Source organism: Cellulomonas sp. T2.31MG-18 (genome assembly GCF_964266755.1).
GTDB lineage: Bacteria > Actinomycetota > Actinomycetes > Actinomycetales > Cellulomonadaceae > Cellulomonas.
This window is the reverse complement of the sequence record NZ_CAXWGW010000003.1, coordinates 114,083-170,400: the sequence shown is the minus strand read 5'-3', so window position 1 is coordinate 170,400 and position 56,318 is coordinate 114,083. Positions and strand designations below refer to the sequence as shown.

General features: G+C 74.1%; 58 protein-coding genes and 1 riboswitch (2 of these 59 running past the window's edge). Of the genes, 43 read left to right on the top strand and 15 right to left on the bottom strand.

Annotated features, from left to right (window positions below):
* From ACFQTY_RS12945 to ACFQTY_RS12810, 28 genes are all read left to right on the top strand, one after another.
* Positions 1-470: the 3' portion of a hypothetical protein gene (locus ACFQTY_RS12945; RefSeq protein ID WP_378101025.1), read on the top strand. It extends 181 nt beyond the left edge of the window; 470 of the gene's 651 nt are visible here — the last part of the coding sequence; its start codon lies off the left edge, out of view; it ends in the stop codon at positions 468-470.
* A gap of 73 nt (positions 471-543) precedes the next feature.
* Positions 544-981 carry a hypothetical protein gene (locus tag ACFQTY_RS12940; RefSeq protein WP_378101023.1) on the top strand — a complete coding sequence of 146 codons (438 nt, stop codon included), beginning with the start codon at positions 544-546 and terminating at the stop codon, positions 979-981.
* Positions 982-1,126: 145 nt separating this feature from the next.
* Positions 1,127-1,690, top strand: a complete 564-nt coding sequence (gene efp, locus ACFQTY_RS12935; RefSeq protein WP_263730803.1) for an elongation factor P — start codon at positions 1,127-1,129, stop codon at positions 1,688-1,690.
* A gap of 1 nt (position 1,691) precedes the next feature.
* The gene (gene nusB / locus ACFQTY_RS12930) at positions 1,692-2,108 is read left to right on the top strand and encodes a transcription antitermination factor NusB (protein ID WP_378101020.1); all 417 of its coding nucleotides are present in this window, start codon (positions 1,692-1,694) and stop codon (positions 2,106-2,108) included.
* A gap of 138 nt (positions 2,109-2,246) precedes the next feature.
* Positions 2,247-2,873: a bifunctional pyr operon transcriptional regulator/uracil phosphoribosyltransferase PyrR gene (gene pyrR, locus ACFQTY_RS12925; RefSeq protein ID WP_378101018.1), complete on the top strand. Its 627-nt coding sequence runs from the start codon at positions 2,247-2,249 to the stop codon at positions 2,871-2,873.
* Positions 2,870-3,901, top strand: coding sequence for an aspartate carbamoyltransferase catalytic subunit (locus tag ACFQTY_RS12920; RefSeq protein WP_378101016.1), 1,032 nt, complete (start codon positions 2,870-2,872; stop codon positions 3,899-3,901). The genes pyrR and ACFQTY_RS12920 overlap by 4 nt, the downstream gene beginning before the upstream one ends.
* Positions 3,898-5,205 carry a dihydroorotase gene (locus tag ACFQTY_RS12915; protein WP_378101014.1) on the top strand — a complete coding sequence of 436 codons (1,308 nt, stop codon included), beginning with the start codon at positions 3,898-3,900 and terminating at the stop codon, positions 5,203-5,205. The genes ACFQTY_RS12920 and ACFQTY_RS12915 overlap by 4 nt, the downstream gene beginning before the upstream one ends.
* On the top strand, positions 5,205-5,732 hold the full coding sequence (locus tag ACFQTY_RS12910) for a hypothetical protein (protein ID WP_378101012.1): 528 nt from the start codon (positions 5,205-5,207) through the stop codon (positions 5,730-5,732). The genes ACFQTY_RS12915 and ACFQTY_RS12910 overlap by 1 nt, the downstream gene beginning before the upstream one ends.
* Positions 5,729-6,967, top strand: coding sequence for a glutamine-hydrolyzing carbamoyl-phosphate synthase small subunit (gene carA / locus ACFQTY_RS12905; protein ID WP_378101009.1), 1,239 nt, complete (start codon positions 5,729-5,731; stop codon positions 6,965-6,967). Before ACFQTY_RS12910 ends, carA begins: the two co-directional genes overlap by 4 nt.
* A complete protein-coding gene (gene carB, locus ACFQTY_RS12900; RefSeq protein ID WP_378101007.1) occupies positions 6,967-10,341 on the top strand; it encodes a carbamoyl-phosphate synthase large subunit in 3,375 nt (1,124 codons plus the stop codon). Before carA ends, carB begins: the two co-directional genes overlap by 1 nt.
* Entirely contained in the window at positions 10,338-11,198 is an 861-nt protein-coding gene (pyrF, locus tag ACFQTY_RS12895) for an orotidine-5'-phosphate decarboxylase (RefSeq protein ID WP_378101005.1), read from the top strand. Before carB ends, pyrF begins: the two co-directional genes overlap by 4 nt.
* A gap of 187 nt (positions 11,199-11,385) precedes the next feature.
* Positions 11,386-11,697, top strand: coding sequence for an integration host factor, actinobacterial type (gene mihF, locus ACFQTY_RS12890; protein ID WP_263730812.1), 312 nt, complete (start codon positions 11,386-11,388; stop codon positions 11,695-11,697).
* Positions 11,698-11,758: 61 nt separating this feature from the next.
* Positions 11,759-12,328: a guanylate kinase gene (gmk, locus tag ACFQTY_RS12885; RefSeq protein WP_378101003.1), complete on the top strand. Its 570-nt coding sequence runs from the start codon at positions 11,759-11,761 to the stop codon at positions 12,326-12,328.
* A gap of 73 nt (positions 12,329-12,401) precedes the next feature.
* Positions 12,402-12,671, top strand: coding sequence for a DNA-directed RNA polymerase subunit omega (gene rpoZ, locus ACFQTY_RS12880; RefSeq protein ID WP_263730814.1), 270 nt, complete (start codon positions 12,402-12,404; stop codon positions 12,669-12,671).
* 12 nt (positions 12,672-12,683) lie between these two features.
* Complete coding sequence (coaBC, locus tag ACFQTY_RS12875) at positions 12,684-13,880, top strand: bifunctional phosphopantothenoylcysteine decarboxylase/phosphopantothenate--cysteine ligase CoaBC (RefSeq protein WP_378101000.1); 1,197 nt, start codon at positions 12,684-12,686, stop codon at positions 13,878-13,880.
* Positions 13,881-13,958: 78 nt separating this feature from the next.
* Positions 13,959-15,152 carry a methionine adenosyltransferase gene (metK, locus tag ACFQTY_RS12870; RefSeq protein ID WP_378101793.1) on the top strand — a complete coding sequence of 398 codons (1,194 nt, stop codon included), beginning with the start codon at positions 13,959-13,961 and terminating at the stop codon, positions 15,150-15,152.
* A 109-nt stretch (positions 15,153-15,261) separates the two neighbouring features.
* Complete coding sequence (locus ACFQTY_RS12865) at positions 15,262-17,310, top strand: primosomal protein N' (protein ID WP_378101790.1); 2,049 nt, start codon at positions 15,262-15,264, stop codon at positions 17,308-17,310.
* Positions 17,307-17,924, top strand: a complete 618-nt coding sequence (locus tag ACFQTY_RS12860; RefSeq protein WP_378100998.1) for an HAD-IA family hydrolase — start codon at positions 17,307-17,309, stop codon at positions 17,922-17,924. Before ACFQTY_RS12865 ends, ACFQTY_RS12860 begins: the two co-directional genes overlap by 4 nt.
* A 10-nt stretch (positions 17,925-17,934) precedes the next feature.
* Positions 17,935-18,867, top strand: a complete 933-nt coding sequence (gene fmt / locus ACFQTY_RS12855) for a methionyl-tRNA formyltransferase (RefSeq protein ID WP_378100996.1) — start codon at positions 17,935-17,937, stop codon at positions 18,865-18,867.
* Positions 18,864-20,432 (top strand): RsmB/NOP family class I SAM-dependent RNA methyltransferase, encoded by a 1,569-nt coding sequence (locus ACFQTY_RS12850; RefSeq protein WP_378100994.1) that lies wholly within the window; start codon positions 18,864-18,866, stop codon positions 20,430-20,432. The genes fmt and ACFQTY_RS12850 overlap by 4 nt, the downstream gene beginning before the upstream one ends.
* Positions 20,433-20,466: 34 nt before the next feature.
* On the top strand, positions 20,467-21,132 hold the full coding sequence (gene rpe / locus ACFQTY_RS12845; protein WP_378100992.1) for a ribulose-phosphate 3-epimerase: 666 nt from the start codon (positions 20,467-20,469) through the stop codon (positions 21,130-21,132).
* A 41-nt stretch (positions 21,133-21,173) separates the two neighbouring features.
* Positions 21,174-21,309, top strand: a riboswitch (FMN riboswitch).
* An 83-nt stretch (positions 21,310-21,392) separates the two neighbouring features.
* Entirely contained in the window at positions 21,393-22,472 is a 1,080-nt protein-coding gene (ribD, locus tag ACFQTY_RS12840; protein WP_378100990.1) for a bifunctional diaminohydroxyphosphoribosylaminopyrimidine deaminase/5-amino-6-(5-phosphoribosylamino)uracil reductase RibD, read from the top strand.
* Entirely contained in the window at positions 22,472-23,095 is a 624-nt protein-coding gene (locus ACFQTY_RS12835) for a riboflavin synthase (protein WP_378100987.1), read from the top strand. The genes ribD and ACFQTY_RS12835 overlap by 1 nt, the downstream gene beginning before the upstream one ends.
* Positions 23,092-24,372 (top strand): 3,4-dihydroxy-2-butanone-4-phosphate synthase, encoded by a 1,281-nt coding sequence (ribB, locus tag ACFQTY_RS12830; RefSeq protein WP_378100986.1) that lies wholly within the window; start codon positions 23,092-23,094, stop codon positions 24,370-24,372. The genes ACFQTY_RS12835 and ribB overlap by 4 nt, the downstream gene beginning before the upstream one ends.
* The gene (gene ribH, locus ACFQTY_RS12825; RefSeq protein WP_337972815.1) at positions 24,369-24,860 is read left to right on the top strand and encodes a 6,7-dimethyl-8-ribityllumazine synthase; all 492 of its coding nucleotides are present in this window, start codon (positions 24,369-24,371) and stop codon (positions 24,858-24,860) included. The genes ribB and ribH overlap by 4 nt, the downstream gene beginning before the upstream one ends.
* Before the next feature lie 17 nt (positions 24,861-24,877).
* Complete coding sequence (locus tag ACFQTY_RS12820; RefSeq protein ID WP_378100983.1) at positions 24,878-25,141, top strand: phosphoribosyl-ATP diphosphatase; 264 nt, start codon at positions 24,878-24,880, stop codon at positions 25,139-25,141.
* A gap of 7 nt (positions 25,142-25,148) precedes the next feature.
* Positions 25,149-25,997: an ATP phosphoribosyltransferase gene (gene hisG / locus ACFQTY_RS12815; RefSeq protein WP_337972816.1), complete on the top strand. Its 849-nt coding sequence runs from the start codon at positions 25,149-25,151 to the stop codon at positions 25,995-25,997.
* Positions 25,994-26,428 (top strand): PH domain-containing protein, encoded by a 435-nt coding sequence (locus tag ACFQTY_RS12810; RefSeq protein ID WP_378100980.1) that lies wholly within the window; start codon positions 25,994-25,996, stop codon positions 26,426-26,428. Before hisG ends, ACFQTY_RS12810 begins: the two co-directional genes overlap by 4 nt.
* A gap of 20 nt (positions 26,429-26,448) precedes the next feature.
* Here ACFQTY_RS12810 and ACFQTY_RS12805 read toward each other — a convergent pair whose 3' ends face one another.
* Entirely contained in the window at positions 26,449-27,558 is a 1,110-nt protein-coding gene (locus ACFQTY_RS12805) for a DUF3866 family protein (RefSeq protein ID WP_378100978.1), read from the bottom strand.
* Positions 27,559-27,592: 34 nt separating this feature from the next.
* Between ACFQTY_RS12805 and ACFQTY_RS12800 the strand changes: the two genes are divergently transcribed.
* From ACFQTY_RS12800 to ACFQTY_RS12775, 6 genes are all read left to right on the top strand, one after another.
* Positions 27,593-28,624, top strand: a complete 1,032-nt coding sequence (locus ACFQTY_RS12800) for a helix-turn-helix transcriptional regulator (protein WP_378100976.1) — start codon at positions 27,593-27,595, stop codon at positions 28,622-28,624.
* Positions 28,617-29,582 (top strand): helix-turn-helix transcriptional regulator, encoded by a 966-nt coding sequence (locus ACFQTY_RS12795; protein WP_378100974.1) that lies wholly within the window; start codon positions 28,617-28,619, stop codon positions 29,580-29,582. Before ACFQTY_RS12800 ends, ACFQTY_RS12795 begins: the two co-directional genes overlap by 8 nt.
* Positions 29,583-29,584: 2 nt before the next feature.
* Positions 29,585-29,914, top strand: coding sequence for a hypothetical protein (locus ACFQTY_RS12790; protein WP_378100972.1), 330 nt, complete (start codon positions 29,585-29,587; stop codon positions 29,912-29,914).
* 82 nt (positions 29,915-29,996) lie between these two features.
* Positions 29,997-30,323, top strand: coding sequence for a twin-arginine translocase TatA/TatE family subunit (locus ACFQTY_RS12785; protein ID WP_378100970.1), 327 nt, complete (start codon positions 29,997-29,999; stop codon positions 30,321-30,323).
* A gap of 46 nt (positions 30,324-30,369) precedes the next feature.
* The gene (gene tatC / locus ACFQTY_RS12780; protein ID WP_291762846.1) at positions 30,370-31,176 is read left to right on the top strand and encodes a twin-arginine translocase subunit TatC; all 807 of its coding nucleotides are present in this window, start codon (positions 30,370-30,372) and stop codon (positions 31,174-31,176) included.
* Complete coding sequence (locus tag ACFQTY_RS12775) at positions 31,173-32,084, top strand: diacylglycerol/lipid kinase family protein (RefSeq protein WP_378100968.1); 912 nt, start codon at positions 31,173-31,175, stop codon at positions 32,082-32,084. The genes tatC and ACFQTY_RS12775 overlap by 4 nt, the downstream gene beginning before the upstream one ends.
* A gap of 74 nt (positions 32,085-32,158) precedes the next feature.
* On the opposite strand, the gene ACFQTY_RS12770 is transcribed toward ACFQTY_RS12775, so the two are convergent.
* Complete coding sequence (locus ACFQTY_RS12770) at positions 32,159-33,712, bottom strand: MFS transporter (protein WP_378100966.1); 1,554 nt, start codon at positions 33,710-33,712, stop codon at positions 32,159-32,161.
* Positions 33,713-33,846: 134 nt separating this feature from the next.
* Here ACFQTY_RS12770 and ACFQTY_RS12765 point away from each other — a divergent pair, with 134 nt between their 5' ends.
* The 5 genes from ACFQTY_RS12765 to ACFQTY_RS12745 all read left to right on the top strand — a co-directional run bounded on the left by ACFQTY_RS12765 (position 33,847) and on the right by ACFQTY_RS12745 (position 41,860).
* The gene (locus ACFQTY_RS12765; RefSeq protein ID WP_378100964.1) at positions 33,847-34,497 is read left to right on the top strand and encodes a TetR/AcrR family transcriptional regulator; all 651 of its coding nucleotides are present in this window, start codon (positions 33,847-33,849) and stop codon (positions 34,495-34,497) included.
* A gap of 53 nt (positions 34,498-34,550) precedes the next feature.
* Complete coding sequence (locus ACFQTY_RS12760) at positions 34,551-37,412, top strand: DEAD/DEAH box helicase (RefSeq protein ID WP_378100961.1); 2,862 nt, start codon at positions 34,551-34,553, stop codon at positions 37,410-37,412.
* Between the two features lie 95 nt (positions 37,413-37,507).
* Positions 37,508-39,148 carry an amidohydrolase gene (locus ACFQTY_RS12755; protein WP_378100959.1) on the top strand — a complete coding sequence of 547 codons (1,641 nt, stop codon included), beginning with the start codon at positions 37,508-37,510 and terminating at the stop codon, positions 39,146-39,148.
* Between the two features lie 358 nt (positions 39,149-39,506).
* Positions 39,507-41,072, top strand: coding sequence for an apolipoprotein N-acyltransferase (gene lnt / locus ACFQTY_RS12750; RefSeq protein ID WP_378100957.1), 1,566 nt, complete (start codon positions 39,507-39,509; stop codon positions 41,070-41,072).
* Positions 41,069-41,860, top strand: a complete 792-nt coding sequence (locus ACFQTY_RS12745; RefSeq protein ID WP_291762853.1) for a polyprenol monophosphomannose synthase — start codon at positions 41,069-41,071, stop codon at positions 41,858-41,860. The genes lnt and ACFQTY_RS12745 overlap by 4 nt, the downstream gene beginning before the upstream one ends.
* Positions 41,861-41,879: 19 nt before the next feature.
* Here the strand turns inward: ACFQTY_RS12745 and ACFQTY_RS12740 are convergent, their stop codons facing one another.
* The gene (locus tag ACFQTY_RS12740) at positions 41,880-42,224 is read right to left on the bottom strand and encodes an RNA polymerase-binding protein RbpA (RefSeq protein WP_263730841.1); all 345 of its coding nucleotides are present in this window, start codon (positions 42,222-42,224) and stop codon (positions 41,880-41,882) included.
* Positions 42,225-42,417: 193 nt separating this feature from the next.
* Between ACFQTY_RS12740 and ACFQTY_RS12735 the strand changes: the two genes are divergently transcribed.
* Positions 42,418-44,781 carry an ATP-binding cassette domain-containing protein gene (locus ACFQTY_RS12735; RefSeq protein WP_378100955.1) on the top strand — a complete coding sequence of 788 codons (2,364 nt, stop codon included), beginning with the start codon at positions 42,418-42,420 and terminating at the stop codon, positions 44,779-44,781.
* A 128-nt stretch (positions 44,782-44,909) separates the two neighbouring features.
* Here ACFQTY_RS12735 and ACFQTY_RS12730 read toward each other — a convergent pair whose 3' ends face one another.
* From ACFQTY_RS12730 to ACFQTY_RS12715, 4 genes are all read right to left on the bottom strand, one after another.
* Positions 44,910-45,464, bottom strand: a complete 555-nt coding sequence (locus tag ACFQTY_RS12730; protein WP_378100953.1) for an isochorismatase family protein — start codon at positions 45,462-45,464, stop codon at positions 44,910-44,912.
* A 79-nt stretch (positions 45,465-45,543) separates the two neighbouring features.
* On the bottom strand, positions 45,544-46,032 hold the full coding sequence (locus ACFQTY_RS12725) for an N-acetyltransferase (RefSeq protein WP_263730844.1): 489 nt from the start codon (positions 46,030-46,032) through the stop codon (positions 45,544-45,546).
* Positions 46,033-46,145: 113 nt separating this feature from the next.
* The gene (locus ACFQTY_RS12720; protein WP_263730845.1) at positions 46,146-46,298 is read right to left on the bottom strand and encodes a hypothetical protein; all 153 of its coding nucleotides are present in this window, start codon (positions 46,296-46,298) and stop codon (positions 46,146-46,148) included.
* 79 nt (positions 46,299-46,377) lie between these two features.
* Positions 46,378-47,013: an MBL fold metallo-hydrolase gene (locus tag ACFQTY_RS12715; RefSeq protein ID WP_378100950.1), complete on the bottom strand. Its 636-nt coding sequence runs from the start codon at positions 47,011-47,013 to the stop codon at positions 46,378-46,380.
* Between the two features lie 80 nt (positions 47,014-47,093).
* Here ACFQTY_RS12715 and ACFQTY_RS12710 point away from each other — a divergent pair, with 80 nt between their 5' ends.
* Positions 47,094-47,861, top strand: a complete 768-nt coding sequence (locus tag ACFQTY_RS12710) for a ParA family protein (RefSeq protein WP_378100948.1) — start codon at positions 47,094-47,096, stop codon at positions 47,859-47,861.
* A 72-nt stretch (positions 47,862-47,933) separates the two neighbouring features.
* On the opposite strand, the gene ACFQTY_RS12705 is transcribed toward ACFQTY_RS12710, so the two are convergent.
* The 8 genes from ACFQTY_RS12705 to ACFQTY_RS12670 all read right to left on the bottom strand — a co-directional run bounded on the left by ACFQTY_RS12705 (position 47,934) and on the right by ACFQTY_RS12670 (position 53,952).
* A complete protein-coding gene (locus ACFQTY_RS12705; RefSeq protein ID WP_378100946.1) occupies positions 47,934-48,518 on the bottom strand; it encodes a MerR family transcriptional regulator in 585 nt (194 codons plus the stop codon).
* Between the two features lie 154 nt (positions 48,519-48,672).
* Positions 48,673-49,194, bottom strand: coding sequence for a bifunctional nuclease family protein (locus ACFQTY_RS12700; RefSeq protein ID WP_291762872.1), 522 nt, complete (start codon positions 49,192-49,194; stop codon positions 48,673-48,675).
* A gap of 127 nt (positions 49,195-49,321) precedes the next feature.
* Positions 49,322-50,119 (bottom strand): MerR family transcriptional regulator, encoded by a 798-nt coding sequence (locus ACFQTY_RS12695; protein ID WP_291762873.1) that lies wholly within the window; start codon positions 50,117-50,119, stop codon positions 49,322-49,324.
* Between the two features lie 31 nt (positions 50,120-50,150).
* Entirely contained in the window at positions 50,151-50,633 is a 483-nt protein-coding gene (locus ACFQTY_RS12690) for an FHA domain-containing protein (protein WP_291762874.1), read from the bottom strand.
* Between the two features lie 116 nt (positions 50,634-50,749).
* A complete protein-coding gene (locus tag ACFQTY_RS12685; RefSeq protein ID WP_378100943.1) occupies positions 50,750-52,021 on the bottom strand; it encodes a DUF881 domain-containing protein in 1,272 nt (423 codons plus the stop codon).
* 1 nt (position 52,022) lies between these two features.
* Positions 52,023-52,355, bottom strand: a complete 333-nt coding sequence (locus tag ACFQTY_RS12680; protein ID WP_263730854.1) for a small basic family protein — start codon at positions 52,353-52,355, stop codon at positions 52,023-52,025.
* Positions 52,352-53,347 (bottom strand): DUF881 domain-containing protein, encoded by a 996-nt coding sequence (locus ACFQTY_RS12675; RefSeq protein WP_378100940.1) that lies wholly within the window; start codon positions 53,345-53,347, stop codon positions 52,352-52,354. Before ACFQTY_RS12675 ends, ACFQTY_RS12680 begins: the two co-directional genes overlap by 4 nt.
* A gap of 20 nt (positions 53,348-53,367) precedes the next feature.
* A complete protein-coding gene (locus ACFQTY_RS12670; protein WP_378100938.1) occupies positions 53,368-53,952 on the bottom strand; it encodes a CDP-alcohol phosphatidyltransferase family protein in 585 nt (194 codons plus the stop codon).
* Between the two features lie 192 nt (positions 53,953-54,144).
* Here ACFQTY_RS12670 and ACFQTY_RS12665 point away from each other — a divergent pair, with 192 nt between their 5' ends.
* On the top strand, positions 54,145-54,567 hold the full coding sequence (locus ACFQTY_RS12665; RefSeq protein WP_291762879.1) for a CoA-binding protein: 423 nt from the start codon (positions 54,145-54,147) through the stop codon (positions 54,565-54,567).
* A gap of 232 nt (positions 54,568-54,799) precedes the next feature.
* A protein-coding gene (locus ACFQTY_RS12660; protein WP_378100936.1) for a DEAD/DEAH box helicase crosses the window boundary here: on the top strand, positions 54,800-56,318 show its 5' portion. It continues 308 nt past the right edge of the window; 1,519 of the gene's 1,827 nt are visible here — the first part of the coding sequence; it begins with the start codon at positions 54,800-54,802; the stop codon falls past the right edge of the window.

Below are 56,318 nucleotides of genomic sequence, written 5' to 3'. Positions count from 1 at the left end.
TGCGCCTCGGCGGCTGGAGCGTCGGCATCGGAGCGGGTCCGGTGCTGGAGCCGCTGCCGGCGAGCACGCGGGAGGCGTCAGGGGCCGCCTTCATCGCCGCGCGGGAGGCCGTCGAGGCGGCGAAGTCCCGTGGCCGCCCCGTCCCCGTGGCGGTGCGCGGCGCCCGACCGGCGACCGCGCGAGACGCCGAGGCCGTTCTGACGTTGCTCGCCAGCGTGCTCGCCCGCCGGTCGGCCGCCGGCTGGGCCGCCGTGGACGCGGCGCGCGCCGCGCTCGGACGCACCGGCGCGGACGGCCCGGTCCAGCAGCTCGCTGCGGAACGCCTCGGGGTCAGCCAGCAGGCGGTCAGCCAGCGGCTGCGTGCCGCCCACTGGGCGGAGGAGCAGGCCGTCCGGCCGGTGCTGGCTCGGCTGCTCGCCGCAGCCGGTCTGCCCGAACCGGCAGAGGGGGACGTCGGCGCGGACGGTTGACCGCGTCCGTGCGGCCCGCCAGGGTCGGGCACAGCTCGCCACGGCCGACGGACGGCCACAGCCAGGAGGTCGCATGCATCCCGCGCTCGTCGCGCTCGTCGTCGTCCTCGCGCTCGCCGTGTCGACCGGTGGCGGCTGGGCCGTCACCCGTCTGGTGCTGCACCTGGCCAGCCGCTCGTCCGACGCGGGGGAGCCGCTCAGCGGACCCGACGGCGCCGTCCTGCTGCGCGGCACGCTCGTCGAGAGCGACGGCCCGGACGGCGCCCGAGCGCAGGCCGTGCTGCGCGGCGGCACCTGGGTGGGACTGCTCGAGCGGCTCGCGACCACGGGGGCACTGATCGTCGGTGAGCCGACCGCGGTCGCGGTGGTCGTCGCGGTCAAGGGCCTCGGCCGCTACCCGGAGCTGCGGGAGAACCCGGGCGCCTCGGAGCGGTTCGTCATCGGTACGTTCGCGTCGCTGCTGTGGGCCGCGTCGATCGGGCTGCTCGCGCGGTGGCTGCTCGCGCGGTGAACACCGCACGGTACGATGGTCGGCGGCCTGCGGCCCGGACCGCGGCGCACCCCACGTCCCCCCACGGGTCCTCCCGACGCGGTGACGGACGCGACGTGCCTGCACCAGCCGCCCTCAGCACCCTCTCTCGACAGGAAGCGACACCGTGGCGACCACCAACGACCTGAAGAACGGCCTCGTGCTCCGCATCGACGGCCAGCTGTGGACCGTGGTGGAGTTCCAGCACGTCAAGCCGGGCAAGGGCGGCGCCTTCGTGCGCACCAAGCTGAAGAACGTGCTGTCCGGCAAGGTGGTCGACCGCACGTTCAACGCCGGCCTGAAGGTGGAGACGGCCAACGTCGACAAGCGCGACATGCAGTACCTGTACAAGGACGGCTCGGACTACGTCTTCATGGACGCCTCCACGTACGACCAGCTGCACGTCCCCGAGGAGACCGTCGGCGACGCGGCGCACTTCCTGCTGGAGAACCAGAACGCACTGGTCGCGACCAACGAGGGCATCCCGCTGTACGTCGAGCTGCCCCCGTCGGTGGTCCTCGAGATCACCTACACCGAGCCGGGGCTGCAGGGCGACCGCTCGTCGGCCGGGACCAAGCCCGCGACCCTGGAGACCGGCTACGAGATCCAGGTGCCGCTGTTCCTCGAGACGAACACCAAGGTGAAGGTGGACACCCGTGACGGGAGCTACCTCGGCCGCGTGAACGACTGAGGTGGCAGCCCGCACCAAGGCTCGCAAGCGCGCGCTCGACGTCCTCTTCGAGGCCGAGCAGCGCGGCATCCCGCCGCTGACGCTGCTCGCGGAGCGCCTCGCGCACCCCGGCGTGCAGTCGGCGGTCCCGGAGTACGCCGTCGAGATCGTCGAGGGTGTCGCGGCGCACCTGGAGCGGATCGACGAGGTGCTGGCGACGCACTCCCACGGCTGGACCGTCGACCGGATGCCGGCTGTGGACCGCCAGCTGCTGCGGATCGGCACCTGGGAGGTCCTCTACAACGACGACGTCCCCGACGCCGTCGCGGTGGACGAGGCGGTCAGCCTCGCCTCCGACCTCTCGACGGACGAGTCGCCCGCCTTCGTGAACGGCCTGCTGGGCCGCATCGTCGACCTCAAGCCGACGCTTCTCGCCTGAGGCGACGGACCCTGGCGTCTCGCGCCTCAGCGCGCCGACAGGCGCACCGATGACGAGAGGTTAGGCTCCGCACCTGACAGACATCCTTTAAGGCCCGTCCAGAGAGGCGGGGAAGGGGGTCGCCAGATGAGCTCTGGCATGCGTGCATCCGTATCGGGGGCACAGACCGGCGGTGCCGAGGTGCTCGGCGCCGCGGAGATCGCGCGGGCGCTGACCCGCATCGCGCACGAGATCCTCGAGCGCAACCGGGGAGCCGACGACCTGGTCGTCCTGGGCATCCCCACCCGCGGGCTCCCGCTCGCGCAGCGGCTCGTGGACCGTCTCGCCCAGGTCGAGCCAGGCGTCGACGCCGACGCCATCGGCGGCAGCCTGGACGTGACGATGTACCGCGACGACCTCTCGCACCAGCCCACGCGCACCATCGGCACGACGCACCTGCCGGCGGGCGGCATCGACGGCAAGGTCGTGGTGCTGGTGGACGACGTGCTGTACTCCGGCCGCACCATCCGGGCAGCGCTCGACGCCATCAGCGACCTCGGCCGGCCCCGCGCGGTCCAGCTGGCGGTGCTGGTCGACCGCGGGCACCGGGAGCTGCCGATCCGGGCCGACTACGTGGGCAAGAACCTGCCGACGGCGGCGGGGGAGCGCGTGCGGGTCATGCTCGCCGAGACGGACGGCCGCGACGCCGTGCTGATCGAGGCACCGCCCGGCGGCGGAGGCCCGGCGGGCGTCGTGCGCGACGACACGAACGAGGTGACCCGATGAGGCACCTGCTCTCGGCCGCCGACCTGTCCCGGGACGAGGCGGTGCTGATCCTCGACACCGCGGCGCAGATGGCCGCGACCCAGTCCCGGCAGATCAAGAAGCTGCCGACCCTGCGCGGTCGCACGGTGATCAACCTCTTCTTCGAGGACAGCACCCGCACCCGCATCTCGTTCGAGACCGCCGCGAAGCGGCTCTCGGCGGACGTGATCAACTTCTCGGCCAAGGGGTCGAGCGTGTCCAAGGGCGAGTCCCTGAAGGACACCGCCCTCACGCTGCAGGCGATGGGCGCCGACGCCGTCGTGATCCGGCACCAGGCCTCCGGGGCGCCGCACACGCTGGCGACCGCCGGCTGGACGGACTGCGCGGTGGTGAACGCGGGCGACGGCACGCACCAGCACCCGACGCAGGCGCTGCTGGACGCGTACACCGTGCGCCGGCACCTGGTCGGCGCCGGCGGCACGCAGGACGTCACCGGCCGGGACCTCGCGGGCCTGCACGTCGCGATCGTCGGCGACGTGCTGCACAGCCGGGTGGCCAGGTCGAACGTGCAGCTGCTGCACACCCTCGGGGCCCGCGTGACGCTGGTCGCCCCGCCGACGCTGGTGCCGGTCGGTGTGCAGACGTGGCCGTGCGCCGTCTCGTACCACCTGGACGAGGTGCTGGCGCAGGGTCCCGACGCGGTGATGATGCTGCGCGTGCAGCGGGAGCGGATGTCGAGCGCCGGCGGCGGGTTCTTCCCGAGCGCGCTCGAGTACACCCGCGGGTACGGTCTGGACGCGCGGCGCCTCGCCGGGCTTCCCGACCACGCGATCGTCATGCACCCCGGACCGATGAACCGCGGGCTCGAGATCTCGGCCGACGCGGCGGACAGCCCGCGGTCCGTGGTCGTCGAGCAGGTGGCCAACGGCGTCGCGGTGCGCATGGCGGTGCTGTACCTGCTGCTCTCGGGCACAGGCCCGGCGACCAGCGCGGGGGACGAGGTCGCGGACGAGTCCGGTACGCCGGAGAAGGTGGGGACGGGCGCATGAGCCGGCTGCTGCGAGGAGCGTCGCTGCTCGGCGGCGGGGCCACCGACGTGCTCGTCGACGAGGGCCGGATCGTCGCCCTCGGGACGGAGGCCCGGGACGCGCGCGCCGAGGTGGTCGACGCGGACGGCCTGGTGCTGCTGCCCGGGCTGGTCGACCTGCACACGCACCTGCGCGAGCCCGGTCGGGAGGACGCCGAGACGGTGGCCTCCGGGACGCGGGCCGCGGCACTCGGCGGGTTCACCGCGGTGCACGCGATGGCGAACACCTCACCGGTCGCGGACACGGCCGGCGTCGTCGAGCAGGTGTGGCGGCTCGGCCGCGACGCAGGCTGGGTGGACGTGCACCCCGTCGGCGCGGTCACCGTCGGCCTTGGTGGCGAGCGGCTGGCCGAGCTCGGGGCGATGGCGTCCTCCGCCGCCCGCGTGCGGGTGTTCTCCGACGACGGGAAGTGCGTCCACGACCCCGTGCTGATGCGCCGGGCGCTGGAGTACGTCAAGGCGTTCGACGGCGTCATCGCCCAGCACGCCCAGGAGCCGCGGCTGACCGAGAACGCCCAGATGCACGAGGGCATCGTGTCCGCCGAGCTCGGCCTGGCCGGCTGGCCCGCCGTGGCCGAGGAGGCGATCATCGCCCGCGACGTGCTGCTCGCCGAGCACGTCGGCTCGCGGCTCCACGTGTGCCACGTCTCGACGGCCGGGTCGGTGGAGATCATCCGCTGGGCCAAGGCGCGGGGGATCGCCGTGACGGCCGAGGTCACGCCGCACCACCTCGCGCTGTCCGACGAGCTGGCCCGCGGCTACGACCCCGTGTTCAAGGTGAACCCGCCGCTGCGGACTGCCGAGGACCTCGAGGCGGTCCGAGCCGCGCTGGCGGACGGCACGATCGACATCGTCGCCACGGACCACGCGCCGCACACCCGCGAGGACAAGGACTGCGAGTGGGCGGCCGCCGCGTTCGGCATGACGGGCCTGGAGACGGCGCTGTCCGTGGTGCAGGCGACGATGGTCGACACCGGACGCCTCGGCTGGTCCGACGTCGCACGGGTGCTGTCGTCGACTCCGGCGCTGATCGGCCGGGTGGCCGACCAGGGGCGCCCGATCGCCGTCGGCGAACCGGCGAACCTCGTGCTCGTCGACCCGACGGCGCGGACGCTGGTCGATCCCGCAGCCCAGGCGACGCAGGCGACCAACAGCCCGTTCCGGGGCCGGGAGCTGCCCGGTCGCGTGGTCGCCACGTTCCTGCGCGGACGGCCGACCGTGCTCGACGGCCGACCCTGCGACGAGACGGTGGAGGTGCACGCCTGATGCCCACATGGCTGTCCGTCACGATCCTGCTGGTGCTGCTGGCGCTGGCGTACTGGGCGATGCGCCAGGGCTGGCGCCGACGTGAACGCCGATCGGAAGCCACCGTGCCCGCGGTGCCCGGCGCCCCGGCCGACCTCGGCGCACCGCGCACGGACCCGCTGGAAGCGGTCTACGTCTCCTCGACCACGGCCGGCGACTGGCTCGACCGCGTGAACGCCCACGACCTGGGCGTGCGCAGCGCCGCGCAGGTGCAGGTGTTCGACGCCGGCGTGCTGGTGCGCCGCACCGGCGCGGCAGACGTGTTCGTCCCGGCCGCCCAGGTGCGCGGCGTCGGCACCGCGTCGGGCATCGCCGGCAAGTTCATGGGGCGCGACGGCCTCGTCGTGCTCACCTGGGCACCCGACGCCGCGCCGGAGGTCGGCCCGCTGCTCGACACCGGGCTGCTGGTCCGCCACCGCGCCGACCGGCCACGCCTCGTGGACGCCGTCCGCACCCTCGTCCCCACCACCGCCGGAGGTACCGCATGACCACCGCCGTGCTCGTCCTGGAGGACGGCCGCACCTTCACCGGCCAGGCGTACGGCGCCACCGGCCGCACGCTGGGCGAGATCGTCTTCGCCACCGCGATGACGGGGTACCAGGAGACGCTGACCGACCCGTCGTACCACCGGCAGATCGTCGTGATGACCGCACCGCACATCGGCAACACGGGTGTGAACGACGAGGACCCCGAGTCGGCCCGCATCTGGGTGGCCGGCTACGTCGTCCGTGACCCCGCCCGGCGCTCGTCGAGCTGGCGCGCACGGCACACGCTCGACGAGGAGCTCGAGGCCCAGGGCATCGTGGGGATCAGCGGCATCGACACGCGCGCGCTGACCCGGCACCTGCGGGAACGCGGCGTGATGCGCGCCGGCATCTTCTCCGGTGACGCCCTGCTGACGTCCGGCGTACGCCGCCCGGACGACGAGCTGCTCGACGAGGTGCTGGACGCACCCCCCATGGCGGGCGCGGACCTGGCGGGGGAGGTGTCCACCAGCGAGCCGTACGTCGTTCCGGCCCTGGGTCCCGACGGCCAGCCGCTGGACGTCCCCCGCGCGCGGGTCGCGGCGGTCGACCTCGGCATCAAGGCGATGACGCCCCACCGGATGGCCGAGCGGGGGATCGAGGTCCACGTGCTGCCGAGCACCTCGACCATCGACGACGTGCTCGCGGTGCACCCCGACGGCGTCTTCTTCTCCAACGGGCCGGGCGACCCCGGTGCCGCCGTGCACGAGGTCGAGCTGCTCCGCGAGGTGCTCGACCGCCGGATCCCCTTCTTCGGCATCTGCTACGGGAACCAGATCCTGGGCCGGGCCCTCGGGTTCGGCACCTACAAGCTGGGCTACGGCCACCGCGGCGTGAACCAGCCGGTGATGGACCGCGCGACGGGCAAGGTGGAGATCACCGCGCACAACCACGGCTTCGCGGTGGACGCCCCGCTCGAGGGCCCGACGGCGGCGCCCTACGACGACGGCCGGTACGGCCAGGTGGTCGTGTCGCACGTCGACCTCAACGACGACGTGGTGGAGGGCCTCGCGGCGCTCGACCTGCCCGCCTTCAGCGTCCAGTACCACCCGGAGGCCGCGGCGGGTCCGCACGACGCCGCGTACCTGTTCGACCGGTTCGCCGACCTGATGGCCGACCCGGGCCTCGGCGGCGCCGGCGCCGCCCGACCGGCAGGCGGACCGTCCACCACCGCGACCGACGAGGAAGGTGCCGCCTGATGCCGCGCCGCGACGACATCCACAGCGTCCTGGTGATCGGCTCCGGCCCGATCGTCATCGGGCAGGCCGCCGAGTTCGACTACTCGGGGACGCAGGCCTGCCGTGTGCTGCGCGCCGAGGGTCTGCGCGTGATCCTGGTCAACTCCAACCCGGCGACGATCATGACGGACCCGGAGTTCGCCGACGCGACCTACGTCGAGCCGATCACCACCGAGGTGCTCACCTCGATCATCGCCAAGGAGCGCCCCGACGCCCTGCTGCCGACGCTCGGCGGTCAGACGGCCCTCAACGCGGCCGTCGCCCTCTCCGAGGCCGGTGTGCTCGACGAGTACGGCGTGGAGCTGATCGGCGCCAACATCGCCGCGATCCAGAAGGGCGAGGACCGCGAGCAGTTCAAGCAGGTCGTCGAGGTGTGCGGCGGCGAGTCCGCACGGTCGGTGATCGCGCACTCGCTGGACGACGCGCTCGCCGCCGTGGACGTGCTCGGCTACCCGATGGTGGTCCGTCCGTCGTTCACGATGGGCGGTCTGGGGTCCGGCATCGCCTACGACGAGGCCGACCTGCGCCGCATCGTCGGCCAGGGCCTGCACTACTCGCCGTCCACCGAGGTGCTCCTCGAGGAGTCGATCCTCGGCTGGAAGGAGTACGAGCTCGAGCTGATGCGGGACAAGCACGACAACGTCGTGGTGGTCTGCTCGATCGAGAACGTCGACCCGGTCGGCGTGCACACCGGCGACTCGGTGACGGTGGCCCCCGCGCTGACCCTGACCGACCGCGAGTACCAGCGGATGCGGGACATCGGCATCGCGGTGATCCGCGAGGTCGGCGTCGACACCGGCGGCTGCAACATCCAGTTCGCGGTGGACCCGGAGACCGGCCGGATCATCGTCATCGAGATGAACCCGCGGGTGTCGCGCTCGTCGGCCCTCGCCTCGAAGGCGACGGGCTTCCCGATCGCCAAGATCGCCGCCCGGCTGGCCGTCGGCTACACGTTGGACGAGATCCCCAACGACATCACCGGCTCCACGCCGGCCAGCTTCGAGCCGACCCTCGACTACGTCGTCGTCAAGGTGCCGCGCTTCGCCTTCGAGAAGTTCCCGGCGGCCGACCCCACGCTCACGACCACCATGAAGTCGGTCGGCGAGGCGATGGCGCTCGGCCGCAACTTCACCGAGGCCCTCGGCAAGGCGCTGCGCTCCCTCGACAAGAAGGGCGCGACGTTCCACTGGGACGGCGAGCCCGCGTCCGGCGCGGAGCTGGACGCCCTCGTCGAGTCCATCGCCCGGCCGACCGAGCGCCGCCTCGTCGACGTCCAGCAGGTGCTGCGCGCGGGCGTCCCGCTGGAGACGGTGTACGAGCGGACTAAGATCGACCCCTGGTTCCTCGACCAGCTGCAGCTGGTCAACGAGGTCGCCGCCGAGGTCGCTGGCGCGCCGGCCCTCACCCGCGAGGTCCTGGCCCGCGCCAAGCGCCACGGCCTGTCGGACGCTCAGGTGGCGGTCCTGCGGGGGAGCAGCGAGGACAGCGTCCGGCACACGCGCTGGGCGCTCGGGGTGCGTCCGGTCTACAAGACGGTCGACACCTGCGCGGCCGAGTTCGCAGCCCGCACGCCGTACCACTACTCGGCGTACGACGAGGAGACCGAGGTGGCGCCGCGCGAGCGGCCCGCCGTCCTGATCCTCGGTTCGGGGCCCAACCGGATCGGGCAGGGCATCGAGTTCGACTACTCCTGCGTGCACGCCGCCCTCGCCCTCAAGGGCGAGTTCGAGACCGTGATGATCAACTGCAACCCGGAGACCGTGTCGACGGACTACGACACCTCGAACCGGCTGTACTTCGAGCCGCTGACGTTCGAGGACGTGCTCGAGGTGTACGAGGCCGAGCGCGCCGCCGGCCCGGTGGCCGGGCTGATCGTCACGCTGGGCGGCCAGACCCCGCTGTCGCTCGCGCAGCGCCTGTTCGACGCCGGCCTGCCCATCCTCGGCACTCCGCCGGACGCGATCGACGCGGCCGAGGACCGCGGCGAGTTCGGTCAGGTGCTCGCCGCCGCCGGCCTGCCGGCACCGGCGTTCGGCACCGCCACGACGTTGGCCCAGGCGCGCGAGACCGCTGCGAGCATCGGCTTCCCCGTGCTGGTACGGCCGTCCTACGTGCTCGGCGGCCGCGGCATGGAGATCGTGTACGACGAGACCCAGCTGACCGAGTACGTCGAGCGCGCCCTCGCGGACGCGACCGTGTCCAACCGAGGCGTGCTGCCGCCGCTGCTGATCGACCGGTTCCTGGACGACGCGATCGAGATCGACGTCGACGCCCTGTACGACGGCGAGGAGCTGTACCTCGGCGGCGTGATGGAGCACATCGAGGAGGCCGGCATCCACTCCGGCGACTCGGCGTGCGCGCTGCCGCCGGTGACGCTGTCCGCCACCGAGCTCGAGCGGATCCGCACCTCCACCGAGGCGATCGCCCGCGGGGTCGGCGTGCGCGGCCTGCTCAACATCCAGTTCGCGCTGGTGTCGGACGTGCTCTACGTCCTCGAGGCGAACCCGCGGGCGTCGCGCACGGCGCCCTTCGTGTCCAAGGCGACCGGCGTCTCGCTCGCCAAGGCCGCCGCGCTGATCATGGTGGGCCGGTCGATCGCCGAGCTGCGGGAGGCAGGGGTCCTGCCTGCCGAGGACGCGAGCGTGCTGGACCTCGCAGCGCCGATCGCGGTCAAGGAGGCGGTGCTGCCGTTCAAGCGGTTCCGCACGCTCGACGGTCACGCGGTGGACACCGTGCTGGGGCCGGAGATGCGCTCGACCGGTGAGGTGATGGGCTTCGACGCGGACTTCCCCACGGCGTTCGCCAAGTCGCAGCAGGCGTCGTTCGGCGGCCTGCCGACCTCCGGGACGGTGTTCATCTCCGTGGCCGACCGCGACAAGCGGGCGATCGTGCTGCCGGTCAAGCGGCTGTCCCAGCTCGGTTTCGAGATCCTCGCCACCGAAGGCACCGCCGTGGTGCTGCACCGGTCCGGGATCGACTCGCGGCTGGTGCGCAAGCAGTCCGCCGGCCGCGGACCCGGCGGAGAGCCGACGATCGTCGACCTGATCAGCGACGGGCAGGTCGACATGGTGATCAACACCCCGTCCGGCCAGGGCGCCCGTGCGGACGGCTACGAGATCCGCGCCGCGACCACGGCGGCCGACAAGGCGATCATCACGACGGTGCAGCAGCTCGGCGCCGCCGTCCAGGCGATCGAGGCGGTCCGGTCGGGTCCCTTCGCGGTCACCAGCCTCCAGGAGCACGACGCGCGCACCCGGGCCCGCCGGGCGGCGCGCGCCGCTGCCGCCGTACCACCGGCCGAGGAGACGTCCGGCGAGCGGGTGGTAGCGCTGTGACACCGACCTTCGGCACCCGTCTCGCCGCTGCGCGGGGCGCCCTCGGCCCGCTCTGCGTCGGCATCGACCCGCACCCCTCGCTGCTCGAGCAGTGGGGCCTGGCGGACGACGTCGACGGGCTCCGGCGGTTCGCCCTGACCGTCGTCGAGGCGGTGGCCGGCGTCGTGCCGGCGATCAAGCCGCAGTCGGCCTTCTTCGAGCGGCACGGCTCCCGCGGCGTCGCGGTCCTCGAGGAGGTCGTGGCGGCGGGGCGGTCGGCCGGGACGTTGGTGGTCGTGGACGCGAAGCGGGGGGACATCGGCTCGACGATGGGAGCCTATGCGGACGCCTACCTGCGTGACGGCGCCCCGCTGGCCGGCGACGCCCTGACGGTCTCGCCGTACCTCGGCTTCGGTTCGTTGCGCCCAGCGGTGGACCTGGCTGCGGCGACCGGCCGTGGCCTGTTCGTGCTGGCCCTCACCTCGAACCCTGAAGGCGCCTCCGTCCAGCACGCCCGCGCAGCGGACGGCCGGTCGGTCGCGGCCCAGGTGGCACAGGAGGCGGCGCGGCTCAACGCCGCCGAGCTGGCCGCCGGCGGCGGCTCCCTGGGGTCCGTCGGCCTCGTGGTCGGCGCGACCATCGGGGACGCGGCCGCGCGCCTCGGGCTCGATCTCGCCGCCGTGCAGGGTCCGCTGCTCGCACCCGGCGTCGGCGCCCAGGGTGCCGGACCCGCCGAGCTCGCGGCCGTGTTCGGCGACGCGCGGTCGGCGGTGCTCGCGTCGTCGTCGCGAGGCGTGCTGTCGGCGGGTCCGACGGTCGACGGGCTCCGCGGCGCCGCGGAACGCGCCCGTGACGAGGCCGCTGCCGCCCTCGCCTGAGACCGCCAGGCACCCGTCGCGGAGGAACGCCGGCGAGCCGTCCACGAGGGTGCGGGCGCGGCATCGATGCAGGTGAAAGCGTGCACAAGGCCGCGTCACGTTTGCCGAGTGCCCAGGTGGTCGCTAGGTTCGATCTCGATCCTGCAGCCCACGAGGATCCCGGCCCACTGACGAGAAGGTGACGCGCGTGGCTCTCCCTCCGCTGACTCCAGAACAGCGTGCAGCAGCACTCGAGAAGGCCGCCGCCGCCCGGCAGGCCCGCGCCGAGGTGAAGAACCGTCTGAAGTACTCCCAGGGCTCCCTGTCCGAGGTGATCGAGCAGGGTCAGCAGGACGAGACCATCGGCAAGCTCAAGGTGATCTCCCTGCTCGAGTCCCTGCCGGGCGTGGGCAAGGTCAAGGCCCGTGCCATCATGTCCGACATCGGCATCTCCGAGACGCGGCGCGTGCGCGGGCTCGGTCCGCACCAGGTGAAGGCGCTCGTCGACCGCTTCGGGTGATCCCTCGCGGCCCGGTCGGCGGGCCGGGCCGCACCGCACCCGCAAGGAGCACCGCCCACCCATGACGACCACGCCCGCCCGGTTGACGGTGCTCGCAGGACCCACGGCCGTCGGCAAGGGCACGGTGTCCGCCGACGTGCGTGCGCGGTACCCCCAGGTCTGGCTCTCGGTCTCGGCGACGACGCGGTCGCCTCGTCCCGGCGAGGTCGACGGGGTGCACTACCGCTTCGTCTCCGAGGCGGAGTTCGACCGCATGGTGGCGGCCGGCGAGCTCCTCGAGTGGGCGGTGGTGCACGGTCGGCACCGGTACGGGACACCTCGCGGGCCGGTGGAGCAGCGACTCGCGGCAGGGCAGCCGGTCCTGCTGGAGATCGACCTGCAGGGCGCCCGGCAGGTGCGAGACAGCATGCCGGGCGCGCGGTTCGTCTTCCTCGCACCGCCGTCGTGGGACGAGCTGGTGCGGCGGCTGGTGGGACGCGGCACCGAGGACGAGGCCGAGCGGGAACGCCGGCTCGCCACCGCACGGGTGGAGCTGGCCGCCGAACCGGAGTTCGACCACGTGATCGTCAACGACGACGTGCACCGGGCGACCGACGAGCTGCTCACCGTGATGGGTGTGGTCACCGGCTAAGATGGCAGGCGGCTGTGCGGGCGTGCCCGCACAGAACCCCTTCTTCCCACCCACCCGTCGTCGGGAGCCCACCATGTCCGGAACCGTCGCCCACCCCACGGGCATCACCGACCCGCCGATCGACGACCTGCTGCAGCGAGCCGACTCCAAGTACGCGCTCGTGCTCTTCGCCGCCAAGCGGGCCCGTCAGATCAACGCCTACTACGGGCAGCTGAACGAGGGTCTGCTCGAGAACGTCGGCCCGCTGGTCGAGACGCGTCCGCAGGAGAAGCCGCTGTCGATCGCCATGCGCGAGATCGACAAGGGTCTCCTCACCGCTGAGCCGACCCCGCCCTCCGAGTAGCACCCCACGCCCGTGCGGATCGTCCTCGGCGTCGCGGGTGGCATCGCCGCGTACAAGGCGGTGCTGCTGCTGCGGCTGCTGCGCGAGGACGGTCACGCGGTGCGGGTGGTCCCCACCCGCGCCGCGCTCGAGTTCGTCGGCCGCCCCACCTGGGAGGCGCTGTCCGGCGAACCGGTGAGCACCGAGGTCTTCGAGCACGTCGACGAGGTGGCCCACGTCCGCATCGGCCAGGAGGCCGACCTCGTCGTCGTCGCACCGGCGACGGCCGACCTCCTCGCGCGGGCCGCGGCCGGGATGGCCGACGACCTGCTGACGGCCACGCTGCTGGTCGCCCGCTGCCCGGTGCTGCTGGCACCGGCGATGCACACCGAGATGTGGCAGCACCCGGCCACGGTCGCCAACGTCGACACGCTCCGTCGGCGCGGGATCCACGTGCTCGACCCCGTGTCCGGTCGCCTGACCGGGCCGGACACAGGTCCGGGCCGCCTGCCCGAGCCCGAGGAGATCGCGACCGCGGCGCTGGCGCTGGTCCACGGACGTACCCCCGACCTGGCCGGCCGGCGCGTCGTCGTGTCCGCGGGTGGGACGCGCGAGCCGATCGACCCGGTGCGCTTCATCGGCAACCGTTCCTCCGGACGTCAGGGCATCGAGCTGGCTCGCGCGGCCCACGAGCGCGGTGGCCAGGTGACGCTGGTCGCGGCGAACGTGACCCTGCAGGCCCCGCCGGGCGTGCACGTGGTCGCCGTCGAGTCCGGCGAGCAGCTGCGCGACGCGGTGCGGTCCGCCGCCAAGGACGCCGACGTCGTGGTGATGGCCGCCGCGGTGGCCGACTTCCGGCCCGTGCGCACGGCTACCGCCAAGATCAAGAAGCAGCCGGGGGTGGGGCCCACCCCGATCGAGCTGGTCGAGACCGTCGACATCCTCGCGGAGCTGGTGCGCCAGTCGCCTCGCGAGGGGCAGGTGGTGGTCGGGTTCGCCGCCGAGACCGGGGACGAGGCCGGTGACGTGCTCCAGCACGGTCGGCGGAAGGCGATCCGCAAGGGTGCCGACCTGCTGGTGGTGAACGCCGTCGGCGCCGACCGGGGCTTCGGCGTCGAGCACAACGAGGTGACGGTGCTCGACCGAGCGGGCGCCGAGGTGACGCGGGCGGCCGGAACGAAGCTCGAGGTCGCGCACGCGGTGTGGGACGCGGTGCTGCCGCTGCTGTGACCTCGCTCCGCCCGGGTCCGGCACGAGGACGGGCGACGGGGTGACGTTCGGCGAGCCCGTAGGCTGTCGGCCGTGAGTGTGTCCGCAGCCCGGTTGTTCACGTCCGAGTCCGTCACCGAGGGGCACCCGGACAAGGTCTGCGACCAGATCTCCGACGCGATCCTCGACGCGATGCTCGCCCAGGACCCGCTGTCCCGGGTCGCGGTGGAGACGATGGTGACCACGGGCCTGGTGCACGTCGCCGGCGAGGTGACCACCGACGCCTACGTCGAGATCCCGCAGGTGATCCGCGAGGTCGTGAACGAGATCGGCTACACGTCGTCGGACATCGGCTTCGACGGCGACTCGTGCGGCGTCTCGGTGTCGATCGGCCAGCAGTCGCCGGACATCGCGCAGGGCGTGGACAAGGCGCTCGAGGCCCGGCAGGACGACTCCGACCTGGACCCGCTCGACCTGCAGGGCGCCGGCGACCAGGGACTGATGTTCGGGTACGCCTGCGACGACACACCGTCGCTGATGCCGCTGCCGATCTGGGTGGCGCACCGGCTGGCCGAGCAGCTCGCCGCCGTGCGCAAGGCCGGCGTCGTCCCCGGGCTGCGGCCGGACGGCAAGACGCAGGTGACGATCGGCTACGAGGGCGACCGTGCCGTCAGCCTCGACACCGTTGTGGTGTCCACCCAGCACGAGCCGGACGTCAACCTCGAGACGACCCTCGCGCCGGCGGTCGCCGAGCTCGTCGTCGCGCCGGTGCTCGCCGAGCTCGACCTCGACACGACGGGCCACCGCCTCCTGGTCAACCCGACCGGCCAGTTCGTCATCGGCGGCCCCAAGGGCGATGCCGGGCTGACCGGCCGCAAGATCATCGTCGACACGTACGGCGGCTTCGCCCGGCACGGCGGCGGCGCGTTCTCCGGCAAGGACCCCTCGAAGGTCGACCGGTCCGCGGCGTACGCGATGCGCTGGGTGGCCAAGAACGTGGTCGCCGCCGGGCTGGCCCGGCGGTGCGAGGTGCAGGTGGCCTACGCCATCGGTACCGCGCACCCCGTCGGCCTGTACGTCGAGACGTTCGGCACCGGCCAGGTGCCGGTCGAGCGCCTAACCGCAGCCATCCGGGACGTGTTCGACCTGCGACCGGCGGCGATCGTGCGCGACCTCGACCTGCTGCGGCCGATCTACCGACGCACCGCCGCCTACGGGCACTTCGGTCGCGAGCTGACGGACTTCACCTGGGAGCGCACCGACCGCGTCGCGGACCTCCGGTCGGCCGTCTGACCCGGGTCCCGACCGGCCGACCCACCGCCGGCCGCGGTCGGGTTCCGTGGGTGGTCGGTGATGGGATGAGCCCGTGGACGTGACCGCGGCGCAGCCGACCCTGGCCGGCATGCCGCGGGTGCGGGCGCCGCGTCGCCAGCTGCCGGTCGACACCGCCGCTCACCTGCCTGTGGCGCGCGTGTGCGTCGACGTGCAGCCGGCGCACCTCGACCGGGTGTTCGAGTACCTGGTGCCTGCCACGCTGGACGAGCGTGCGGTTCCCGGTTGCCGGCTGAAGGTCCGGTTCGGCGGTCAGGACGTCGACGGCTGGCTGCTGGAGCGCACCGAGGAGGCCGACCACGAGGGACGGCTGGTGCCGATCCGGCGGGTGGTGACGTCCGGTCCGGTGCTGACACCCGAGCTCGCGCGCGTCGCCCGGGCGGTGGCCGACCGCTACGCCGGGACGCTGGCCGACGTGCTGCGGCTGGCGGTACCGCCGCGGCACGCACGCGTGGAGGCCGAGATGGATGCGCTCGGACCGGCGCAGGCACCGGCGGCAGCGCCGGCCGCAGCCGGCGGCGCGTGGTCGGCGTACCGGGGGGGACCGGCGTTGCTGCAGCACCTGCTCTCCGGCGGTGCACCCAGAGCTGTCTGGACGGCGCTGCCCGGACCCCAGGGGGATCGGTGGCCCGACGCGGTGGCGCAGGCCGTCGCGGCCTGCGTGCTGGGCGGGCGTGGGGCGCTGGTGGTCGCGCCCGACCGTCGCGACGTCGACCGGGTGGTCGCCGCGCTGGAGCAGGTCGGGCTCCCGGCCTGGTCGTCGACGGTCGACGGCGGTGTCGTGCGGCTGACCGCCGAGGACGGTCCGGCGCCGCGGTACCGGGCGTTCCTCGCCGCGCTCCGTGGGCACGCTCGGGTGGTGGTCGGCACCAGGGCTTCCGCGTTCGCCCCGGTCGAGGACCTCGGCCTGGTGGTCTGCTGGGACGACGGCGACCCGCTGAACGCCGAGCCCAGAGCGCCGTACCCCCACGTGCGGGAGGTGCTGACGCTCCGCGCCGAGGCCGCGGGCGCCGCCGCGATCTTCGGCGCGCACGGCCGGTCGGTCGAGGCGCAGGCCCTCGTCGAGCGCGGCTGGGCCGCCTCCGTGACGGCCGACCGCGCCGTGCTGCGGTCGCGGACACCGCGCGTCCGGGCGCTGACGTCGGTCGAGCTCGCCCGGGAGGGAGCGGCCGCGGCGGCCCGGCTGCCCGCACCCGCCTTCGCCGCCATCCGCTCTGCCCTCGAACGGGGCCCGGTGCTGGTCCAGGTACCGCGGGCGGGGTACCTGCCGGCTGTCGCCTGCACCCGGTGCCGCGCGACCGCCCGGTGCGCCGTCTGCACCGGACCCCTCGGTCTGACCGGGCCGGACGCCGTACCCGCCTGCCGCTGGTGCGGCCGGCTCGCCACCGCCTGGCGCTGCTCGACGTGCGGCAACGACGGTCTCCGATCGGTCCGCGTCGGCTCCGAGCGCACCGCCGAGGAGATCGGCAGGGCGTTCCCCGGGGCCACCGTCCGGGTGTCCGGGGCGAGAGCCGCGGCCGGCGTGCTCGCGGAGGTGCCCGACCGGCCCGCGATCGTGGTGGCGACACCCGGTGCCGAGCCGGTGGCGGCGGGCGGCTACGCGGCCGCGGTGCTGCTGGACGCCTCGGTTGCGACCGCGGGCGACGCACTCTCGGCGGAACCGGACGCCCTGCGTCGCTGGCTGGCCGCTGCGGCCCTGGTCCGGCCGATCGGCGACGGCGGGGAGGTGCTGCTCGTCGGCGACGGCGCGGAACGACCCACGCAGGCCCTGGTCCGGTGGGACCCCGCCGGTCTTGCCGCACGCGAGCTGGCCGAGCGGACGGAGCTGGGACTCCCACCGGCGATCCGGGTCGCCACCGTCACGGGGCCGCGGGAGGCCGTCGGCCTCGTCGTCGGCCGGGTGCAGGTGCCCCAGACGACGGTGTGGGGACCGGTCGTCGTCAGCGCGCCGGGCGGCTCACCGGACCCGCTGGACCCGGACGTCCGCGCGATGCTGCGCGCCCCGCGCAGCCGGGGCGCCGAGCTGACCAGGGCGCTCGCCGCCTCGGTCGCCGTCCGGAGCGCGCGCCGTGAGGGTGGCACGCTCCGCGTGCAGGTCGACCCTCCGGAGCTGCTGTGAGCACCGTGGACACCCTGGTGCTCGACCTGGGGAACGTGCTGGTGCCGTGGCACCCCGAGCGGGCGTTCGAGGGACTGGTGGCGGACGAGGACGTGCGGCGGTTCCTGGAGGACGTCGACTTCCCGGAGCTCAACCGGTCGCTGGACGCGGGCCGGGACTGGGCCGATGCACGGCACGAGCTGTCCGCGATGGGGCCGTGGTACGTCGACATGCTCGACCTCTACCTCGCCAACTTCCCTCGCACGCTCGCCGGTGAGGTCCCCGGGATGGCCCGTCTGGTGCGCGAGCTGCACGACGTGGGCCTTCGGCTGCTCGGGCTGACCAACTGGTCGGCCGCAACCTTCCACCACGCCGTGCCAGCCGCCCCGGCGATCGGCCTGCTCGAGGCCGTGGTGGTGTCCGGCCAGGAGGGCATCATCAAGCCGGACCCGCGCATCTTCGCCCTGGTGGTCGACCGCTTCGGGCTGCAGCCCGCCTCCACGCTGTTCGTCGACGACTCCGCCGTCAACGTGGCCGCGGCGCACGGCGCGGGCCTGCCGGCGGTCGTCTTCACCGAGGCCGGACGTCTGCGGGCCGACCTCCGGGCGCGAGGTGTGACCGTGGCCGCCGCCTAGGATCGCAGCCGTGCGTCTGCTCTTCGCCGGGACCCCGGCCCCCGCGGTGCCCTCGCTCGAGGGGCTGATCGCCTCCCGCCACGACGTGGTCGCGGTGCTGACGCGTCCCGACGCACCCTCCGGGCGCGGCCGGACCCTGACGCCCAGCCCCGTGCGCCAGGTGGCTGAGGCGCACGGCATCGAGGTGCTCAGCCCTCGACGGCTGCGCGACGAGGACTTCCGCGCGCGGTTCGCCGCCCTGGCGATCGACGCCGTCGCCGTGGTCGCCTACGGCGCGCTGATCCCCGCGGACCTGCTCGCCGCGGTGCCGGACGGGTGGACCAACCTGCACTTCTCGCTGCTGCCCGCATGGCGCGGCGCCGCGCCGGTGCAGCACGCCCTGATCGCCGGCGACGAGGTGACGGGCGCAACCACCTTCCGGATCGAGGAGGGCCTGGACACCGGTCCGGTGTACGGCCTGCTGACCGAGACCATCCGGCCGCGGGACACCGCCGGCGACCTGCTGGACCGTCTCGCGCACGCGGGGGCCGGGCTGCTGGTGCGGACGATGGACGGGATCGCCGACGGCACCCTCGTGGCCGTCCCGCAGGGCGGCGACGGCATCAGCCACGCACCCAAGCTGACGGCGGAGGACGGGCGCGTCCGCTGGACGCACCCGGCGCACGCGGTGGACCGTCGCATCCGCGGCTGCACCCCGGAGCCGGGCGCATGGACGACCCTTCCCGACGGCACCCGGCTGGGACTGGGCCCCGTCACCCCGGTCGAGGAGGCCCTCCCCGCGGGCGCGGTGCAGATCGGGCGACGCGACGTCCTGGTCGGAACGGGCAGCACGGCCGTACGCCTGGGGACCGTGTCGGCCTCCGGCCGCCGGACGATGCCCGCCGCCGACTGGGCACGCGGTGCGCGTCTCGCCGACGGCACGGTCCTCGGGGCCGAGGCATGAGCGACGCCCCGCGGGCAGCCCGTCCGTCGGGTCCCGGCGACGACCGCCGCCGACCGTCCCGTGACCACCGCGACGCCCAGGGCCGCCAGCGAGGGGCCGCGCGCGCCGAGGGCCGCACCGCCCGTTCCGCGGCTGCCCCGGCGCAGCGCGCCCGGCGAGGCGACGCGCCGCGTACCGCCGCCCTCGAGACGCTGCGCGCCGTCGCCGGCTCGGACGCGTACGCCAACCTGGTCCTGCCGCCGCTGCTGCGCCAGCGCCGGTTGCACGGGCGCGATGCGGCCTTCGCCACCGAGCTGACGTACGGCACGCTGCGGCTGCGGGGGCGCTACGACGCGGTGCTGGCCCAGGTGGTCGACCGGGACCTCGACCGGCTCGACCCCGTGGTGCTCGACCTGCTGCGGCTCGGTGCGCACCAGCTGCTCGGCATGCGGGTGCCCGTGCACGCCGCCGTCTCCGAGACGGTCGCGCTCGCCCGCGAGCAGGCCGGTGCCGGCGCGGCGCAGCTGGTGAACGCCGTGCTGCGCCGGGTGTCCGAGCACCCCCTGGACGACTGGCTGCGCCGCATCGCCGAGGCCGCAGACCCGGCCGGGACCGACACCTCGGCCCGGCTCGCCGTCGTGGAGAGCCATCCGGCCTGGGTGGTCCGGGCGTTCCGGGAGGCGCTGGTCGGCCACGGTCGTACCGCCGACGAGCTCGAGGCCGTGCTGCGGGCCGACAACGACGCGCCCGCGGTGACGCTGGTCGCCCGGCCGGGGCTGGTGGAGGTCGACGAGCTCGTCGCCGGGGGAGTGGACGCGGCACCCGGTCGGATCGCCGGCACGGCCGCCGTGCTGCGCGCGGGCGACCCGGGGGAGCTCGCCGCCGTGCGCGACGGGCTCGCCGGCGTGCAGGACGAGGGCAGCCAGCTGGTCACCCTGGCGCTCGCCGCCGCACCGCTCGACGGACGTGACGAGCGGTGGCTGGACCTCGCGGCCGGCCCGGGTGGGAAGGCCGCCCTGCTTGCGTCGCTGGCCACCCAGCGCGGGGCCCGGCTCGTCGCCAACGAGGTGCACCCGCACCGCGCCGAACTGGTCCGCCAGTCGTTGCGGGCGGTGCCGGCGGCGGCCGTGGAGGAGATCCGCGTGGGCGACGGTCGCGAGGTGGGTGAGCAGGAGCCCGGCGCCTACGACCGCGTGCTGCTCGACGCGCCCTGCACCGGGCTCGGTGCGCTGCGCCGGCGACCGGAGTCCCGCTGGAGGCGCACCCCCGCGGACCTGGCGGCGCTCGGTCAGCTGCAGCGAGGGCTGCTCGCCTCGGCGCTGGCCGCCGTCCGGCCCGGCGGCGTGGTGGCCTACGTCACCTGCTCACCGCACCTCGCCGAGACCACGCTCGTCGTCACCGACGCGTTGCGCGCCGCCGCGCGTGCGGGCACGCCGGCCCGGGTGGTCGACGCTCGTTCCGTGGTGCTCGCGCTGGTGCCGGACGGCCAGCCGGCGCCGGACCTCCCCGAGCGCCCCGACGTCCAGCTGTGGCCGCACGTGCACGGCACGGATGCGATGCACCTGACGCTGCTGCGACGGGACTGAGCAGGCCCGGAGCGCGGGACCCTACGCTGGCCGCGTGGCCGTGCGCATCCATCCCAGCATCCTGTCCGCCGACTTCGCCAACCTCGAGCGCGACCTCGGGGCGATCGCGACGGCCGACTACGCCCACGTCGACGTGATGGACCAGCACTTCGTGCCGAACCTGACGCTCGGCCTGCCGGTGGTCCGCCGGCTGGCGCAGGTGTCGCCCGTGCCCATGGACGTGCACCTGATGATCGAGGACGCCGACCGCTGGGCCCCGGAGTACGCGGCCGCCGGGGCTTCGTCCGTGACGTTCCACGCCGAGGCGGCCCAGGCCCCGGTCCGACTGGCCCGTGAGCTGCGTGAGCGCGGCGTGCGGGCGGGTATCGCGCTGCGGCCGGCCAGCCCCGTAGAACCGCTGCTGGACCTGCTGGCCGAGTTCGACATGGTGCTGGTGATGACCGTCGAGCCGGGGTTCGGCGGTCAGTCGTTCATCGAGGGGACGCTGCCCAAGCTGCGGCGGCTGCGGCAGGCCGTCCGTGAGTCGGGGACGGGCACGTGGATCCAGGTGGACGGCGGGGTGTCCCGCGACACGATCGGCCGGATCGCCCGGGCGGGTGCCGACACCTTCGTCGCCGGTTCCGCCGTCTACGGTGCCGCCGACGTGGCGGCAGAGATCGCCGCCCTCCGCGAGCTGGCGGAGGCGCCGATCCAGGCGTGACCTCGCCTGTGGCATGATCGACGGCAGCAAGTCGAGTACACACACGTGCTCCGGGGTCGGTGCAATTCCGAGCCGGCGGTGACAGTCCGCGACCCGCGAGGTCCTCTCGAGGACCGGACGGTTGACCTGGTGGAACTCCGGGACCGACGGTGAAAGTCCGGATGGGAGGAGACGTGGCGACGCGCGGGCGGTCCGCGCGTCGTGCGGTCGGGTGAGCCCTGCCGTCATCCCCGGAGCCCGAGAGGGACCGGGAGGCACGGATGGTGGGCACCGCCGAGACGAGCGCGGGCGTGCGTGCCGCGCAGCCGTCTGCTCGCGAGCGCGCCGCCATGGAGCGCGCGATCGACCTCGCGCGGCGAGGCCCGGCGCACGGGCCGAACCCACGGGTCGGTGCGGTTCTCCTCGGCGCGTCCGGAGCCGTGCTGGCCGAGGGCTGGCACGCCGGTGCCGGCACCCCCCACGCGGAGGTCGCCGCGCTCACCGCCGCAGCGCGCAGCGGTGCGGACGTCCGCGGCGCGACAGCCGTCGTGACCCTCGAGCCGTGCGACCACACCGGCCGGACCGGTCCGTGCAGCAGGGCGCTGATCGAGGCGGGCGTCGCCCGCGTGGTGTACGCCGTGGACGACCCGAACCCGGACGCGGCCGGGGGAGCAGCACGCCTGCGCTCCGCCGGCGTGGACGTCGTCGGCGGGGTGCTCGCCGGGGCGGCGCGCGAGCTGCTCCGGCCCTGGCTCGCCGCCGTCGAGCAGGGTCGCCCGTTCGTCACGCTCAAGCTGGCCAGCAGCCTCGACGGCCGCGTCGCCGCAGCGGACGGCAGCAGCCGCTGGATCACCGGGACGGTCGCTCGCCGTCATGCGCACGAGCTGCGCGAGGAGGTCGACGCGATCGTCGTCGGCACGGGCACTGCTCTGCAGGACGACCCGTCGCTCACCGCGCGGACGGCCGACGGCGCCCTGACGGGGCACCAGCCGCTGCGGGTGGTCGTCGGGTTCCGCGCCGTCCCGGGCGACTCGCGGCTGCGCGGCCCCGGCGGGCCGCTGCTGACCCTCGCGACCCACGACCCTGCTGAGGTGCTCGCGGCGCTCGCCGAGCGCGAGGTGCGGCACGTGCTGCTCGAGGGCGGCCCGACCCTGGCGGCAGCCTTCCTGCGCGCCCGGCTGGTCGACGAGGTGCACGCGTACATCGCCCCGATGCTGCTGGGCGCAGGCCGGTCGAGCGTGGCCGACCTCGGGGTCTCCACGATCGACGAGGCCGTGCGGCTGCGCCCCCGCGAGGTGCGGCCGCTGGGACCGGACGTGCTGGTGGTCGCCGACGCGACCTGGGAAGGACGGGAGGACTGATGTTCACAGGCATCGTCGAAGAGCTGGGCGACGTGGTGACGCTCGACCTCGCTGAACCCGGCGCCGACGGTCAGCGCTCCGCTCGGCTGACGGTCCGCGCACCGCTGGCCACGTCCGACGCGCACCTGGGGGACTCGATCGCCGTCTCGGGCGTCTGCCTGACGGTCGTCGACCTGCCGGGCGACGGCACCTTCACCGCCGACCTGCTGCCGGAGACCCTGCGCCGGTCGGCGCTGGGCGAGCTGGCCGTGGGGGACACCGTGAACATCGAGCGCTCCGTGCCGGTGGGCGGCCGTTACGGCGGCCACGTCGTGCAGGGGCACGTCGACGGCGTCGGCGTGGTCCGCAGCCGTACCACCGGCGCGCGGTGGGACGACGTGGTGATCGCCCTGGACCCGGGCCTCGCCCGGTTCGTCGCCGAGAAGGGGGCGATCGCGGTCGCGGGCGTCTCGCTGACCGTCACGACCGTCGGCGACGACGAGTTCGGCGTCTCGCTGATCCCGGCGACCCTCGCCGCCACCACCCTCGGCCGGCTCGAGGCCGGCGCGCGCGTGAACCTGGAGGTCGACGTGCTGGCGAAGTACACCGAACGGCTGCTGTCGACCGCGGCGGTGGCTCGGTGAGCGACGTCGTGCTCGGTACGGTCGAGGACGCGCTCGCCGAGCTGCGGGCGGGCAAGCCGGTCCTGGTGGTGGACTCGCCGGAGCGGGAGAACGAGGCCGACGTCATCCTCGCCGCGCAGTCCGCGACACCCGAATGGGTCGGCTGGACCATCCGGCACTCGTCCGGCTACCTCTGCGCGCCCATGCCGGCCGCCCGCGCCGACGCCCTCGACCTGCCGGTCATGGTGCCGCACAGCCAGGACGCCCGACGGACCGCCTACACCGTCACGGTGGACGCCGCGACCGGCGTGACCACCGGGATCTCGGCGGCCGACCGCGCCCGGACGCTGCGGGTGCTCGCCGACCCGGCATCCGGCCGCGGCGATCTCATCCGCCCTGGTCACGTGCTGCCGCTGCGGGCCGTCCCGGGCGGTGTGCTGCACCGCGGCGGCCACACGGAGGCGGCCGTCGACCTGTGCCGGCTGGCCGGCCTCGAGCCCGTCGCGGGCATCTGCGAGGTGGTGAACGACGACGGCTCGATGGCCCGGCTGCCGCAGGCCGCGGCGCTGGCCGCCGAGGCCGGCCTGGTCATCATCACCATCGAGGAGATCGTCGAGTGGCGCCTGGCCCACGGTGACGGGGTCGAGGCCGTCCCCGAGCCCTTGCGTCCCCGGGTCCAGGCCACCGAGAGCGCGTTCCTCCCGACGGAGTTCGGCGACTTCCGCGTCCACGGCTACCGCGACCTGCGGACCGGCGACGAGCACATCGCGCTGGTGCCGGTCAGCGGCCTCTCGGACCAGCCCGTCGTCCGGGTGCACTCCGAGTGCCTCACGGGTGACGCGTTCGCCTCGCAGCGGTGCGACTGCGGCCCGCAGCTCCACACGGCGATGGAGCTGGCCGCGACCACCGGTGGCGCCGTCGTCTACCTGCGCGGGCACGAGGGACGGGGCATCGGCCTGCTGGCCAAGGTCGCCGCCTACGCGCTGCAGGACGAGGGCCGGGACACCGTCGAGGCGAACATCGACCTGGGCTGGCCCGCCGACCGCCGGGAGTACGGCGCCGCCGCGGCGATCCTCACCGACCTCGGCATCGAGAAGGTCACGCTGCTGACCAACAACCCGGCCAAGGTGGCGGGTCTGCGCGCCCACGGCATCGACGTGGCCGAGGTGCGGGGCCTCGAGGTGGGGCGGACGCCGCACAACGCCGCGTACCTGCACACCAAGGCCACCGCGATGGGACACCTGCTGCACGGCGACGATGCAGCGACGCACGGACGAGTCGAGGAGGACGCCCGATGAGCGGCGCCGGAGCACCACAGCTGCACGTGGACGGCAGCGGGATGCGGGTGGTGGTGGTCGCGGCCAGCTGGCACACCACCGTGATGGACGGCCTGCTCGCCGGCTCGCGCCGCGCGCTGGCCGAGGCGAACGTCGCCCAGGTCGACGTGGTCCGCGTGCCGGGGTCGTTCGAGCTGCCCGTGGCCGCACGGGCCGCGGCGCTCTCCGGTGCCGACGCCGTCGTGGCGCTCGGCGTGGTGATCCGCGGCGGCACCCCGCACTTCGAGTACGTCTGCCAGGCGGCGACCGGTGGGTTGACGCAGGTCAGCGTGGACACGGGGGTGCCGGTCGGGTTCGGCGTGCTCACGTGCGACGACGAGCAGCAGGCGCTGGACCGTGCCGGTCTGCCGGGCTCGAAGGAGGACAAGGGTGCGGAGGCGGCGCAGGCGGCCGTCGCGACGGTGCTCGCGCTGCGGTCGCTGGACGGCTCCCGGGACAGCGCCTGGTGACAACTAGGCTCACCGGCGTGAAGACGTTCGAGTCCCTGTTCGCCGAGCTCGCGCAGAAGGCCGTGGACCGCCCGGAAGGTTCCGGCACCGTCGCGGAGCTCGACGGTGGCGTGCACGCCATCGGCAAGAAGGTGGTCGAGGAGGCCGCCGAGGTGTGGATGGCCGCGGAGCACGAGTCCGACGCCCGCACCGCCGAGGAGATCTCGCAGCTGCTGTACCACCTGCAGGTGCTGATGCTCGCCCGCGGGCTGACGCTCGACGACGTCTACACCTACCTGTGAGGACCCCGTGCTGAGGATCGCCGTCCCCAACAAGGGCTCGCTCTCGGAGCCCGCCGCCGAGATGCTGCGCGAGGCGGGCTACCGCCAGCGCCGTGACGCCCGCGAGCTGGTGCTGCCCGACCCGGACAACGACGTCGAGTTCTTCTTCCTGCGTCCGCGCGACGTCGCCGTGTACGTGGGAGCCGGGACGGTGGACGTCGGCATCACGGGCCGTGACCTGCTCATCGACTCCGGCTCCGCCGCCACCGAGCACCTGCCGCTGAACTTCGCCCGGTCGACCTTCCGGTTCGCCTCGACGGCGGGCCGCCTCACCGACGCCAGCGAGGTGGACGGCCTGCGCGTCGCGACGTCGTACCCCGTGCTGGTCGCGGGACACCTGGCGTCCCTCGGCGTGCAGCCCGCAGCCGTGGTGCGGCTCGACGGTGCCGTCGAGTCGGCGATCCGCCTCGGTGTCGCCGACGTGATCGCGGACGTCGTCGAGACCGGCACGACGCTGCGTGCGGCCGGGCTGGAGATCTTCGGCGAGCCCATCCTGCGCTCGGAGGCTGTGCTGGTCCGGCGGGCCGACACCGACGTCCCGCCGGGTCTCGACGTGCTCACCCGTCGGCTGCAGGGCGTGCTGACCGCCCGCGAGTACGTGCTGATGGACTACGACGTGCCGCTGTCCGTGGTCGACGAGGCGGTGCGGATCACGCCCGGCCTGGAGTCGCCGACCGTGTCCCCGCTGCACGACAAGCAGTGGGCCGCGGTGCGCGCGATGGTGCCCCGGTCCCAGACCAACAAGGTGATGGACGACCTGTACGACGTCGGCGCGCGCGCCATCATCGTCACGTCGATCCACGCCTGTCGGCTGTGACGGACGCGTCCACCCCCTTCCGCCCGCGGCTCGCCCGCGCGGTGACCCTGGCGGTGGGCGCCCTCGCCGTCGTCCTGACGGTCCTGCTGCTGATCGCGCTGCCCGGGCTGGCTGCCCTCGACAAGGCCGGGTTCGCACTGCTGGCCGTGCTGATCGGCGGGTTCTGCTGGCGCCAGGCGGACGTGCAGGCCGTCCCGGACGACGAGGGCCTGACCGTGCGCAACCTCGTGCTCCAGCGCCGGCTCGTGTGGGCCGACATCGTCTCGGTCCGGTTCGGCCACGGCCGGCCCTGGGTGCAGCTGGACCTCGCGGACGGCACCACGCTGGCCGTCATGGGCATCCAGCGCTCGGACGGTGCCTTCGCGAACCGCGAGGCACGGCGGCTGGCCACGCTGGTGGCCCAGCACACCGCCACCAGCAGGGACGACTGACCGAGCCGGACTCCCGCCGGTCAGCCCGCCGCGAGCGCGGCGGCGTGCACGCCGGCGACCGCTGCGGCGAGGAACGACCCCGGGTCGTCGTCCAGGTCCCGTCCCATCGTCGAGAGCCTGACCGGGCACCGCCGCAGCGCCGCGAGCAGCTCCGCGTCGGCCTGCACGTCCACCAGCCGGTGCCGTCCGGACAGCGTCGTGGTCTGGGCGCGGACCTGAGACCCCAGCTGGTCCAGCGACTCTCCCAGGCCGGTGAACACCGGGACGGGCACGTCAGCGGTCGCGAGCGCGACGCGCCCGTACGCGGTGAGCGAGTGGTGCGACACACCGCGGTGCCGCGTTCGGGGGTCGGCGCCGGACACCCGCAGGGACGCGACGGGCTGACCGTGCAGCGCGGCCGCGGCGTTGACGGCGTCGCCGGCCAGCACACCGGAGAACCCCCAGCGGGTGTCGGTGCCGAGGTTGCCGGGGCCCTGCGAGACGACCGCCAGGTCCGCACCGGCGACCAGCCGCGCGGCGAGCAGCGCCGAGTGGACGCTCACCGCCTCGAGATCACCGCCGTACGCCTGCCCGGCGGTGATGCACGTGTCCAACCAGCCCGCCTCGCGCAGGGCCGCCACGGTGCGCGAGAACGCCACCGGCAGCGCGCCGCCGTCGGTCATCACGTAGGCGATGCGTGGCGCGGGCCTCCCGGCCGCAGCGGCCGCGTGCCGGGCGCCGGCCACGACGGCGGGCAGCGCCGAGTGCAGGTCCGCGGTCACCACGGGCATGCCGAGCACGTCGTCGGCGTCCTGCAGCAGGTCGTGGTGCACCGACTCCTGGTCGTCCACCCCGAGCACCATCACCTGCTGCGGCGTGTACCGCGCCTTGACCAGGTGACCCGGCGCGGGCGGAGGGTCCGCCGGCAGCGCGTCCGTCCGTGCGACCACCAGCGCGTACCCGCCGGTGCCGAGGCCACGCTCCAGGGCCGTGACGTTGAGCAGCACCGCCGCACCGGCCTCGACCGGGCCGACCACGTCGTCGTACGCCAGGGCCTGCAGCTGCTCGTCGCCCACCTGCACCAGCACCTCGTGCGCGCCGGTCCATCGCCTGCCGAGCGACACCACGGTCCCGGCGCGCCACGCGATCACCGTCCCACGCTACCGGCCACTACGGTGGTGGCCGATGGCCGCGCAGATCGACCCCGCCGAGCGCCTGCTCAACCTCGTCATCGCCCTGGTCAACACCCCCGGGCGGATGACCAAGGAGCAGGTGCGCCGGTCCGTCGCCGGCTACGCGGACGCACCGACGGACGACGCCTTCGAGCGGATGTTCGAGCGCGACAAGGACACCCTGCGCGAGCTGGGGGTCCCCGTGCTGACGGTCACGGACCCGCGGCACGGCGACGACATCGGCTACCGCGTCGACCCCGACGCGTACGCGCTTCCGCCCGTGCAGCTGACCGCGGGAGAGCTCGGCGTCCTGGCGCTGGCCGCCCAGCTGTGGCAGGACCGTTCGCTGCGCACCGACTCCTCCCGGGCGCTGACGAAGCTGCGGGCCGTGGGTGAGGCGCCGGAGGCGAGCGACCTGGTGGCCGGCCTGGCGCCGCGGGTGCGCGCCGGCGGTGACGCGTTCGGACCGCTGCTCGACGCCGTGCAGGCCCGGCAGGCCGTGCGGTTCGTCTACCGCGCGGCCACCACCGGCGAGGTGCGGGCGCGGGAGGTCGAGCCGTGGCGGCTGCTCGCGCGCCGAGGCGGCTGGGTGCTCGTCGGCCGCGATCGCCACCGGTCCGCGACCCGGTCGTTCCGGCTGAGCCGGATCGAGGGGACGGTCCGGCCCGTCGGCGAGCCCGGCGCGTTCCCGCCTCCCGCACCGGCGGAGCTCGACGAGGCGCTGGCGACGTGGACCGCAGGCACCGAACGCCTCGCCGCGCTGGCGGTGCTGCCCGAGCGGGCAGGTGCGGCCCGCGCACGGGCGGTGGTGCCCGACGACGACACCCCCGCACCACCGGACCTCACCGACGTGCCCGGAGTCGAGCGGCTGCTCGCCACCCGGGACCTGGTGCACGTGCCGTACCGCTCGACGCACGAGCTGGCCGAGGAGCTGGTCGCCTACGGCGACGCCGTCGTCGTGCTCGGACCTCCCGAGCTGCGTGCGGCCGTGCTGCGCCTGCTCCGCACGGCGGCCACGCTCGGCGGGGGAGGCGACGATGCCTGAGCGCGCGAGCGACCGGCTGCTGCGCATGCTCGGCATGGTGGCGTACCTCGACCGGCACCAGGGTGTGCCCGTCGACGAGATCGCCGAGCAGTTCGGCGTGACGCCGCGGCAGGTGCTGGCCGACGTCGACACGCTCTGGGTGACGGGCACCCCCGGGTACCTCCCGTACGACCTGATCGACTTCGACGCCACCGCGTACGAGCAGGGTGTGGTGCGGCTGACGGAGTCGCGGGGCCTGACCCGACCGCTGCGGCTGGGCGGCCGCGAGGCCGTCGCCCTGGTGGCCGCGCTGCGGGCCATGGCCTCGGCGCTGGGCCCGCTGCTGGACGACGAGCAGGCCCGCGTGCTGCGGTCGGCGCTGGCGAAGGTCACCGCTGCGACGGGTGATGCGGCGGCCGCCGTGGACGTGCAGCTGACCTCGACGGCGACGCCGCAGGTGGCGGCCGTGATCGCCGAGGCGCTCGCGCAGCACCGTCGCCTGCGCATCCGGTACGTGAACACCCGGGACGAGGCGAGCGACCGCGAGGTCGACCCGATCCGGCTGGTCAGCGAGGACGAGCGGACGTACCTGCTGGCGTGGTGCCGGTCCGCGGACGGCGAACGGCTCTTCCGCGTGGACCGCGTCCTGGGCGCGGAGGTGCTCGACGAACCGGCCGAGGACCACTCGGTCCCGGAGGCGGCGGCCGTCTTCTCCCCGGGCCCGGAGGGCGAGCTGGTCACGCTGCACCTGGCCAGCCCCGGCCGGTGGGTGGCCGAGACGACGCCCGCCGAGGCCGTGCGCAACCTTGCCGACGGGTCCTTCGAGGTGGACCTGCGCGTCGTCCAGCCGGCCTGGTTGCGGCACCTGCTGCTGCAGGCTGCCGAGGACGTCCTGGACGTCCGGCCGGCCCGGGTCGCCCAGGAGGTGGCCCAGGTGGCTCGCGCGGCCCTGGCCGCCTACGGACCCGGGGAGGGCTGACAGTGCCCTGGGGGCTGGTGTGGACCGTGCTCGTCGTCGCGACGCTCGTCGGAGCGGCCTTCCTGGCGCGGTCCCTGTGGCGCCGCGGACTGGCGCTCGGCCGGGCGGTCGGCGTCGCAGCCGAGGCGACCGCCGGAGCGGCCGACCGCGGAACCGGGCGCGCCGACCAGCTGCGGGACGCGCACCCCGTGCCGGGACCCGCGCTCGGCACCGACCCGGCCGTGCTGCGGGATCGGCTCGTGCAGGTCCGCGCGGAACGGGCACGACGACGGGCGGTCCGTGCGGACCGGCACCGGAGGACGTACGAGACGTGGCGTCAGGTGTGGCGCTGACCTGCGACGACGGCGGCTCGCTCAGGACGTCGCCCGAGCCTGCGTAGACTCGCCACGTCGTCCACCGAAGGAGTCGTCGGTCGTGTTTCGTGGCTTGTTCGAGGGTTGGCACCCGATCCTCCTCATCCTCATCGTGGTGCTGGTCTTCGGCGCGAACCGGCTGCCCGGGGCGGCGCGCAACATCGCCCAGTCGATGAAGATCTTCAAGCGCGAGCTCGAGAGCGGCGACGACAAGACGGCCGGCTCCGCGAGCGGCGCGCTCTCCACCGCTCCGACCGCGCCACCCGCGACGCCGCCCGCAGCCGCCCAGCCGAGCCCCACGCCGCCGGTGGCCCAGCCCGGGAGCACGCCCCCGGCCCCGGGACCGGACGTGCCGCCCGCCGCCGGCGACGGCGCAGCACGGGCCTGAACCGCACGTGAACGCCCGGTCGACGAGCCGGGCCCCGAACGGCCGCATGCCGTTGCGGGCCCACCTGCGTGAGCTGCGCCGGCGGCTGTTCCTCGCCGTGATCGGGATCGCGCTCGGCGCCGTCGTCGGCTGGTTCGCGTACCACCCCGTGTTCGAGGCCCTGATCCGGCCGCTGCAGCGGGTGGCGGCAGCCCGGCACCAGATCGTCGCGATCAACTTCAGCGGCCTGGCGGCCTCCTTCGACATGCAGGTGCAGGTCGCGCTCTTCCTCGGCGTGCTGGTGTCCAGCCCCTGGTGGATCGGCCAGCTGTGGGCCTTCGTCACCCCGGGGCTGACGCGCCGCGAGCGCCGGTACGCGGTCCTGTTCCTCGCCGTCGGTGTGCCGCTGTTCCTGGCGGGCGCGGCGCTGGCGTGGTGGGCGCTGCCGAACGCCGTGACGTTCCTGACGGCGTTCACACCGGCCGGAGCGACGAACCTGATCGACGCACAGACCTACATGGCGTTCGTCATGCGGCTGATCCTGGCGTTCGGCCTGGCGTTCCTGCTGCCGGTGGTGATGGTGGCCCTGAACCTCGCCGGGGTGGTGCGCGCCCGGACGTGGGTCGGTGCGTGGCGGTGGGCCGTCGTCGCGATCTTCGTCTTCGCCGCCGTCGTCACCCCGACGCCGGACGCCTTCAGCATGCTCGGCATCGCGCTGCCCATGACGGGCCTTTACGTGGCCGCGGTCTGGATCTGCCTGGTGCACGACCGACGTGAGGACCGCCGTCGCGTCGCGGCCGGACTGCCGCGGCTCGACGGCACGATGCCCGACGACGAGCCGGGCGCGCCGGGGACCGGGGCTGCGGGGACGTGAGTCACCTCGGCGTGATGGTGAACCCGGCCGCGGGTCTCGGCCGCGGCGTCCGCACCGGCCGGCAGGTGCACGCTGCTCTGCGCGCGGCCGGGCACGTCGTCACGGACCTGTCCGCGCCGACCCTGGCGCAGGCGACCGACCGGGCTCGGGGCGCGTCGCTGCAGAACCTGGACGGGCTCGTCGTCGTCGGCGGCGACGGGGCGGTGCACCTCGCGGTCAACGTGGTGGCCGGGACCGGCCTGCCGCTCGGCATCGTCCCCGCAGGCAGCGGCAACGACATCGCGCGGAGCCTGGGCGTGCCGCGACGCGTTCCGGAGGCCCTCGCCCAGATCGACCGGGCGTTGCGTGCCGCGCCGCACCACATCGACGCGGTCGAGGTGGGCGCGCCCGGCCGCGAGGCGGTGGAGTGGTTCCTCGGCGTGCTGTCGTGCGGTCTCGACGCCGCCGTGAATGCGCGGGCCAACGCCTACGGGTGGCCCAAGGGGCACGCCCGCTACCTGCGGGCGGTCGTCGGGGAGCTGCCACGGTTCCGCCCGTACGGGTACCGCGTGACGCTGGACGACGGCACGTGGGTCTCGGCCGGCACACTGGTCGCTGCGGCGAACACGCCGTGGTTCGGCGGCGGTCTGCGGATCGCCCCGGACGCCACGCTGGACGACGGTCTGCTCGACGTGGTGGTGGCCGGGCCCTTCAGCCGAGCCGGCACCGCCGGGATCTTCCACCGCCTCTACGCGGGCACCCACCTCGGTCACCCGCGGATCGAGGTGCACCGCTCGCGCTCCGTGGTGATCGAGCACGAGCCGAGTCTCGGCGGCCACCCACCCGTGGCGTTCGCCGACGGCGAGCGGATCGGCCCCCTGCCGCTCCACGCCCGCGTGGTGCCCGCAGCGCTGCAGATCCTGGTCTAGGCGCCTGCCGGAACGGCGACGGGGCGGCCCGGAGCTCTGCTCCCGGGACCGCCCCGCCGCACGCGCGCTGCCGGTCAGTGCGCCAGCACCGGCTCCGCGCCGAGCGCCACCCGCTCCGCCACCCGGATCTCCCGGGCCGCGCGCGAGCGGAACAGCATCGCGCTGAGCACCGCTCCCAGCAGGAAGATGCCGGCCGACCAGGTGTACGCCGTGGTGAAGCTGTGCAGCGTCGCGGCGCCGAGCACACCGGGGCTCACCGGTCCGTGCGCGGTGGCGTAGTGGCTGGCGGCGGTCGCGGCCAGCGTGTTCAGCAGGGCGGTCCCGATCGCGCCACCGACCTGCTGGCTGGTGGACACCATCGCCGAGGCGGCCCCGGCGAGGCGCTGGTCCACCCCGAGCGTCGCCAGCTGGAACGACGCGGGCATGATCGACGCCATCCCCGCACCCATCACCACGAGCCCGGGCAGCACCTGCCAGTACGAGCTCGTCGCGCCCAGGGTGGTGAACCACGCCATCGCCACCGCGCCGAGCATCATGCCGAGCGGCACCAGGGCCTTGGCCCCGAACCGCGGCAGCAGCACGTTGGACTGCACCTGCGACGTGACGATGATCGCCACGACCATCGGCAGGAAGGCCAGCCCGGTGCGCATCGGAGTGAAGTGCAGCGTCGCCTGCAGGTAGTACGTCAGGAACAGGAAGACGCCGAACATCCCCGAGCCCGCGACCAGGATCGACAGGAACGACGCGCCGCGGTCCCGGTCGAGGATCACCTCGAGGGGGAGAGCGGGGTTGGCCGCCGTGCGCTGCCTCCAGGCGAAGGCGCCGAGCAGCAGCACGCTGGCCGCCAGCGGCGCCCACGTCAGCGGAGCGTCCCAGCCCTTGGGCTCCGCCTGGGAGAAGCCGAAGACCAGGGCGAAGAGCCCGGCCGAGCCGAGCGCGACGCCGATGATGTCCAGCCGGTGCTTGGCCGTCCCACCGGTACGAGGCAGCAGCACCAGACCGGCCACCACCGCGATGACGGCGATCAGCACGTTGACGTAGAGGTTCCACCGCCAGCTGACGTTCTCCGTCAGGTAGCCGCCGAGCAGCAGCCCGATGGCGCCGCCCATGCCGGCGATGGCACCGAACACCCCGAAGGCGCGGGCGCGCTCCTTCGGGTCGAAGAACGTGGTGGTCAGCACGGACAGGGCCGACGGAGCCAGCACGGCACCGAACGCCCCCTGCAGGGCGCGGGCGGCGACCAGCAGCTCGAAGGTGCGTGCGGCGCCGCCCAGGGCGGACGCGACGGCGAAGCCGACGAGCCCGATCAGGAACATCCGGCGCCGGCCGAACAGGTCGGACAGCCGACCGCCGAGCAGCAGCAGGCTGCCGAACGCCAGGGAGTACGCCGTGACGATCCACTGCCGGTCGTTGTCGGTGAAGCCGAGCGCCCGCTGCGCGGACGGCATGGCGATGTTCACGATCGTGGCGTCGAGCACGACCATCAGCTGCGCGAGCGCGACGGTGGCGAGCACGAACCAGCGTCGCCGGCCCGCCTCGGGCGACGGTGCCGACGCAACAGCCGGCGTGGGTGCGGAAGAACGAGAGGTGTCGGGGGGTTCTGGAACCGTGACGGTTTCTGCGGACATGGGTGTCCTCCGGGGACGTCGTGGTCGGTGGAACCACGGTAATACAAGACTGGCCAGTTCCGGAACCCTATAGTCTCGGTTTTGTGGTTGACATCCGTCGGCCGCACAATGGAGCGGACGAGGGGAGCGGGACGATGCAGGTCGACGACGACGCCGCGGTGCAGGCTCCCCGCAGGCCGGGGCGGCGGCGCGACGAGTCGCGCGACGACGCGATCCTCGAGGCGACCCGCCAGCTGCTGGCCGAGCGCGGCTACGAAGGCACCACCATGGACGCCGTCGCGGAGCGGGCCTGCGCGGGCAAGGCGACGGTGTACCGCCGATGGCCGTCGAAGGTGCAGCTGGTCGTCGACTCCCTGCTCTGCGACGCGAGCAGCATCACGACGATCGACGACGTGCCGGACACGGGCTCGCTGCGTGGCGATCTGCTGTCCGTCTCGACGGTGCGCCGCCGCACCGACTCCGACGACGTCATGGCCGGGCTGATCCACGCCGTCGCGGCCGAGCCGGAGGTGGCGGCAGTCTTCAAGGAGCAGTTCGTCCGCGCGCGCGTCGCGCTGATGCGTGGCCTCCTGGTGCGTGCGCAGCAGCGCGGCGAGGTGCCCGAGGGCCTCGACCTCGACATGGTGGCCGCGGTGGCGCCGGCGATGATCTCCTACCACAAGACGGTCGAGGGCAAGCACCCCGACCAGGAGTTCCTCGTCCGCGTGGTGGACTCGGTGATCCTGCCGCTCGTCACCGGTCGCACGGCGAGCATCCCGGCGACCACCCCGGTCGACACGCACTGACCGCGGCCGGTCGCCCCCGAGAGGACGCCGCCGCCAGCACCTACTGTGGAACGGTGCCCAGCACCTCCAGGACCGCAGCGGACGACGAGCTGTCACCGGCGGAGCGGTACGCCCAGGCCCGCCGACGGACGGTCCGGGAGCGGTCGTCGCTCGGCCGGTTCGCCGACCAGCTGCCATTCCCGCTCGACCCGTTCCAGACGGAGGCGTGCGAGGCGCTCGAACGAGGCAGCGGCGTGCTGGTCGCCGCGCCGACGGGTGCCGGGAAGACCGTGGTGGGGGAGTTCGCGGTCCACCTGGCGCTGGAGGCGGGGCGCAAGGCGTTCTACACGACGCCGATCAAGGCGCTGTCCAACCAGAAGTACGGCGACCTGGTCCGTCGGTACGGGGCCGAGCGCGTGGGGCTGCTCACCGGCGACGTGACGGTGAACGGCGAGGCCGACGTGGTGGTGATGACCACCGAGGTGCTCCGCAACATGCTCTACGCCGGTTCACCGACGCTGACCGGCCTCGGCTACGTCGTGATGGACGAGGTGCACTACCTCGCCGACCGGTTCCGCGGCCCCGTCTGGGAAGAGGTGATCATCCACCTCCCCGACGACGTGCAGCTGGTGTCCCTGTCCGCCACGGTGTCCAACGCCGAGGAGTTCGGCGACTGGCTGTCCACCGTCCGCGGCGACACCACCGTGGTGGTCAGCGAGCACCGTCCCGTGCCGCTGGGGCAGCACGTGCTCGTCGGGCGCGACCTGGTGGACCTCTACGCCGGCCACGTCGACCCGACGGCCCCCGGCAACGACCCGCCGATCAACCCCGACCTGGTGCACCGGCTGCGCAACCGCCTGCGCTCGGAGGGTCCGCCGCAACGCCGCGGACCGGGTGACCGTGGCTTCCGCGGGCCCGGCGGGCGGGACCGCGGACCCGTGCGTGGCGGTGGCCGGCCGACGCCGCGGTTCGTCGTCGTCGACGCCCTCGAGCGGGACGGGCTGCTGCCGGCGATCGTCTTCATCTTCTCCCGGGCGGGCTGCGAGGCCGCCGTCGCCCAGTGCCTGCACGCCGGCGTCCGCCTGACCAGCGCCGCCGAGCAGTCCCGCATCCGCCAGATCGCCGAGGAGCGCTGCGCGCCGATCCCGTCGGAGGACCTGGACGTGCTGGGCTACCCCGCGTTCGTCGACGCCCTGACCAGGGGCGTCGCGGCGCACCACGCCGGGATGCTCCCGCTGTTCAAGGAGACCGTCGAGGAGCTGTTCAGCCAGGGTCTGGTCAAGGTGGTGTTCGCCACCGAGACCCTGGCGCTCGGCATCAACATGCCGGCCCGCAGCGTCGTGCTCGAGCGCCTGGTCAAGTGGGACGGGTCCCAGCACGTCGACGTCACGCCGGGGGAGTACACCCAGCTCACCGGCCGAGCAGGGCGGCGTGGGATCGACACCGAGGGCCACGGCGTGGTCGTCGAGCACCCGGCGCTCGACCCGGTGCACCTCGCCGGGCTCGCCTCCAAGCGGCTGTACCCGCTGCGCTCCAGCTTCCGTCCGACGTACAACATGGCGGTCAACCTGGTCGCGCAGGTCGGCCGGGACCGCGCCCGCGAGGTGCTCGAGACGTCGTTCGCGCAGTTCCAGGCCGACCGAGGCGTCGTCGGGCTCGCCCGGCAGGCGCAGGCGCACGCGGAGTCGATCGCGGGCTACGCCCGTGCCATGGAGTGCGACCTCGGTGACTTCGCCGAGTACGCCGGCCTCCGGCAGCAGATCCGCGAGCGCGAGCGGGACCTGCTGCGAGCCGGGGCGACCGCACGCCGTGCGGAGGCGGTCCGGACGCTCGAGGGCCTGCGCCCCGGCGACCTGCTCCAGGTCCCGACGGGTCGCCGCAGCGGCTTCGCGGTCGTCGTGGACCCCGGCACGGACGGCGGGTTCGAGGGACCGCACCCGACGGTGCTCGGCACGGATCGGCAGGTGCGGCGCCTGACCGTCGCGGACGTCGGCCCGGGCGCCCGCACGGTGGGGCACCTGCACCTGCCGCGCGGCTTCAACGCACGGGTACCGGCGGCGCGGCGCGACCTGGCGGCGCGACTGCGCTCCGCGCTGGAGGACCTGGGGCTCGACGACACCGGAGCCGCCCGCCGTGGTCGGCGGCACGGGCGTGGTCCCGACGAGGGCAGCGCGGCGGCGCAGGATGCCGAGCTCGCCGCGCTCCGGCGCCGGCTCCGGGCGCACCCGTGCCACCGCTGCCCGGACCGGGAGGAGCACGCCCGCTGGGCGGAGCGCTGGCAGCGGGCGACCGCCGAGCACCGCTCGCTCGTCGCCCGGATCGAGGGGCGGACGGGCTCGATCGCGGTGGTGTTCGACCGGATCTGCGACGTGCTGGTGCGGCTGGGCTACGCCGCCCGCGGCGGTGACGAGCCCGGCAGCCTCGAGGTGACGGACGACGGCCGCTGGCTGCGCCGGCTGTACGCGGAGAACGACCTGCTGCTGGCCGAGTGCCTGCGCCGCGGCATCTGGGGCGAGCTCGAGGCACCCGGGCTGGCGGCACTCGTCTCCACGCTCGTCTACCGTTCCCGGCGCGACGACGGGGCCGAGCCGCACGTGCCGGGCGGACCGGGTGGCCGGCTGGGCCGGGCCCTCGACGCGACGGTCACGACCTGGTCGCAGCTGGAGGACCTGGAGCAGGAGCACGGGCTGTCCACCGTGCAGCCGCTCGACACTGGTCTCGTCGAGCCGATCCACCGCTGGGCCGCGGGGCGCAGCCTCGACGCGGTGCTGCGCGGTGGTGAGCTCGCCGCCGGCGACTTCGTCCGGTGGTGCAAGCAGGTGATCGACGTGCTCGACCAGATCGCCCAGGCGGCACCCGAGCCCGCCCTGCGCCGGACCGCTGCGGCGGCGGTGAAGGCCGTCCGCCGCGGAGTGGTCGCGTACTCGTCGGTCTGAGGCGGCCCAGGGCGCGGGTACCCATTCCGCGCGACCGCGGTGCACCGCGCTGACCTGCACAAGCGCGCGCGGATCGCGTGCCCTAGGGTTCGAGCGTGAGCTCAACCCTGTACCGCAACGGCGCGGTGCACGCGTCCTCCGACCCGTTCGCCGAGGCGATCCTCGTCGCGGACGGCACGGTGGCGTGGATCGGCTCGGACGACACCGCCGCCGGGCTCTCGGACCGTGCGGACGAGGTGGTCGACCTCGACGGCGCGCTGGTGGCGCCCGCGTTCGTCGACGCCCACGTCCACGTGCTCGAGACCGGCCTCGCGCTCGAGAGCGTCGACCTGTCGCCGGCCGGAGGGGTGCACAGCCTCGCCGACGCCCTCGACGCCGTCCGTCGGGCGGCGCAGGCGCGGCCCGACGCGATCCGGGACGAGCCTCTGCTCGGCTTCGGCTGGGACGACACCGGCTGGCCCGAGCACCGGGCCCCCTCCGCCACCGAGCTGGACGCGGCGGCCGGCGGCGCGCCGGTGTACCTGGCGCGGGTGGACGTGCACTCCGCCGCCGTGTCGTCCTCCCTGGCGGCCCGGGCAGGCCTGGACCGGTTGCCGGGGTGGACGCCCGACGGCCTGGTCACGCTGGACGCGCACCACGCCGCGCGGGACGTCGCCCGGGACGTCAGCGGCGCTCGGCGAACCGCCCTGTACCTGGCCGCGCTCCGCCACGCGGCCGCCCGCGGGGTCGTCGCGGTGCACGAGATGTCCGCCCCGTCCGTCGACACCCGGGAGGGTCTGCTCGAGCTGCTGACGAGCACCGCGGACGAGCGGAGCGGACTGCCGCTCGTCGTGGGCTACCGCGCCGAGGCGTGCACCACCGTGGACGACGCACGTGCCCTCCTCGCGGCCCTTCCCGGGCTGACGGGCATCGGGGGGGACCTCAACGTCGACGGCTCACTCGGCTCCCGCACCGCGGCGCTCCGCGCGCCGTACGCCGACCGGCCGGTGGAGCGCGGGGTGCTGATGCTGAGCGCCGAGCAGGTGGCCAACCACGTCGCAGCCGTGACCAGGGCCGGTGTGCACACGGCATTCCACGTCATCGGCGACCTCGGCATGGACGAGGTCCTGCTCGGCATCCGTGCCGCGGCAGATGTCGAGGGCCTCCCGGCGATCGCGGCGGCAGGCCACCGCCTCGAGCACGCCGAGATGGTCGACGCCCCCGCGTTGGCCGCGATGGTGCTCCTCGGCGTCCGGGTCAGCGCGCAACCGGCCTTCGACGCCGCCTGGGGCGGTCCCGACGGGATGTACGCGGCACGGCTCGGAGCCGGCCGGGCGATCGCGCTCAACCCGCTCGCCGACCTGGCGGCCGCCGGCGTCCCGCTCGCGTTCGGGTCCGACAGCCCCGTCACCCCGGTCGACCCGTGGGCCGGCGTCCGCGCGGCGGTGGAGCACACCGCTGCCGAGCAGCGCATCTCCGCCCGCGCGGCGTTCCGGGCCACGACCCGGGGCGGGTGGCGGCTCGCGGGGCTCGACGGCACCGGCGCAGGAGAGCTCCGGGTCGGGTCCCCGGCGCACCTCGCCGTGTGGCGGTCGGAGCACCTCACGGTGCAGGCCGGACGCGGTCAGCTGACGGCGTGGAGCGCCGAGGCGCGCGCCGGTCAGCCGCTGCTGCCCGACCTCTCGGCCGACGTGCCGCCACCCGTGTGCCTGCGCACGGTGCGCGGTCAGACGGTCCTCCACGACGCCCTGGGCTGATCGGACGACACGGCACGAAACGCCCGCAGACACGCCGGTACGTCGATGTCCCTTTTGTCCCTTTAGCGCCCGCTGACCTGCACTAACGTGCCGGCCCGTCACCCGTACGGAGGAACGGCGGGCCTTGAGCCCGGCGGCGCGTGGGGGTACGTTCGCAACCGGTTCGCCGACAGCGGCAGGACCGCCATCCCGAGGGACGAGCGGCCTTCCGCGCGCGGCGGACGAGCGGCCCGACCGGGCCCGCGTGTCCATCAGAGAACAGCGACGCTCGTCGTCCGCCGGTACGAAGGTCACGCGGGCCGGTCGGCCGGGCTCAGGCCCGGCAGGTCGGCACAACCACCTGCCGTACGCTGCACCGGTGCCCGCGCGTCTCCCGTCCCGAACGTGGACGCTGGCACTGGCGCTCACCGGGGGAGTGCTCACCCGACTGGCCTTCCCGAGCCCCGGCTGGTCGCTCCTCGCGTATCCCGGCATGGCGATGCTGTACCTCGCCCTCCGACGCGACAGCGCCCGCTGGAACGCCCTCGTCGGGCTGGTGTGGGGACTGGCCTGCATCGGTCCGTTGATCACCTGGGCCGACGACGCCGTGGGCGTCGTGCCGTGGCTGGCGCTGACGGTCGCAGAGGCGGGCTTCGTGGCGCTGTTCGGGGCGACCTGGTCCTGGGCGCGCCGCGGCGAGGCGGTGTGGCGGCGTGCCGGCCTGCAGCTGGTGGTGTTCGGCGTCCTCTGGGTCGGTGCGGAGGAGCTGCGCCAGGTCTGGCCCTTCGGCGGGTTCCCCTGGGGCCGGCTGGCGTTCAGCCAGGCCGATGCGCCGATGGCGGCACTGATGTGGCTCGGCGGGACGCCCCTGACGAGCGCCGCCGTCGCGGCGACCGGGGTCCTGCTGGCCCGGGCGTGGCTGGCCGCACGCCGGCTGCGGGCCGCGGGGACGCTCGGCTGGCTGGTCGGCGCCGTCATGCTCGTCCTCGTCGGGCTCCTCGTCCCCCTGGACACGACGGCGCAGAGCGGCACGCTGCGGGTGGGCGCGGTGCAGGGCAACGTCCCCAAGGCCGGGCTCGATGCGTTCGACGAGCCCCGCAAGGTGCTGGACAACCACGTCGCGGGGACGAAGGCGCTGCTGCGCGACGTCGCGCCAGGAGCGCTCGACCTGGTGGTGTGGCCGGAGAACGGCACGGACGTCGACCCGCAGGCCGACGCGGCCGCCGCCGCCAGCATCGACGGTGCCGCACGTGCGGTGCAGGCTCCCATGCTGGTCGGCACGGTCCAGTACCCCGCGGCCGGGGGACGGTACAACACCTCCGTCTTGTGGGAGCCCGCACAAGGCGTCGTCGCGTCGTACACGAAGCAGAGGCCCGCGGCGTTCGCCGAGTACATCCCGATGCGCAGCTTCGTCCGGCACTTCTCACCCGCGGTGGACCTGGTGACCCGGGACATGATCGCCGGCACCAAGCCGGGGTACGTGCCGCTCCACTCCGGCCGGCTGGGCCGGACCGTCGGCCTTGGGGACGTCATCTGCTTCGAGGTCGCCTACGACGCCATCGTGCGGGAGGCGGTGCGGACCGGGGGGGAGGTGCTGCTGGTGCAGACCAACAACGCCACGTTCGGCTACTCCGACGAGTCCACCCAGCAGCTGGCGATGTCGCGGCTGCGCGCGATCGAGCACGGACGGGCGACGGTGCAGATCTCGACCGTCGGCGTGTCCGCCGTGATCGCGCCCAACGGTGCGGTGCTGCAGCAGACCTCGCTTTTCACCCCGGCGCAGCTCGTCGCTACGCTGCCCTTGCGCACGTCGCTCACCCCGGCCGACCGGTTCGGGTCGTGGCCTGCGTGGATCATCGACGCCCTCGCGGTGTGCGTGGTCGTCGCCGGTGCAGCCGGAGCCGCCCGCGTGCGCCGTCCCCACCGGATCGAGACCTCGGTATGACACCTGCCAGCCACGTCCTCGTCATCGTCCCGACCTACAACGAGCGGGAGAGCCTCCCGGGCGCACTCGCCCGGCTTGCCGCCGCCGTCCCCGACGCGGACGTGCTCGTGGTGGACGACGGCTCACCGGACGGCACCGGCGACCTCACGGAGCAGCTGAGCGAGGCCGACGCCGCCGAGCGCGGCCGCAAGGCGATCCACCTGATGCGGCGGTCGGGCAAGCTCGGCCTCGGCACGGCCTACATCGCCGGGTTCGGCTGGGCCCTCGAGCGCGGGTACGACGCGGTGGTCGAGATGGACGCCGACGGCTCGCACCGCGCCGAGGACCTGCCCGCGCTGCTCGCGCGGAGCGGTGACGCCGAGCTGGTGATCGGCTCCCGCTGGGTGCCGGGCGGCCGCGTCGTCAACTGGCCCTGGCGCCGCGAGTTCCTCTCGCGGGGAGCGAACACGTACTGCCGGATCGCCATGGGCATCCCGGTCAAGGACGCGACCGCGGGCTTCCGCGTGTACCGCACCGACCTGCTGCGCCGGCTGGCCCTCGACGAGGTCGACTCGCACGGCTACGGGTTCCAGGTGGACATGACGTGGCGGGCGCTCAAGGCCGGCGCCCGCGTCATCGAGGTGCCGATCACCTTCGTCGAGCGCGAGCAGGGCGTCTCGAAGATGAGCTCCGGCATCATCCTGGAGGCCCTGGTGAACGTCGCCGTCTGGGGAACGCGCGAACGCTCCCGCCAGGTGGCGGGAGCGTTCGGTCGGCTGCTGGGTCGCCGCAGCCCGGCGGCGCGCTAGCTCGCTGCGCGGCTCGAGGTCAGGCGCTGCGGCGCAGCTTGCCGGCGCGCAGCAGGTCGAGCCGCTCGTCGAGCAGCTCCTGCAGCTCGTTGATGGTGCGACGCTCCAGGAGCATGTCCCAGTGCGTACGGGCCGGCTTGCCCGCCTTGACCTCCGGGCGGGACGCATCGCGCAGCAGCGCCTCGGCGCCGCACCGGCACTCCCACGTCACGGGCACGTCAGCCTCGACCGAGAACGGCAGGATGATCGTGTGGCCGTTGGGGCAGTCGTAGTACGCCTGGAGCCGGGGGGCGAAGTCGACGCCGTCCTCGGTCTCCATGCTGTGAGAGCCGATGCGCATGCCGCGCAGTGACCGGTTCGCCATACGGGTGACCTCCATACCGTCCGGGACGGTCCGATGCTGATCGAGTGCTGGTCCAGCGACGCGCGCTGATGATCGTCCGAGGGGCTACAACGGGGCGGGACCTCGTCGTGTTCCATCGTGGAGTGAAGGTGTGGTGAACGCCACTCCAGGGCGGGCCGCCAGGGACCAAAGTCACGATATCGGGGGAGAGGCGATGACCGACGACACCGGCGCGCAGACGGCCGACAGCCACGACCGGATTCGCGTGGTCGGCGCGAGGGAGAACAACCTCCGCGACGTCGACGTGGTGCTTCCCAAACGGCGGTTGACCGTGTTCACCGGCGTCTCCGGTTCCGGCAAGAGCTCACTGGTGTTCGACACGATCGCGGCCGAGTCGCAGCGCCTGATCAACGAGACGTACAGCGCCTTCGTCCAGGGCTTCATGCCGACTCTGGCCCGCCCGGACGTCGACCTGCTCGAAGGCCTGACCACCGCGATCATCGTCGACCAGAAGCGCATGGGGGCGAACGTCCGGTCGACCGTCGGCACCGCGACCGACGCCAACGCCCTGCTGCGCATCCTGTTCAGCAGGCTCGGACGTCCGCACGTCGGGTCTCCCAACGCGTTCTCGTTCAACGTCGCCTCGGCCAGCGGGACGGGCCAGCTGACGAGGTCCGGCTCCGCGACGACCGAGACCCGGTCGTTCACCGTCACAGGGGGGATGTGCCCGCGTTGCGAGGGCATGGGGTCGGTCAACGACATCGACGTGTCGCAGCTCTACGACGAGACGAAGTCGCTCGACGAGGGTGCCCTGACGATCCCCGGGTACACGCCCGGCGGCTGGGGCTACCGGCTGTACGCGTCCTCGGGCTTCGTCGACCCGACCAAGCCGATCCGCGAGTACACGCCGGCCGAGCTGGCGGACTTCCTCCACCACGAGCCGGTCCGCATGAAGATCGAGGGCATCAACCTGACGTACGAGGGGTTGGTTCGCCGCATCCGGTCCTCGTTCCTGTCCAAGGACGTGGAGTCGCTGCAGCCGCACATCCGCGCGTTCGTGGAGCGCGCCGTGACGTTCACCACGTGCCCCGAGTGCGGTGGGACACGCCTGAACGAGGCGGCGCGGTCCTCGACGATCGCAGGGAGCAGCATCGGGGACCTGTGCGCGATGCAGATCGACGACCTCGCCGAGTGGGTGCGAGCGCTGGACGAGCCGACCGCGGCACCGTTGCTCGCGGGGCTCGCGCACCTGCTGGACTCGTTCGTCGAGATCGGCTTGGGGTACCTGTCGCTCGACCGCGCCACCGGCACGCTGTCCGGCGGCGAGTCCCAGCGGGTCAAGATGGTGCGACACCTCGGGTCGGCCCTCACCGACGTCACGTACGTGTTCGACGAGCCGACGATCGGCCTGCACCCGCACGACGTCGCACGGATGAACTCGCTGCTGCTGCGCCTGCGCGACAAGGGCAACACCGTGCTGGTCGTCGAGCACAAGCCCGAGGTCATCGCGATCGCGGACCACGTCGTCGACCTCGGCCCGGGCGCCGGCGCCGCAGGAGGCCGCGTGTGCTTCGAGGGGACCGTCGAGGCTCTGCGCTCGGCCGGGACGCTGACCGGGCGGCACCTCGACGACCGCGCCGTCGTCAAGCCGACCGTCCGCACGCCCACCGGCATGTTGCCGATCCGGGACGCGTCCACGCACAACCTGCGCGCCGTCGACGTCGAAGTGCCGCTGGGGGTCCTGGTGGTCGTCACGGGTGTCGCAGGATCCGGGAAGAGCTCGCTGGTGCACGGTTCCATCCCGCCGGGTGCCGGCGTCGTGTCGATCGACCAGGGGGCGATCCGGGGGTCGCGGCGCAGCAACCCGGCGACGTACACGGGCCTGCTCGATCCGGTCCGCACGGCGTTCGCGAAGGCGAACGGCGTCAAGCCGGCCCTGTTCAGCCCCAACTCCGAGGGCGCGTGCCCGGTCTGCAAGGGTGCCGGCGTCATCTACACCGATCTCGGGCTCCTCGCCGGCGTCGCCACCACGTGCGACGAGTGCGACGGGAAGCGGTTCCAGCCCGCCGTGCTCGAGCACCGCCTCGCGGGCCGCGACATCAGCGAGGTGCTGGCCATGCCGGTCACCGAGGCCGAGACGTTCTTCGGGACGGGCACCGCGCGGACACCCGCAGCCCACGCCGTCCTGCGCCGACTGATGGACGTAGGTCTCGGTTATGTCAGCCTGGGTCAGCCCCTCACGACGCTGTCGGGCGGGGAGCTGCAGCGGCTCAAGCTCGCCACGCACCTGGGTGAGAAGGGCGGTGTCTACGTGCTCGACGAGCCGACCGCAGGCCTGCACCTCGCCGACGTGACCACGCTGCTCGAGCTGCTCGACCGGCTCGTGGACGCGGGCAAGTCGGTGATCGTCGTCGAGCACCACCAGGCGGTGATGGCGCACGCCGACTGGATCATCGACCTCGGCCCGGGTGCCGGGCACGACGGCGGACGGATCGTCTTCGAGGGAACGCCGGCACAGCTCGTCGCTGATCGGTCGACGGTGACGGGCCAGCACCTGGCGGCCTACGTCGGCGCCTGACGCCCTGGCACTGCACGGTCTGCGCTGCTCCACCGGCCTGAGCCGCCGTCGCGCCGATAAGGCGCATTATGTCATTCCGCTGATGAGAGGCCGCGAGAAGAGCGGCTGCGCCCCTCCCCGCCGGACCCTCAGGCGGCGAAGGACACCTCGGCTGTCGGCACCACGGCGGCGGTGCGGCCCGGCGCGCTCTGGTAGCTCCAGTACAGGTTCGTGTGCGTGACGACGTCGGCCGGCGACGGCGCACCCCAGGCCGTGAGGTCCTCCGTGGTGTGCGCGTCGCCGACCAGCGTCACGTCGTACCCGCGGGTGAACGCTCCGTGGATCGTCGACCGCACGCAGGCGTCGGTCTGGGCACCGCAGACCACCAGCCGTCCGACACCCGCCTCGGCGAGCACGGCCTCGAGGACCGTCCCCTCGAACGAGTCGCCGTACGTCTTGGGCACGAGCGGCTCCGAGTCCTGCCGGACCAGCTCCGACACGTACCGCCATGCCTCCGTGCCGACCTGGAGCTCCTGGGACGAATGCTGCACCCACACCACCGGCACACCCTGGGCACGCGCCCGCTCCACGAGGGCCCCGCCGTTGGCGATCACCCGGTCCCGGTCATGAGCGTGAGCCATGACGCCGTTCTGGACGTCGACCACCACCAGCGCAGTACGGTCCCGACCGGTCAGGGTGCTCACGGCGTTCTCCTTCGGTGCTGTTCTCGGTGCTCGTCAGGCGACCGCCTCACGGTACCGACGGCCACCGACACGGCCGCCGTCAGGGGCGTAGCACCAGCTGGTAGCGCTCCTCGACCAGCTCGGGGTCCCGCGGCAGGCGTTGCCGCTCCCCCGTCCTGGCGAACCCCGCGCGCACGTAGAGGTCGCCCGCCGGAGTGTTGCCGTCCAGCACCCACAACGACACCGTGCGCGCGTCCTCGGCGGCGGCGGCGGCCTTGACCGCGTCCAGAAGGGCCCACGCCACACCGCGACGGCGTGCCTCGGGTGCGACCCACAACGACACCACGTGCCGGTCGTCCTCCGGGGACCCCGGCTCCTGCATCATGCTGACGAGCCCGCGCGGCACGTCCTCGTCGTCGAGGGCGAGCCACGTCGGCGTCGCCCGCAGCCGCATCCGCCAGTGCTTCTCGGTGAACAGCAGCTCGCGCTCGAGTGTCGCGCCGAACGTCTCCGGCGACTCGCGCAGCGCACGGAGCCGTACCTGGGCCACCTCACGCCAGGACGACTCGTCCACCCGCACGATCCGCACCAGCACAGGATGCCGTATCGCCGTCCCCTTCCGGTCCACGGAGCACCGTGGTATGGCACGCGCAGGCCTCCGGCCACCCGTTCAGCCGAGCGCCGGTCACGCCGGCGACGACCTCAGCCGAGCACCGTGTCCGATGCGGGGTCACCACCGTGACCCGCAGGGTCGGGCACGGAACGGGCCACGTCGGCCACCTGCTCCTCAGGGCGTGGCGGGACGGTCTCGTCGTCCTCGATCACCGGCACGTCCGGACCGGGGTGCTGCGTCACGGGTCGCTCCTCTCCTCGTCCGGGCCGCCCGCACCGGGTGACCCACCACCGACCGGCACGCCGCCGGTCAGAGCTCCAGCTAGAGCTTCACGACCTCGCCGGGGTGCGCCGCGACCACGGTGGCCGAGGTCAGCCGCGCCAGCCAGTCCCCCGCCGAGCGAAGGCCCGCCTCGCTCAGCCACGCGTCGTGGATCGGCACGGCCCGAACGGCACCGACGGACCGGACCCAGTCCACCGCGTCGGCCATCCGCAGCCACGGCCCGCTGACCGGCGTCAGGGCGACCTCGACGACGGCCCCTGACGGCGGTATGACGAACGCGTCCCCGGGATGCAGCACCGCTCCCACGAGGTAGCCGACGTTGGCCCCCCGAGGCAGGTCCGGGTGGATGACGGCGTGCCACTCCCCCACGACCTGAACGCCCAGACCGCCCACCGTCAGCTCGTCGCCGGCGCGCACCTCGTGGAGCCGGGCCCGGTCGGCACCAGCATCGGCCACGACGTCCAGCGCCGCAGCGGGGCCCCAGACGGGCAGGCCCGACGCCGCCACCGCAGGCCCGTCGACGTGGTCGACGTGGTCGTGCGTCAGCAGCACGCCGTCCGCCCCGGCCAGCACCGTCGCGGACTCCCCGTACACACCCGGGTCGATCACGAGAGCCCCGTCGGGCCCCTCGATGCGGACGCAGGACTGCGCCCAGCGGGTCAGTCGGATCGGCATACGCGCCATTGTGCGCCCCGCCGGCGACAGCACCCGGCGCGTTTGGCGACCCGCCCTCGCCCGCAGATACGGTGGGCCGCGTGCTGGTGCTCGGTGTGTGCAGCCTCAAGGGCGGCGTGGGCAAGACCTCGGTGACGCTGGGCCTGGCGTCCGCCGCGCTGGACCGCGGCCTGTCCACGCTCGTCGTCGACCTGGACCCGCAGGGCGACAGCACCATGTCGCTCGCGGTCGACCGGCCTTCGGGCGACGTCTCGACCGTCCTCGACGATCCGCGCGCCGAGACCGTCGCCGCCGCGACGGGTCCTTCCGGGTGGGCTGACGGTGGGATCGACGTGCTGGTCGGCTCCGAGCGGACCGTCCTGCACGATCGCGTCGACGACTCCGACCTGGACCGGCTTCGCTACGCCCTGTCCTGGGTGACGGGCTACGACCTGGTCCTCGTGGACTGCCCGCCGTCCCTGGGTGGGCTGACCCGCACGGGCCTGACCGCCTGCGACCGGGCGATCGTCGTCACCGAGCCGGGCCTCTTCTCCGTGATGGCCGTGGGCCGCGCGATGCGGACGATCGACGAGCTGCGCCGGGGTGGTGCACCGGCCCTGCAACCGCTCGGCATCGTGGTGAACCGGGTGCGCGCCCGCTCGGTCGAGCAGACCTACCGCCTCGGCGAGCTCCAGACCCTCTACGGGCCCCTGCTGCTCAGCCCCGCCGTTCCGGAGCGCGCGGCGCTGCAGCAGGCGCAGGGCGCCGCACAGCCGGTGCACGCCTGGCCCGGCGCGGCGGCGGCGGAGGTCGCAGGCGTGTTCGACGCCCTGCTGGAGCGCGCGTTGCGGGCGCCGCGGCCGCACTAGGACGCGAGGCGACAGAGTGCCCGTGCCGGAAAGGCCGTCACGCGCGCACGGCGCCGTCCAGGACCGACGTCCTCAGCCGGCGTTGCGAGCCCGACGACGCTGCGCGAGCTCGTCGTCGCCCGCGAGCTCCGGAGCGGCCTCGTCCTCGGCGCGCTCGGTGGGCAGCTCGGCGAGCGTTCCCTCCACCTCGCGCCAGACGCGCCCGACGGCGATGCCGAACACGCCCTGGCCGCCCTGCACCAGGTCGATAACCTCGTCCGCGGAGGTGCACTCGTACACCGACGCGCCGTCCGACATCAGCGTGATCTGCGCCAGGTCCTCCACCCCCCGCTCGCGCAGGTGGCCCACGGCGGTGCGGATCTGCTGCAGCGAGACGCCGGTGTCGAGCAGCCGCTTGACGACCTTGAGCACGAGGATGTCGCGGAAGCTGTACAGCCGCTGCGTGCCGGACCCGGTGGCCGGCCGCACCGACGGCTCCACCAGGCCGGTACGGGCCCAGTAGTCCAGCTGGCGGTAGGTGATGCCGGCCGCCTTGCAGGCCGTCGGACCGCGGTAGCCGATCGAGACGTCGAGGTCGGGCAGGTCGTCGTCGAAGAGGAGGCCCTGGGCTCCGGGGGGGACCGACCCGCTGGTGGGGGCCGTCTCGTTCGTGGTCACCGGATCCTCCAGTACGCCGTCCACCGCGCCGTCGCGAGGGCGGCTGTGCCCGTTCGCGGGCGTGGGTTCTGCCGCAAAGGTAGGCCGCGGCCAGGGGCGACGCAACGACGCGCCTGGCGTGTCGCGGCGGCGAGTCTCAACCTCTACCTGAAGGTCAGCTCGCCGACCCGCCGCCCTCGTCCGGCTCCTCCCCCGTGGCGAAGTCCTCCGCCGACACGTGCTCGAGGAAGTCGCGGAACTCCTCGATGTCGTGCTCCGCGGTGCTGGTGCGCACCTCCACGCCGGCCGCCGCGACCACCTCCGCCGAGCACAGCACCGGGCAGCCGAACCGCAGCGCGACGGCGATGGCGTCCGACGCCCGGGAGTCGACGCGCTCCCCCGCCCCCAGCACCAGCGCGGCGTGGAACACGCCGTCGAGCAGCTCGGTGATCTCGACGTGCCGCACGGTGCTGCCCGCCGCGACGAGCGCGTCACGGAGCAGGTCGTGCGTCATGGGACGTGGCGGGACGATGCCGGCCTGGGCGGCGGCGATCGCGCTGGCCTCCGCCGGTCCGATCAGGATGGGGACGAGCAACGACGAGTCCGGGTCGAGCAGCAGCACGACGATCTCGTCGTCCGCCAGATGCGTCCTGACGCCGACGACCTCGACCTGCACCAGACCGCCGCCCTCACCCACGCGTCCACGCTACGACGCGACGGTCGTTCCGTCTCACCGAGCCGGCAACTGGGCTGGCTCGCGGCCCGGGCGGCCGTCGAACGGCGTGTCGGCCCTGGTCAGCGGGACGCGGTCGGGCGTGACCGGCTCACGGCTCCAGGCCGGCGACCGCCGCCCGCACGAGCGCCGTGTGCATCTGGGTGCACAGCTCGCCCACCTCCGCCGCGAGCGTCGCGGCGCGCGCCCGCGAGGCCGCGCTGCGCTGACCTCGCACGGGCGCGACGACCTGCTCGACGAGGTCCGCCTGGCGGTCCGCCGCCGTCCGGAACGACCGCAGGTGGCGCGCGTCGATCCCGTGCTCGGCCAGCCGGGCGGCCGCCAGGACGACATCCCGCGCGTACAGGTCGAGGGCGCCGAGCGGACCGGAGCGGAGCACGCCCGCAGTGACCAGGTCCTCGACGAAGGCGGGCTCGACGCCGGTCTCACCGGCCAGCGAGTCGACGGTCCAGCGCGATGCCGGCCCCGTCGTCTCGCCGTCACGTGAGGCGAGCCGCGCCGGTGACGGCGCCTCGTCGTCGACCCCGGCGTCCAGCGCGGCGAGGTGCTCGGCGATCACCTTCAGCGGCATGTAGCGGTCACGCTGCATCCGCAGCACGTAGCGCAGCCGCTCGACGTCAGCCGGTGAGTACTGGCGGTAGCCCGCGGAGGTCCGCACCGGCGCCACCAGTCCCTGCTCCTCCCAGAACCGGAGCTTGGACGTGGTCACCGCCGGGAACTCCAGCTGGAGCGCGGCGAGGACGTCCGAGATCCGCATGCTCGCGCGGCGCGAGATGCCCCGCGGCCACGGCTCGGCGACGGCCTGCCGAGGGCTCGGTCGACCAGCCTCGGGACCGCGCGCGTCCGCGAGGTCGTCCACCAGAGCGGGTCGACGCGCGCCCGCGCTCATGCCCGCGCCTCGAGCGCGGGGAGTCGATCGGTCACCCGCGTGCACCCTCGCGGTGCGGGCTCGGGTGGAACGTCATCCGGAACTTGCCGATCTGCACCTCGTCGCCCGAGCGCAGCGCCACCTGGTCGATGCGGGTGCGGTTGACGTAGGTCCCGTTGAGCGAGCCGATGTCCCGTACCCAGAACTGCTGACCCTCGCGGACGAACTCCGCATGCTTGCGGGACACGGTCACGTCGTCCAGGAAGATGTCGGCCTGCGTGCTGCGGCCGGCCGTGGTCCGCTCGGCGTCGAGCAGGAACCGGGCGCCCGCGCTCGGACCGCGCTGCATCACCAGGAGCGCCGACGTGGGCGGGAGGGCCTGCACGGCCGCCGTCTCGTCCGGGGTGAGCCCGATCGGTGCGGCCTGCTCCACCTCGGTGGCCGAGACCCCGGTGAAGCTGATCGTCGTCTCCGGGCCCTGCGACCGTGGTGCGCCAGCCGGGACGGCGCCGCCGACGGGCTCGTCGTGCTGCATGTACGCCTCCCCTGTTCAGGGTCGCAAGACCCGACCGGGACGCGACCGTCCGCGCCCTGGTCAGGGACACCCTATGCAAACGCGCCGCCCGGCGCAGCCCCCACCCCTGCGTCGGCCTAGGAGCCCGGGACGGCCGCCGGCGTGGCGTAGCGCGGCTCGGCGGCCGCACGCAGGGCGTCGACGTGGACCTCCGTCAGCTTGTCGACGGAGCCCGACCCGCCGTCGTTGCGGACGTAGGCCATCGCGCCGCCGGGGATGTCCAACGCGGTGGCGATCGTGTCGGGGTCGCCGATGACGAGCCACACGTACGGCGCGGTCAGCGTGGTGCCGTCGAGCTGCACGGCACCGGTCGACCCCGTGAACGCGCTGCTCGCGGTGACCCGCTGGTCGTTGAGCTGCACCGCCTCGGCACCGGCGTTCCGCAGCTCCTCCAGCATGTTCAGCATCGTGATCGGGCGTACCGACCCGCCGGTGTCCGTGACGGTGATCCGCACACCCGGGCCCATGGCCGGCAGCCGGCCGGCGAGGATGCCCTGCGTCGCCGCGCTGCGGCGGGCGGCGTCGATGGCGGCCTGCCGGGTGTTCGAGCCGCTGACCAGCTGGTCACGCTCGCGCTGCAGGTCGGCGGCCTCGCGGCTCAGCTGGTCGGAACGGGTGCTCGCCTCGTCCAGCAGCCGCACGAGGTCGTCCTGGCGCAGCTGGGACAGCGCCGAGTCCCCGTTCTGCCGCAGCTGCACGACGATCGCGAAGCCGAGGACGGCGCAGAGCACGCCGGCCAGCACCTGCGCCCGGGTGGCGCGCGGACGCAGGGCGCTGCCGAGGGCGGCCCAGCCCGTCGGCCTGCTCGGCCCGGGCGCGCCCGACGGCTCGGGGGCCGCACCCGCGGCTCCGTCGTCGACATCGCTGCCGCCGGTTGCCGCATCGTCCGCGGTCGGCCCCGGCTCGAAGGTCGGCGGCCCCTCGGGCGGCAGAGAGGCGACCGCCTCGGCCGAGAGCTGCCAGGCGTGCGACTCCCGGAGCGCGGCGCCGGCCTCGTCCTCGGCGTCCGGCGGCAGGTCGAGCGTGGGGGCGCCGGCGGGGACGACGTGGGTCGCGCCGAGGTCGTCGTCGACCCGGTCCTCGACGACACGGTCGTCATCGACACGGTCTTCGTCGACCCGGTCGTCGCCCCCGTCGGCTCCGTCCTGGGCGAGCCTCTCGTCGCCCTCCTCGGACCCGTCGCGGTCGAGCCGCTCGTCGTCCTGGCCGGCCGGCTCCTCGAGCGGGTCTGCGTCGGTCGCGGCCGGGTCCTCGCCCGTGGCCTCCTGAGCCGCCGCGTCCACGCCGACCGGTTCCTCGGAGAGACCCTCCGGCTCGTCGCCCCCGTGCGACCGCTGCTGCTCGGTCACGTCATGCCTTGAACAGGTGCCGCCGGATGGCCGCGACGTTGGAGAAGATCCGGATGCCGAGCACCACGACCACGGCGGTGGACAGCTGCGTGCCGACGCCGAGCTGGTCGCCGAGGAACACGATGAAGGCCGCGACGAGCACGTTCGACAGGAACGACGTGAGGAACACCCGGTCGTCGAAGATGCCGTCGAGCAGCGCGCGCAGACCGCCGAACAGGGCGTCGAGGGCGGCGACCACCGCGATCGGCAGGTAGGGCTGCAGCTCGGCCGGGACGGTCGGGTGCACCAGCAGCCCGACGACCACCCCGATGGCCAGCCCGATGACGGCGATCACCGGTCCTCCCCTCCCGTTCCCGGCGCGACGACGGACGACTGTGTCACAACCTCGCCCGCCGCTGCACGAACCGACCGGGACGGCGTCGCCGTCGGCGTGGAGGCCGTGCGTGGCGTGGGCGTCGGCGACGGTGTGGGTGTGGGCGTCGGGCTCGGCGACGGGGACGCCGTCATCGACGGCGTCGACGCCTCCTGCAGGGTCGTGGGGCCCGCACCCGGCAGCTGCAGCCGCCGTTGTGACGTCATGGTGACCCCGATCCCGTAGGTGGCGCGCAGCGTCGCCAGGTGCTGACCGGCGCTGGACCGTGCCAGGGACGTCTGCAGGTCGGCCGCGGACCCGATCGCCTCGACCGTGTACGGGTTCACCAGCGGCACGAGGTCGACCAGCACCGCGCTGCCGGCCGTGCGGATCGCCGTGGTGGCGGTCAGGCGCTGGCCGTTGACCGCGATCGCCTCCGCACCGGCCGCCCACAGTCCGTTGACCAGCACCTGCAGGTCCACGTCCTGCACCCGCAGGTCGGGGTTGTCCTTGGTGGTGCTGTCGGACGGCGCGTCCGTCAGCACCACGCGCAGCCCCGGCCCGGTGACCGGCACCAGCGCTGCGGAGACCGCCCATCGCTGCAGCTGGGCCAGGAGCGCCGGGTCGTCGGAGCGCAGCGCCTGGTTCTGCAGCGCGGCGATCTGGGCGCTGAGGTCGGCGTTCTGGGCCGCGAGCGACTCGGCGTCCGCGCGGTGCTGGCGGACCTGCTGCTCCAGCAGCCGGCGCGCGGCCACCGCTCCGGCCTGCGGCTGCCGCAGGGACAGGGTGGCCGTGGTGACGCCGAGGCCGAGGAGCAGTCCGACCACGACCAGCCAGACGGCCGTCCGGCCGCCGCGGTGCGGGGCTCCTGTGAGTGCTCTGCGACGAGCCGCCTCGGCGTACCCGGGGTCCAGCGGTCGCCGCTGCACCTCCGTCAGCAGCGTCATCGAGGCGTCGCGCACGCTCTCGGGCACGTGGCTGTCGTGCCGAGCCATCACGCCGCCCGGGTCCGGACCCGCAGCACCCGGCGCGCCTGCTCCAGGTACAGCACGCCCGAGAACCAGTACAGGCCGACACCCCACAGGGCGAAGGCCCAGCCGAGGATGGTCGCCACCGTGCCCAGCGCGCCCTGCCAGGTCGCCAGCAGCAGCAGCGGGAACGCGTAGAGCAGCGCGAACGTCCCGGCCTTCCCCGCCAGGTGCACCGGGAGCGGCGGCTCTCCCACGCGGGCGAGGACCAGCAGCATCAGCGCGAGCACGACGTCACGGGCGACGAGCGCGACGACCAGCCACCACGGCACGACGCCGCGCCAGGCGAGCGCCACGATGGTGACGAGGATGAACAGCCGGTCGGCGGCCGGGTCGAGCAGCTGCCCGAGCCGGCTCACCTGCCCCAGCCGCCGCGCGAGCACCCCGTCGAGCCAGTCGCTCGCCCCGGAGACCGCCAGCACCGCGAAGGCCCACAGGTCCTGGCGCCGGACGAGGAGCACCGCGAACACCGGCACCAGCAGCAGCCGCGCGAAGCTGATCAGGTTCGGCACCGTGAGCACCCGGGTGCTCACGTCGTCGGTCCCGCTCACCGCCACCCCGCTCCCCACCGGCTCCCCGGACCGCCCCCACGCGGCGGCCGATGCGCCCCGGCCGACGTCGGGCGGGCTCGGCGCCGCTCACGCCCCTCGGGGGCGCCCCCATCGTAGGTGCCGCGACCTGCGGACGGACCCGCGCCGCTCCGCGCGACGGCACGGGTCCCGACCTCGTGCGACGCTGGTGCCGTGCCCGAGCTGAACGACCCCGCGGTGATCCACCGGCTGCTCACGACACCTGGTCGCTGGGCCGTCGTCGGGCTGTCGACCAACACCGCCCGTGCCGCGTACTCCGTGGCCTCCTACCTGCAGGAGCTGGGTCAGGAGATCGTGCCGGTGCACCCCAGCGCGCCGACCGTGCACGGGGCCGCGGGGGTCGCGACGGTGCTCGACGTACCGCCGCCCGTCGACGTCGTGGACGTGTTCGTCAACAGCTCCCACGCGGGACCGGTGGTCGACCACGCGATCGAGGTCGGTGCCGGAGCCGTCTGGTTGCAGCTCGGTGTGGTGGACGAGGCCGCGGCCGCACGGGCGCTGGCAGCCGGGCTCGACGTGGTGATGGACCGCTGCCCTGCCATCGAGGGGCGCCGGCTGGGGCTGCCGCGCCGCTGAGCGCGGCCGTGGTGCATGTCACCCGACGCGTCTCGCGGCGCTCCGGCCTGCGACAGGTAGGATGACCTGGTTCAGAGTTCGTCGCGTCCCCCCGGGCGCGTCCCGCAGGACCTCGCGGGCCGCCCTCGTGTCGTGCAGCCGCCGATGGCGGCCAGGTGTGTCGGGGAAGTGACCGGCCGGGCGTCGTACGCCTGGTTCAGGACTCACCCTCGATCGATCGGTTCCCCACGCCATGAGCACCACTCTGCCCGCTACCACCATGCCCGCCTCCGGGTCCGAGCCCGCCGAGGCGCCGGCCACGCCGGTGCCAGCTGTCGCGACGTCGACGTTCGACGACCTCGACCTCCCCGCGCCGCTGCGCCGCGCGGTCGCGGACCTGGGCTTCGCCACCCCGTCGGCCGTCCAGGCCGCGACGATCCCCGCCCTGCTGGCCGGCCGCGACCTCGTCGGCGTCGCCCAGACGGGCACCGGCAAGACGGCGGCCTTCGGCCTCCCGCTGCTCGCCGCGATCGACCCGGAGCTGCGGGCCGTCCAGGCCGTCGTGCTGACCCCGACCCGCGAGCTCGCGCTGCAGGTGGCCGAGGCGATCGAGTCGTTCGCCCAGCACCTGCCGGGCGTCTCGGTGGTGGCCGTGTACGGCGGTGCGCCGTACCTGCCGCAGCAGCGCGCGCTCGCGCGCGGCGCCCAGGTGGTGGTCGGCACGCCCGGCCGCGTCCTGGACCACCTGGAGCGGCGGACGCTGGTGCTGGACGAGCTGCGCTTCCTGGTGCTCGACGAGGCCGACGAGATGCTGCGCATGGGCTTCGCCGAGGACGTCGACCGCGTGCTCAGCTCCGCGCCGGAGCGCCGCCAGATGGCCCTGTTCTCCGCCACGATGCCGCCGGCGATCCGTCGGGTCGCCGAGCAGCACCTGGTCGACCCGGCGCAGGTCACCGTGTCCCGGCAGTCGTCGACCGTCACGACGGTCCGCCAGACGTACGCCGTGGTGCCGTTCCGGCACAAGACGGGCGCGCTGGCCCGGGTGCTCGCGGTGTCCGACGCGGACGCGAGCATCGTCTTCGTCCGCACCCGTGAGGCCGCCGAGCAGGTGGGCTCGGCACTGGTGGAGCGCGGCGTCTCCGCCGCGTACATCTCCGGCGACGTGGCGCAGGCCGAGCGGGAGAAGATCGTCGACCGGCTGCGCTCGGGGGCGCTCGACGTGCTGGTGGCCACCGACGTCGCCGCCCGCGGGCTCGACGTGGACCGCATCGGCCTCGTGGTGAACTTCGACGTGCCCCGCGAGCCGGAGGCCTACGTGCACCGCATCGGGCGGACCGGGCGGGCCGGCCGCGCAGGCGAGGCGCTCACCTTCGTCACACCCGCCGAGCAGGGCAAGCTCCGCCAGATCGAGCGCACCACCCGCGTGCAGCTCGAGCAGATCCAGATCCCGACGCCGGCGCAGGTGTCCGCGCACCGGGTGACCAGCCTGCTGGCTCGCGCCGACGAGCGGGCGACGCTCGGCCGGCTCGAGGCGTACCAGGAGGCCATCGCGGCCCATGTCGCCGAGCGGCCGGGCACCGACCTGGTGCAGCTGCTGGCCGTGGTGGCCGCGCTCGCGGTCGGCGACGAGGGGCCGGCGCCGCGCCCCGAGCTCGGTGACGACCTCGACGACGCGCTCAGCCGCGCGCGGCTGACCGACGCGCCCGAGCGGCACGGTTCGCAGCACACGTCCGACGGGGGTCGCCGGCGCACGGACACCCGTCGCGCCGACG

What these genes read in the sequence shown, in the direction of transcription:
- ACFQTY_RS12940 (WP_378101023.1), top strand. Translation starts at nt 544, where the DNA reads ATGCATCCCGCGCTCGTCGCGCTCGTCGTCGTCCTCGCGCTCGCCGTG.
- pyrR (WP_378101018.1), top strand. Translation starts at nt 2,247, where the DNA reads ATGCGTGCATCCGTATCGGGGGCACAGACCGGCGGTGCCGAGGTGCTC.
- ACFQTY_RS12920 (WP_378101016.1), top strand. Translation starts at nt 2,870, where the DNA reads ATGAGGCACCTGCTCTCGGCCGCCGACCTGTCCCGGGACGAGGCGGTG.
- ACFQTY_RS12915 (WP_378101014.1), top strand. Translation starts at nt 3,898, where the DNA reads ATGAGCCGGCTGCTGCGAGGAGCGTCGCTGCTCGGCGGCGGGGCCACC.
- ACFQTY_RS12910 (WP_378101012.1), top strand. Translation starts at nt 5,205, where the DNA reads ATGCCCACATGGCTGTCCGTCACGATCCTGCTGGTGCTGCTGGCGCTG.
- carA (WP_378101009.1), top strand. Translation starts at nt 5,729, where the DNA reads ATGACCACCGCCGTGCTCGTCCTGGAGGACGGCCGCACCTTCACCGGC.
- carB (WP_378101007.1), top strand. Translation starts at nt 6,967, where the DNA reads ATGCCGCGCCGCGACGACATCCACAGCGTCCTGGTGATCGGCTCCGGC.
- gmk (WP_378101003.1), top strand. Translation starts at nt 11,759, where the DNA reads ATGACGACCACGCCCGCCCGGTTGACGGTGCTCGCAGGACCCACGGCC.
- rpoZ (WP_263730814.1), top strand. Translation starts at nt 12,402, where the DNA reads ATGTCCGGAACCGTCGCCCACCCCACGGGCATCACCGACCCGCCGATC.
- ACFQTY_RS12865 (WP_378101790.1), top strand. Translation starts at nt 15,262, where the DNA reads ATGCCGCGGGTGCGGGCGCCGCGTCGCCAGCTGCCGGTCGACACCGCC.
- ACFQTY_RS12850 (WP_378100994.1), top strand. Translation starts at nt 18,864, where the DNA reads ATGAGCGACGCCCCGCGGGCAGCCCGTCCGTCGGGTCCCGGCGACGAC.
- ribD (WP_378100990.1), top strand. Translation starts at nt 21,393, where the DNA reads ATGGTGGGCACCGCCGAGACGAGCGCGGGCGTGCGTGCCGCGCAGCCG.
- ACFQTY_RS12835 (WP_378100987.1), top strand. Translation starts at nt 22,472, where the DNA reads ATGTTCACAGGCATCGTCGAAGAGCTGGGCGACGTGGTGACGCTCGAC.
- ribH (WP_337972815.1), top strand. Translation starts at nt 24,369, where the DNA reads ATGAGCGGCGCCGGAGCACCACAGCTGCACGTGGACGGCAGCGGGATG.
- ACFQTY_RS12800 (WP_378100976.1), top strand. Translation starts at nt 27,593, where the DNA reads ATGGCCGCGCAGATCGACCCCGCCGAGCGCCTGCTCAACCTCGTCATC.
- ACFQTY_RS12795 (WP_378100974.1), top strand. Translation starts at nt 28,617, where the DNA reads ATGCCTGAGCGCGCGAGCGACCGGCTGCTGCGCATGCTCGGCATGGTG.
- tatC (WP_291762846.1), top strand. Translation starts at nt 30,370, where the DNA reads ATGCCGTTGCGGGCCCACCTGCGTGAGCTGCGCCGGCGGCTGTTCCTC.
- ACFQTY_RS12770 (WP_378100966.1), bottom strand. Translation starts at nt 33,712, where the DNA reads ATGTCCGCAGAAACCGTCACGGTTCCAGAACCCCCCGACACCTCTCGT.
- ACFQTY_RS12765 (WP_378100964.1), top strand. Translation starts at nt 33,847, where the DNA reads ATGCAGGTCGACGACGACGCCGCGGTGCAGGCTCCCCGCAGGCCGGGG.
- ACFQTY_RS12745 (WP_291762853.1), top strand. Translation starts at nt 41,069, where the DNA reads ATGACACCTGCCAGCCACGTCCTCGTCATCGTCCCGACCTACAACGAG.
- ACFQTY_RS12740 (WP_263730841.1), bottom strand. Translation starts at nt 42,224, where the DNA reads ATGGCGAACCGGTCACTGCGCGGCATGCGCATCGGCTCTCACAGCATG.
- ACFQTY_RS12735 (WP_378100955.1), top strand. Translation starts at nt 42,418, where the DNA reads ATGACCGACGACACCGGCGCGCAGACGGCCGACAGCCACGACCGGATT.
- ACFQTY_RS12715 (WP_378100950.1), bottom strand. Translation starts at nt 47,013, where the DNA reads ATGCCGATCCGACTGACCCGCTGGGCGCAGTCCTGCGTCCGCATCGAG.
- ACFQTY_RS12695 (WP_291762873.1), bottom strand. Translation starts at nt 50,119, where the DNA reads ATGAGCGCGGGCGCGCGTCGACCCGCTCTGGTGGACGACCTCGCGGAC.
- ACFQTY_RS12690 (WP_291762874.1), bottom strand. Translation starts at nt 50,633, where the DNA reads ATGCAGCACGACGAGCCCGTCGGCGGCGCCGTCCCGGCTGGCGCACCA.